The sequence below is a fragment of the Acinetobacter sichuanensis genome (genome assembly GCF_003024515.2).
Taxonomy (GTDB): domain Bacteria; phylum Pseudomonadota; class Gammaproteobacteria; order Pseudomonadales; family Moraxellaceae; genus Acinetobacter; species Acinetobacter sichuanensis.
This window is the reverse complement of sequence record NZ_PYIX02000019.1, coordinates 1-57,671: the sequence shown is the minus strand read 5'-3', so window position 1 is coordinate 57,671 and position 57,671 is coordinate 1. Positions and strand designations below refer to the sequence as shown.

The window sequence follows — 57,671 nt, the reverse complement described above, 5'->3', positions numbered from 1 at the left end:
AAAGCGGATCGTCATTCCATTTGGATCACGACATTGCACAAATGCAGCTGAGCTGTCGAAATCAGGCTCATTGCCCAATTTTTCTGCTAATTTTGTTAAATCCTGTAGGTTTTCAACTCCCCATGTCACTTCACGTAAGGTCGAACCTGCTTCAATGGCTGGTGGTAAACGCGCATCTGTAATATCAAACAAATAAATTTTGCAACCGTTCTGTGTTTGATATAAATCGGTATGTTCAACATCCGTTGCAATAGGTTTTAAACCAAAATCAGCTAGAAATGTCTTTGCCTCTTGGCGGTTTTCAACACCAAATTTAAGGACTTCGATTCCTGTAATCATGTCTTACTCCTTAATTAAAGACGAAACCGCCATTAACCAAAATATTTTGTCCAGTCACAAAAGATGAGAGGTCTGAAAGCAAGTAAATGGCTGTACCATTGATATCCTGTGGCAGTTGCTGTCGCTGTATAGCTCTTCCATTCACATACAAATCATGACGTGACTGTGGAACATATGTTGTCGCCTCAACCAATGTCAGCCCTGGACTGATGGTATTGACACAAATATTGTCTGCCCCCAACTCACTTGCCATAGAACGTGTCATGGAAATGATGGCACCTTTACTTGCTACATAAGCCATCAGATTAGGCGCACCCCATAATGCTGTGTCAGACGCAATATTGATGATTTTTCCCTGTCCTGAAGCTTTTAAATGTGGAACACATGCTTGTGAAACCAACCAAGTGCCTTTGACATTGATGTTCATGACACGATCCCAAAGTGTTTCGTCATAAGCCATCATGTCAACACCACCAACACCCGTTGCTAGCGCTGCACAGTTAATCAACCCATCTAATCCACCTAAAAGCGCAACTGTTTGTTGTACTGCTTGCTGAATAGACTGTTTTTGGCTCAAATCTATCGTGACGGAATAAACGACTAGATTGTTTTCTGCTAACTTTTCAGCTTCTTGTTGCACCAAGTCACTTAAGATATCTGCCATGACCACTGCTGCACCTGCTTCAGCTACAGCTTGGGCGAAATCTCGTCCCAAACCTCGCGCCGCACCTGTAACAAGAATGCGCTTTCCCTCTAAAAGTGATTGCTTAGCCATTGGCAACTTCCTGAATAGCAATTCGCTGATCTGACACATTGCGCAAAGACATGATTTTTTTAATTTGTTTCTCAGCTTCTTTTTTCATTAAACGGCGTAAGCGAGATAAACCTACGTCATGCTGATACAAAAACTCATGTTGACGGGCATTCGGTGCCATATTTTCCAAAATAATTCGATCTTGTTCCAATACATCCCAATGTAATTGTTCTAAATGGTTTCGATATAAGAAACGCCATACATTGCGCTGCCATCCCTCGACTTTGCGGCAACGCCAGAAGAAGACGCGAGTATTTTTTGCATCAATTGGCGTTGCAAAACCTACAATCCAAAACTCACCACCTGGTCCAAATGACTTACGGTATGGAATTGATAAACGTAACCATGCTGCACCCGTTTGACCATATTCCACCCAGTCAAAGTTCACACCAGTTTGCCCTTCTTTTTCAAAAATAAAACCATCTTTGGTTGGGCGATGCTTCATCTCAGCAGTACGTTCACCGTCTGCCATTGAGTGTGAAGTGCAATGCAAATAGGTTCCATGCATTGGATCCATGACATTATCAATGGCATATTGGTGATTGACTTTCCAATCCGCTATACACAGAAAAGAACTCCATTCCTCACTAGACAACTGATCAGGCAATGCTAACTCAGCAGCTTGTTCAGCATCATCCAAGCCAAACCAAATAAAAATGGCATCGTTCATTTCTTTGACTTGGTACGATTTAACGCAATCTGAACCTTTCAATGGACAGTCATGAACAGCAGGGACATCCTCAACAACACCGTCATGTCGAACTTCTACACCGTGATACCAACACGCAACCCGATTGCCAAGATTCCAACCCAGTGATAATCGTGCCCCACGATGCGGACAACGATCTTCAAGTGCATGAACCATGCCTTGGTCATCACGCCATACCACAATATTTTCACCTAAACGGGTAATACCAACAGGATTTGAAGCCACTTCCCAACTTGCCAATACGGGATACCATTGATCACGTAAACCTAAATCCAAATATTGTTCTAAATTAATTTCTGTTGTCATGAGAAAATCCTTTTCTTAATAGCCCAAACGCTGCATTTCTGCTGAGAAACTTTCAGCTGTCCATAAATCCCCTGCTATCGTTCTAAAACCTTGCAGGTTTAAAGCATCCGTTAAAGCATCCAGTTCAGTCACATCCTGATTAAAGGCTTGCATTAAATGCTGTACAAAATCCAGTTCATATTGACTTGGTGCACGACTACGGTTTTGCCAAACCAGATGTTCAACTTGTCCCGGAATCTGAATATTGTTAATTCCTGCTTCTGTTGAAGGCAGTGCATGGTTCCATTTCGCAAGTTTTTCATTAAAGTTTTTCATGTGAATATTTCCTTTTCTTCATGATCAATTAACGTTTAAAGCTGAACTTGGACTTCGCCATTTTCAACTCTGACGAGATACGTACTTAAATTTCTGCATCCCGGACCACTTTCTAACGCACCCGTTTCTAAATTAAAAATTGCTTCGTGCAATGGGCATTCAACGGTAAACCCTTCGATAAAGCCTTCGGTTAATAAAGCAAAAGCATGTGGGCAGACATTTTCAACAGCAAAGAAACGCTCTTCGATCATAAAAACGCCGATTTTTTTATCTTCAAATTCCATTGCTTTCGGCTCTTCTTCAGCAATTTCATTGGTTTTACAAACAGTGATCCAATTCATCTTGTTATCTTCCATGTTTTATATGCAAAACATAATTTAATATTTAAAACATTAAGCATAGGATAATATCTGAGCGATTTATTTGTCAATTTTTATAATTCATTTAAAATCAATATATTGATTATTTTTTACATTTTGCAATGTTTTATTTATAAATAAATGTTTTATATATAAACATTGTTGTCTTAAAAAAAGGACGTTAGAATAGTGATTTAATTTTGTCATCCAACAATGATAAAGGTGAGCATGACAATGGATTTAATAAACAAAGACACAACTGTGGTGCAAGAAAGTGAAAGTAATAATGATGAACGCTATCTTGTTCCTGGCTTAATTCGTGGCTTAGCCATCTTAAAATTATTTGATCAACATCAGCAGGAAATGACGATTTCTGAAATTGCAGAAAAAATTGATGTCAATCGCTCCAGTGCTTTTCGTTTGATTCACACTTTGGAACATTGTGGCTATCTAAGAAAAATGTCACAAAAGACCTATGCTTTGGACAGCAATGTCATGGCACTGGGTTTTAATAGTTTATCTAAATCATCATTGATTGATTTGGCGATGCCTCTTATGCGTGAACTTAGAGATAAAATTAAAATTGCGGTACATCTCTCTGTTTTAGAAGGCACAGATATTGTTTTTATTAGTAATGTACAATCAAATGGTGCATTTACCAGTAATGTACATATTGGTACGCGTTGGCCTGCACATGCTACCGTCATTGGACAATTAATTTTGTCACAGCTTACAAATGCTGAAATCAAAAAACGTTATGAAGGCATGACGGACTGGAAAGTTTATTCTGAACGTACCCCGCATGATATAGATTCACTCCTACTTCGATTACAAGAAGTGCGTGAACAGCGTTTTATGGTGAGTTGGGGGCATTTTAATACGGATATGGCAGCCTGTGCAGCACCAATCTATAATCAAATCAATAAAGAGGTCAATGCAGTTCTATCTGTTAGTTGTCCAATTAGCACTTATACCGAAGAACAATTTAGACATGAAATTGCGAATGATGTTGTCGAGTATGCCCATAAAATATCCCAATTTATTTATGTTTAATTTATTTATCTGATGTTACGCATTGGATTTAAATTAAATAGCTGAAAAAAGCAAAAGCTAAATTTACACGACGGGATCTTACATCTAAAGTTGAAATTTGGGATTAGCCTTCAGCTCAACCTACTTTTGTTTCGGCAAAAGTAGGCAAAACCATCTTGCGGACTCAAAATATATTTTGAGGATCCTCACCGCAAAACTCGTCGACCACCGCAAATTGATAAATACATCGCAGAAACATTTCTCCCCAAAGTAGTCCTGCCTCAAACACGTTGCGGATGACGTTTTCGCGTATCCACATTTTTCTAGCTCAAAAGTTTAATTTTAGAGTTACTGCGTAACATCAGTTATTTATGTTGAATTGTTTCTTTGCTCTATTGCAAAAATAAAACGCTGTATTAAATGCGATTGTTGCGGTTTATTTTGGATTACAGCAAGTTTTTAAGCTTGCTGTAATCTTGGTATTGATCACGTAGGAAAAATCAAATCGAGATCTATTTAGCTTGATTGTTCTCTTCAATGATTCTATTAAAACTGATAAGCATAAGTGGTAAACACTCGATTTTCAGTATAATCACCACCAAAATTATTTTTATAATTGATATTAAACCACTGTAAACCAAAACCTTTAAACAAACCTTGTTTGACTTTATAACTCAAAATCACATCCAATTGTTGTTCTTTGGCATGACTTCGCTCAGCAACTTGAAAACCATCGCCACGAATATATTTCAGATCTAAAACTAAATTCGGAATGACCGAGTCGAATTGGTATTGATAATTGACATGTAGTGACTTTTCCTTAGCACGACTAAACATTGCTTGCGTCCAATTGATATAGCCCAATACTGGCACTGTATCAATCATTGGAAAGGCATCATTTCCAGCGATTTTTTGATATCCCAAGCCCACTGTATGATTTTTCCACGAGACATTTTGCAATATCCCATAGTATTGACTGTCTATATCGCCTAGTTTTTCCTGACCAGTTTCTTGATTATCATAAAATCTTATTTTACTGTGCAACTTAAGTTGTCGATATGGTTGTTTGATATCTACACCAAGATGAATTTGTTGATATAAATCTTCTAAATTTCCATAATATGCGTTTAGAAAATATTGATCCGCAAATTTATATTTATAGTTCACATAATTTAAAGCATCTGATTCAATCCCTTTCACACTGAGTTTACGAAAGTCCTCTTCATTTCGTGGTGAAAACCGATTGATTTGTCCTATTTCTAAGTTTTGATTTAAGCCTTCTATTTGATAAGTAATGCCTTTATATAAAGTGACCAATTGACGTGCATAATCTGTCGTTGCCAAAGGCGTATCGATCCATAATTCACCCCAATGAATTTTCTGATTTTCATATTTTAGTGCTACAGAACCTGCAACTTTCTTATAATGCTCAGCTTGCTCGCCTGTAGTCCGATCAAAAGGCAAAATAACATCATTAATATGTTGGTCTTCACTTAATCGTTGCGCATATTGCAAAGAACCTGTGACCTGTAATGCTACTTTATCAGTGAGCTCATACTGTCCTTGCGTTCGCGCAATCATCCCTTGACTCCAACTTCCTACGTCTGCTTGCTGGGCATCATATTTCCGATCTGCATATAAATTTTTCAATAAAATATCTGTAGTTAAGCTTTCTGCAGACACAAATGTGCTATATCCCCCAAATCCGACTAGGATTGGAAGCCCATATTTTTTTAACATCTATTTATTCCTTTAATATATTTTTGTTTTAACCACGCTAAAGTCAGCATGATGTATGCTCATTGCACGATTCCATGGTGCATGAGCTTGTAAATAATCATGTAGATCTACGATGTGGCTTATCAAAACCACATCGTATTCAAAGGATTAATCGGTCTGATTTTTTAAAAATTCGGGCTGAACACAGGTGTCATAAAAACAATTCATTTGACCATATTTATAGCGCACAGGTGCATACACCACACCAACATGTTTGGCATATTGATCCCATGCTTTCGCCATTTTCTCGGTTTGTTTTGTATTGCTTAATGCCAAGTTATGTAGAAAACTTGGATCATTTTTTCGGTTATAGAGTTCCCATTGCCCTGTACCATACGGTGGTGCTTGCATTTGAACAGCCCAATCCCCTTGATAATAAGCACGGCGAGTATTGAACTCCCAACCGATTCCACGTTCAGGCTGCTTTTTACCTTGCAAAGTTGGTAAAATTGAACGACCTTCCATTGCTAATAATGTTTCACCTTGATTGGTTTTAGGACGTTGAATATTTGCCAGATCTAACATCGTCGGTACAAAATCAATCACATGTGCTAAATCATGATTAAGGTTGGCTTTTTTCTTTTGGTTTGGATATTGAATAATCGCAGGAACACGAATCCCTCCATTTGCTAAATAACTCTTAAAATAAGGATAAGGTGTAGAAGAAACTTGCGCCCACTGTGGTCCAAGCGCTACATACGAATTATCTTTCCCCATATTTTCAAGACTATTATCAAATGTCTCATCTACCCATTTACGGATACCATTTTTGTGTGCTGTCGTACCTAAGGATTCTGGTGTTGAAGACTCTGCACCATTGTCTGAAATAAACAATACAATGGTATTGTCTAGCTCACCATTTTCTTCTAAATGCTTAAAAATTCGACCAATATTATGATCTAGATTATCAATCATCGCGGCATAAACTTGCATGGTTTTGGCTTGGTCTGCTTTTTGCCAAGGGGTGAGTTTATCCCATGCTGGGAATTTATCTTTAAAAGGATTATTAATTTTCGTGTTAGCAGGAACAATGCCCAATTCAATTTGTTTCTTTAAGCGTTGTTGACGTACCACATCATAGCCATCTTCATATTTTCCTTGATATTTTTTTAAATATGCATCAGGTGCTTGGAGTGGCCAATGCGGACTGGTATATGCCACATAAGCAAAAAATGGCTCACCTTTTTTACGGTCATCTTTTAGATAACTCAATAATTTATCGGTATAAAAATCGGTTGAATAGAAGTTATCAGGTAATGACGCATCTTTGCCATCCTCTTTATATTTAGCAGGATAATTTGGAAATAATGCGATTTGTTTAAAATGGTCTGCACCGCCTGGCACCAAGATAAATGATTTATCAAAACCGCGTGCATTAGGCAGACTATCCTCACCCCCACCTAAATGCCATTTACCTGTCATATAGGTTTTATAACCATTATTTTTTAATACTTCTGGCAAAGTCATGACACGGCGATTTAATTTTCCTTCATAACCTGCTTTACCAATTTGCTCTGGCTGTAAATACTCTGCCATCGTCCCCAAACCAGCTTGGTGATGATCATTGCCCGTTAATAACATCGAACGTGTGACTGAGCAAGTTGGACCTGCATGAAAATCGGTGAGTGTGGTTCCATTTTGTGCCAATTTTTTTAAGTTAGGTGTTGGGATTTCCCCACCAAAAGGTTCAATGTCTGAGTAACCTAGATCATCCGCAACGATCAATAAAATATTGGGTTGTTTCTGAGTCTGAGGTGCGGCAGATGTTATGTTTGCGAGTGCTAAGGGAATCATAGCCCACATGAATCTATTCATCATAAAATATTCCTTTTTTACGATCATTGTTGTTTTGCGATTTAAATCATGCTGTGCAGCATTGATACAATTGAATGGCTCAACTTCAACCTCATCCAAAACAAATCAAAGTTGAGCCGAAAAACATGCTTGTACAAAAATAAAGTACAAAGCTCACCCTTCACTCAATCAGAAGTGAATTAAATGAAGTGGGTTTTAAATTAAATGGATAATATATTTTTTAAAGCTGTTTTAAGTTCAGCAACTGGTGCTTGTGGTAAGGTTTGCATACGCCAAGCAATGTGATGGTCTGGACGTACCAAGACACAACCTTGCTCTTCAATATCTCGAAGTGCTTCCCAATCACCAAAAGTGTCGAAATAATCCATTCCTAAACCAATTTTCACTACTTTGATCGGGCATGATATTTCTTTTGAGATCTCTGCAACTGCGGCTTTCCAAGCATCACCACCATGCCCTGTAAGCAGGGTAAATTGCCCTTTACCACACAAATCGAGCGTTGAAAATTGTCTGCCTCGACGATCATGTAACCAAGCATGTGGTAAACGTGCACCCGCCCAAGTCGTTGCTTGATAATACAATTCAGCATCTTGAAGGTATTTCGGTTCAGGGCGTTGATCCGCAATCACAGCACAACTTTGATAACGCTGTCCGATTTGAACACCATTACAATTAAATTGGTAATTTTGCAATTGAATCGCTTGATGCAATTCAGCACGTTTTTGTTGACTATTTCCCGCTTCACCAAAGATTAAATCTAAAGCTGCCTGACCATCTTCTAAGCTTTGTCCAGGTTTGAACCCTAATGCGTTGGCAATCGGTAGCATATTTTCCACACTACGCATGGCACGGTCTACAATCTGCTGTCCTACAGGTTGACGTTCTTGAGTATAGCTTTCTAAAAGTCCTGTACCTGCATGTCCTTTTAATACCAAAGCAAGTTTCCATGCCAAGTTAAAGGCATCCTGAATAGATGTATTGGTACCTAGACCATTGGCTGGTGGATGGCGATGTACCGCATCTCCCATACAGAACACACGTTTATGCCCATATTTTTCAGCCACAATATGATTGATCTGCCATTTACTGGTCGATAAAATTTCAATTGGTACACTGTCATCCCCAATTACTTGATGCGCACGCTTGATCACTGCTTCTTCGCTTAAATCAGGCTCACCTTGTGCAGGATCATACATATACAACATGACCCACTCATCCCATGGTTTCACACAAATAAATGTACCACTTCCCACCCAATAATCACTGCCAGGTTGCACAATCCAATACAGCACACCAGGACGATGTTCACAGTATTTACGAAGATCAGCTTTAAGCCAAACATTAACCGCACAGCCTAAACCATGTTGACCTTTTAAAGGTAACTGAAGCTGCTCAACCACTTTACTACGTGCGCCATCCGCACCAATCATATACTGTGCTCGAACTAAATAGATTTCGTTCGTAATACGATCCTGAATACGTGCAGTTACACCCTCATCATCTTGGGTAAAATCTAAAAACTCATGATTAAAACGCATATCAGAGCCTGCACGTAAAGCTTCATTAGCAATGATTGGCTCCATCACATGTTGTGCAATATTACACATAGAGGATGGACTCGATTGCTCATATTCAGATTTACGATCAACTGCTGTTCCCCAAGCTTGTAGACGTGCAATTTCATCGCCTGCAAAACTGGTTGCCCAAACGTTATTTTCCATAAAAGCTTGCGGCACTGCGAGTTTTTCTACTTCTTCCTCGATTTGTGCATCACGGAAGACTTCCATGGTTCGTTGGTTGGTAATATGTGCACGTGGGCTATTTGCTGTCCAACGATATTTGTTGATCAATAAATTTCGAATACCATACTTAGACAAGAGTAGTGAAGTGGCTAAACCTGCTGGACCACCACCAACAATCAATACAGGGACTTCAATCGTTTTTGTATTTTGCATCGTAAATTTCCATTTTCACTTATTTTTAACTGATGTCTGATTCAGTTAAGCTTCAAAATTTGTCACAAACTCATCTGGAACTTCGGGTCCCCATAAGTACAGTGAGTCTTCGGCAGGATGAACTTCAGCTTGCCAATTTAAATCTGCAGGAATAAAGTCAATATCATAGGAATATTCGCTATAACTTCCCCAAGGGTCACGCACATAGTAAAAATAATTTGAACCTAAAACGTGTCGACCTAGTCCCCAGCCTTGCGTCCAACCTTGATCCGTCATCTGTTTAGCGCCAAGACCGACCTCTTCAACCGATACAACATCCCAACTACAGTGATGAAAGCCTTTCGCAGAAGATTGTGCGAATGCAATCGTATGATGATCTGCCCCATGTACTGCATGTAAAAATGCAACCGCATCTTTTGAATAATCAGAAAGTTTTAAACCTAGCGCTGTTTCATAAAACTGAATTGAACGCTCAATATCCGAAGTAAAAAGCAAAATATGTGACAAGCGTGTAGGCTGAACTTTGGCAGCATTGCGACGAAAAGCTGCACCCCGTTGACCAGATACTTGCGTTTGTTTTGCATCTATATCCTTTTCATTAGGTGTAACTTTTTGACTCACAATGACTTCAACATTGACACCATCTGGATCGATAAATTTAAAGCCATCCTTCCCGAAGGCATTCTGAAACAAAGTCGTCATCTGTCCGCTTTGTTCAACACGCGCATTGAGTGCTTGTAAATCTTCGGCATAAGCACCAAAAACAATTTTGCGCAGTCGCTTTTTATCTGAGGGATATAAATATGACCATACATGCTGAGAACTAAAAGTTCTTAATGCAAGATACTCATGCGCTTCCTCAACATCCAAACCAAAATCTGTGTAGAATTTTTTCGCTGTCTTTAAACAAGGGACATCCAATTCATAATGATCTATTGAATGTACACCGAGCTTTCGTCCTGAAAGCATTTGTCCTAAAGCCATGTTTACATCTCCATTTATTAAACATGTTTAAGTCTTAATTCAAATAATTTGCCGTATCGTCCTTGATGCTTATTCCTTTTAACGATCAGGTTTATTCATTCACGATCGGATTTGACAACAAACCGACTTTTTCAATTTCTACTTCGCACACATCACCATGTTTCATAAATAACTGCGGTTTACGTGCAAAACCAATGCCTGCTGGTGTTCCTGTAACGATCACATCACCCGCTTCTAGAGTAATCGCTTCTGAAATTGTGCTGATTAAAGTTTCAATATCAAAAATCATATCGTCTGTATTGGCTTGTTGAACGACTTCGCCATTTAAACGTGTGGTGAGTAATAGACCTTTTGCACCTGCTGGAATTTCATCAGCAGTCACAAGATCTGGACCAAATGCACCTGTGGCATCAAAGTTTTTACCTACGGTCCATTGCGGCGATTTGAATTGATAATCACGAATCGAACCGTCATTGAACACTGAATAGCCCATGACATAATCCAGCGCTTGATCCTTCTGAATATGTTTGCCTGTTTTACCAATAATAACCGCTAACTCACCTTCAAAATCCAATTGATCAGAACATTGAGGCTTTAATATATTCTGTTGATGACCAATTAAACTCGATGCAAAACGTGGGAAAAGCGTTGGATAATCAGGCTGTTCATACGGCGACTCACTGGTATGGTCTGCATAATTTAAACCGACACAGATGATTTTGGGTGGCTGTGCAATCGGTGATAAAATTTCTAATTCACTTTCTATCAAATAATCAGCAGCGTTTAATACTTGAAACGCTTGCTCTAATGCCTCTGCACCTTTTTGAATTAGGGTTAATAAATCACCTGGGTAATTTGCTGCATTTTCTAATAATCCCTTAATCCCCTTTTCATCACGCACTGCGATACCGTGAATTCCATTTTTTGAAAAGCTTAAAAAGCGCATTTTAAAATCCATTATGTGTTGTGTGTAATATATATATAAACTTAAAAAATATATTGTCAATAAAAAAATATATTTTTATTTTTAAAAAATATTTGTTATAGTGATTTCTAAGTTTTAAAAATTTTGCAAAATGTATGACCTCTGAAAAAAATCTTAGTCAAACTGAAAATGTTTATCTCAGTATTCGTGAAGAAATTATTTCAGGCATGCTTGCACCTGGAATTAAAATAAAAATTAATGACCTATGTAAAAAACATGAAGTCAGTTTAGGTGCAGTTCGTGAGGCATTATCACGCCTGACTGCTGAAGGGTTAGTACAGTCTGAAGCACAAAAAGGGTTTAAAGTCACACCTATTTCGATTGAAGATTTGGAACATTTAGCGATTGCTCGAATTGAAATTGAATCAATTTGTTTAGAATATTCCATTCAACATGGAGACTTAGATTGGGAATCAAATATTTTAGCCACTTTTCATAAACTGAAAAGAACACCTGAACGTATGACAGAAAATAATAAAATCACAAGCCCTGACTGGGAACACATTCATCATCAATTTCATTTATTGCTTGTTTCAGCCTGCCCCAATACATGGTTACTCAAAGTACGTGAATTTCTCTATGCACAAAGTGAACGCTACAGACGTTTATCAACACATTATGATGATAAAAGCAGAAACTTAGCAGAAGAACATGAACAGTTAATGAATGCTGTGATTCATAAAGACACTGCATTAGCAAAATCAATTATTAAAAATCATATTTTGCTTACAACAGAAATTATCCTCAATGCGATGAAAAATTAGTACAAATTATTCATATATTTTTATGCTTTAAAATTGAATTTAAATTAAAAAATTGAGTTGAAACCATGTAAAAGCCTCAATATTTGAATCAAGGCTTTTTAATGATCAACTAAAATATATAAATTTTATCAACTAAACCGTTCTACCGCCATCGACTGGAAATTCCACCCCTGTAATAAATGACGCCTGCTCAGAACATAAATACAGTGCGGCATTGGCAACATCTTCAGTTTCCACAAAACGTCCCATGGGGATGGTGGCAATAAATTTGACTCGATTTTCAGGGGTGTCAGGTACGCCCATTGCAGATTCCAAAATACCCGTCGCACCCAAAGTTGGGCAAATGGCATTGACCCGAATATTCCACGGTGCAAGTTCAACCGCCATCGACTTAGACAACATATTGACTGCGCCTTTAGAGCCGTTGTACCACATCAGTCCAGGACGTGGGCGAATACCTGCCACTGAACCAATATTTAAAATCACGCCACTTTTCTGTGCCTGCATCAAGGGAATAACGGCATGGGAAAAGTTAAAAATCGACTTTACATTGACCCGAAACACTTGATCAAAAGAGGCTTCATCGACATCAAGCATTGGCATATTTTTATGGGTCACCCCTGCATTATTAACCAAAATATCAACTGTCCCGAATTGTTCACGAACCTGTGCAACCGCCTGCTGTACAGCTTCAAAATCACCGACATCAACCTGAACGGCGATTGCCTGTTGACCAATTTCTGTCGCTACTCGCTGTGCTGCCTGCACATTCAAATCCAATATTGCCACCTGCGCCCCTTCCAAGGCAAAACGCTTGGCAATGGCTTCTCCAAAACCTGAACCTGCACCAGTAATAACAGCAACGCTATCCTTAAGACTTAACATACTTCTTCCTTACGATTAAAACTTAAATATTCAACCTCTTGCAGAAATTAATTTATGATCAATAAGCAATTCACAAAGATAGTTCCCTCTCCTTTTTAAAGGGATGAGCGTAGTTACGCGCAAGAGGGAGAGGATTTATATGAAAATTCTATCTCCCAAACCTTCTCACCGAGCTATATAGGGTACGAAGGTACTTTCAATCTGAATTTTCCGATCAACTCATGATCATTTCCTGAGTTTAACAAGAGATCCTTTTCATTGTTCAATTCAAATACTTTTACTGACCAAGGCATCACCACCACGACACTTGATTTAATGTACAGGTGCTTTTTCCAAATCTGCCTGTTTTGCACCCAATTCAGAACGCACCACTTGTTGCTCAAAACCTGCTCGATCCAATGCAGCACGTTCACTGTGATCCATTAAAGAAACCGCACAACTGACAATAAAAGCCAAAGGCATAGAAAACAGTGCGGGATTGTCATAAGGGAAAATCGCCTGTGCATAACCCATGACACCGACCCAAACGGTTGGTGACAAGATCACCAAAACAATGGCTGAAATAATGCCCGTGAAACCGCCCCATAACGCACCTTTAGTGGTGAGATCTTTCCAGTACATGGCTAAAAACAGCACAGGGAAATTTGCCGATGCTGCGATGCCAAAAGTCAGCCCCATCAGGAATGTAATATTCATTTTTTCAAATAAAATTCCGCAAGCAATCGCAATAATTCCGAGTGCAACCACCGCTATTCTTGAAATATTCATTTCCTGTTTTTCTGTGGCTTTGCCTTTTTTGATGACTTTTTGGAACAGATCATGTGAAATCGCAGATGCTCCTGCCAGTGTCAGTCCTGCGACCACGGCAAGAATCGTGGCAAATGCGACTGCTGAAAGAAAGCCCAATAATAAGTTACCACCCAATGCACCTGCCAAATGAATCGCAACCATATTGGAGCCACCAATTAACTCGCCACCAAGTTTGCCATCGACATAAAAACTCGGATTGGTACCGATAATCGAGATTGCGGCATACCCTAATAAACAAACTAAAATAAAGAAATAACCGATATAACCTGAGGCATAAAACACCGATTTACGTGCATCTTGTGCATTGGATACGGTAAAGAAGCGCATTAAAATATGTGGTAAACCTGCCAAACCAAAAATTAAGCCTAATGATGTGGATAATGCATTGATTGGATTGGACAACATTGAACCGGGTTCAAATACTTTTTGTCCCAATTGGTGATTTTGAACCGCGGCAGCAGCTAAATTGTCGAGGCTAAAACCAAAATATTTAAGACATAAAAATGCCAGTACTGTGCCACCGAATAATAATAAAATCGCTTTGACAATCTGAATCCATGTCGTTGCCAACATGCCACCAAACATGACATAAACCAACATCAGACAACCGACCAAAACCACAGCAACGGTATAATCTATGCCAAATAGCAGTTTAATCAGCTGTCCTGCACCTACCATTTGCAGCAGCAAATAACAACACACAACGATCAATGAACCACAGGTGGCTAAAATTCGGGTTTTATCCGGATCCAAGCGATAAGACACGATATCTGCAAAGGTGTATTTACCCAAGTTGCGTAAGCGTTCCGCCATTAGAAAGGTTAAAATCGGCCAACAGACAAAAAAACCAGTGACATAAATAAAGCCATCATAGCCTTTAAAAAACACCATGCTTGATGCACCCAATAAAGTGGATGCAGACATATAGTCACCCGCAATTGCCAAACCATTTTGTCGGGCTGAAATTGAACCACCCGCGGTGTAAAAATCTTCTTTGGAATGGGTTTTTCGCGCTGCCCGCCAAGTGATGATCAAGGTCATCAAAACCACGGTGGCAAACATACCAATCGCTGTCCAGTTCAAACTTTGGGCAGTGGCTGCTTGTGCATGTCCACTAGAGGCAATCAACACTGTCAGCAAGAGTAATTTATTCATACTGATACTCCCGCTTGAGTTGTGCTTTTATACGATCAAAGTGTTGATTGGTAATGTAAATATAAATTCCTGTAATCAACCAGCTTAGAATAATCACCAATGCAGCAATCGGCATACCAATGGTAATGACACGATCACCCAATGTTTGTGCCAAAATTTGTGGTGAAAAACTCGCTACCCCAATAAAAACAAAATAAATCAATAGCACACTGAAACTCAGATATAGGGCAAAGCGATTACGGGCTTTAACCATCTGTTTAAATTGGCTGTTTTGTATAATTGCGGCTTCTATATTTTCATTGTTTTGCATATCAAAAATCCTTTTTTTGATGATCTTCTTTAATGACCGTGTTAATGGTCTTGTTTACTGACTTTTTATCGTCCTAAACCACACTGAGTTGCTGAAAATAGTGTTGATATTGTTCCCTGAGTTGTTTTTTGCTGATTTTTCCTGTTGGGGTATGTGGGATTTCTTTGACGAGAACTGTGGCTGAAGGCAGTGCCCATTTATGTAACTGTTTGGAAAGATACAATTGCATCTCTTCATGACTAATATTTTGATGATCTTTCGCCACCAGCACCAATAAAGGTCGCTCGCCCCATTTGGCATGTTCAACAGCAATCACTGCGGCTTCATGCACTTTGTGATAACCCATTGCTGCATTTTCCACTTCAACGCTACTGATCCATTCTCCACCTGACTTAATCATATCTTTGGCGCGGTCGGTGATGTGCATATAGCCTTGTGCATCAATGGTTGCGATATCGCCTGTATCAAACCATGTAGAATTTTGCTGTGGATGGTGTTGCTCCACTGAAGCATTGATGTAGTGTTGCACCACCGTATGCCCACGTATTTCCAAGACACCTTCTTGCGTACCATCAAATGGTAGTTCTGTCCCATCCAAGTGCTTCAAACGCATTTGCATACCAAAAATCGGACGCCCACATTTCACCACTTGCTGATCAAAATTTTCAGAAATCAATGCCGTACGATTAATAGCACCAAGTGAACTTGTTTCGGTCATGCCCCAACCATTTTCCAGTTGGATGCCCAAGTCCTGCATGCTTTGAATTAAGGCAAGTGGCGCAGCTGAACCCCCTGAAATTGCTCTTTTTAAATTCAGCTGAAGCTGTGGATGTTGTAGCAGATGATTTTTTATTGACGTCCATACGGTCGGCACAGCCATAGAAATGTCGACTTGTTCTTGCTGCATGAGTTGCACCATCTTGTCGGCTTGCCCTGCAAATTGGTTAGACCACACCAACTTCGCGCCACATAAAACCGCATTAAATGGCATATCCCACGCACTGATATGGTAAAGCGGTACCATCGGCATCATCACACTTTTTGAATGCAAACCCACAACTTCCACCATACTCATGCTCATCGCATGCAGAACCGTACTGCGATGCGAATACAACACACCTTTGGGTTGTCCTGTAGTGCCTGAGGTATAACACAGACCACTCGCCTGCGTTTCCTCAATGTCTTGCCATGCATAGCTTTCAGGTTGGTTCTGAATCAGCGCTTCATAAAACTGAAAAGGAAAACTTGCCGTTAAACTTGGATTGATATCGCCAAGGACAATCACATGCTTTAAGAATGCTGAAAAATATGGATAGAGTTGTTCTAAAATCGGCAGGTTTTCAGGTTCAACCAAGAGCACTTCATTTTGTGCATCACAAATAATTTGCTGAATTTGTGCAATTAACAGCTTGGGATTAATGGTGTGATAAATACGCCCTGAACACGGAATCGCATAATGCAGTTCCATATGTTGATGCGTATTCCACGCTAAAGTCCCTATTTTGGCATATTGCGATATTTTTAATTGATCCAGAACGTGAGCAAACTGTGCCACACGTTTAAATGCATCTTTATAACGATAACGATGCACTGTTATGCCATCCGACTTTAAAGACACAATTTCTTGTTCTGCATGTACCATCATTGCATGGCGCATGATTGAGGTGATATTCAAATTGCAATGCATCATCAGTCCATTCATGATTTTGGTATCCTTACACAATTTCCCAATTGAGTTCAGACAGACTATTGCAATGATGATGCCAACTTTTTAATTATTATTTTTCAATAACTTACATTTTATCAACATTTCAAAACTGAAACCTTTTTCAATTCTGAAATTGCAAAATTATTAATTTTTCAATAACTTCATTTTGCGCCACAACGTGGTACGACTGATATTCAAATTTTGCGCCACAATATCCAGATTGCCATCGGCAGCATCAATCGCCTGTTCGATCAATTGTAACTCCTGATTGATCTTCACGGCTTTTAAAGGACTCTGTTCCTGTTGATCTGCTTTTTGAAAAATTTCAGGAATATGTCGCTCAATAGAATGCTGTGACAACAGGCTTTGATCCAAACGACTCATGACTGCCAAACGTTCAATAATATTTTCCAACTCACGAACATTGCCCAACCAATGATATTTTTGTAGTGCTTTCAGCACATGCTCAGGCAACTGCTCACGGCTTAAATCATGCTTGCTTAAAAAATGCGATACCAATTCCAGAATATCGACACGGCGCTGTCTCAGCGCAGGTACAAAAACCCGTAAAATATTCAGGCGATAATACAAGTCAGCGCGAAACTCGCCTTTTTTCACCTGTTCTTCAAGATCACAATGCGTGGCTGCCAAAACCCGAATATTGACATGATGACTGACAATCGAACCCAATCGGTTGATTTGACGTTCTTGTAATACCCGTAAAAATCGAGTTTGTAAATGCAAAGGCATATCACCAATTTCATCTAAAAATAGCGTGCCATTATGCGCCGCCTCAATCAGTCCGACTTTGCCATTTTTCTTTGCACCTGTGAACGCCCCTTCCTCATAACCAAACAGTTCACTCTCCAAAATACTTTCAGGAAAGGATGCACAGTTAATCGCAACAAAAGGTGCTTTTGCCCTTGCACTGTATTGATGAATACTTTGTGCCAATAACTCCTTGCCTGTACCGCTTTCACCTGTAATTAAAATTGTAGCTTCAGTTTGAGCATATTGTTTTGCCAATTCAATGCTTTGTAAAAATTGTGGATCTTTACTAATCAGATCTGAAAAGCGATAACGGGTATTGAATTTTCGGCTTGAAACCTTACGAAACTCACTGCTCGATTTTTCAAAACTTTCCAAATCCTGAGCACTGAGAATAAAACCATCAATATGTTCATTTTTTAATACAGATAAATGTACCGCCAGTTTTTTCGCACCCACCGTCAAAATCTGATGGCTATTGTCCAAATTCAGATCCAAATGCTGAAAAATATGATGTACCGATTGATTTAAAACGGCTGTGGCATGGATCCCCAACAATTCAGTCATGGATTGATTGATAAAACGGATATTGCCCGTATTGGAAATAAAACAAATCCCATCGGTCAAATGATTGAAAATTTCAGTCAGACGTTGAGTATGTTGTTTTTCTTCACGAATTTTATCCAGTCGCTGCAAGGCACTCTCAAGATGATCGTGTAAGGCATTACTGCTGATTGCAAGTTGTGCTGCCATATTGAGACTGAGTGCCATTTCTACAGCTACAGGCGAACCAATCACCGCATCAAACTCTTGCTGTTGCGCAAGCTCCACCGCTTTTTTGGCAGCCAGATATGAATCATAGCTAAATTGCTGAATTTTTAGGGCAAAGACATCGGCATATTGGGTCAGATTGACACTTGAAGTACTGCCCAGAAGTGCGATTTTTTGATACTGCTTTAAGTTAGAAATGGCTTGGATGACATCAAAAGCCCCTGTGCGAATCGGGTGAATTTCAATGGGCAATTTTTTCTGTAAATAATGTGCTGTCGCTCCAGTACAGAGTAAAATTTCACTGCCATTTTCAACCAATTGTTGAGCAACATCCAACACATCGGAAATATGACATTCGACAAAACCAATTTGATCCGTATGGATTTTGGCAATGGTTTGCTCTGCCAATGCCCGAAAGCCATTAATAGATGGCGTTTTAATATAACTCACCAAAATATTAATCGGCTTTTGATTCAGCATGTTACGATCTTCCTATGATATTTCTCTGTTGTTCAGCAAACCGCTATGCAATGGCTGAACAACTATGTCCACAATCTACTTTTATTTCTACGCCAGTCATTCCTCGACCTGCTTCCGATGCTAACAGTAATAGTGCGCCATTTAAATCGGAAAATTCAACAAATCTACGCATTGGAATACGTTTTAAAATGGCTTGTCCTGCTTCGCTCGTTAAATAATCCTCATTAATTTCAGTGACCATATAACCCGGTGCAATCGCATTGACCCGAATATTAAAACGTGCCAATTCAACCGCCATCGCTTCGGTTAAATGTTTGAGTCCTGCTTTGGATGCACAATACGGTGCAACCCCCAAATTAATGCTTTCAGATAAAATCGAGGTAATATTAATAACGGAACCCGCTACTTTTTGTTTGACCATATGCGACACCACTTCCTGCGCGCACATCCACGGTGCTTTTAGATTGGTCCCTACAATCGCATCCCAGTCCGCATCGCTATAGTCTAAAAAGCGTTTGGAATCGCCCACACCTGCATTGTTGATTAATACATTTACATGTACTTGTTTTTGCTCCAAATCCTGTAACATCGCCTGAACCGCAGTACGGTCATTGACATCAAATGTATAGCGATGCACTTGAATGCCGTAGTCTTGTTCCAACTGCGTTTGCAACTGTTTTAAACGTTCCTCACGGCGGGCGCAAATAATGATATTGGCTCCCTGCACTGCATAAAATGCTGCAATGTGCTGCCCCAAGCCACTTGAAGCACCCGTCACCAAAATATTTTTTCCTTTTAAATCAAACATGCTTTTTCTTCCTTGAAATTAATCTTAAATTTTCCCATTTAATAATTTTTTTGAAATACTCATACGATGTACTTCATTGGCACCATCATAAATACGGAAGCCACGTGCATCTTTAAAAATTTTGCAGACCAAGTTTTCATCGGTAATCGCCTGTCCACCCAAAATTTGCAAACTGCGATCAATAATTTTCCAGATATTTTCTGAACTGATCACTTTGACCAGACTAGATTCGTAATTGCCTTTGTCATTCATGTCCAACACTTGCGCACAATAATGCACCGCCAGACGAGTACTCAGCAGATCCATTTCATTGTCCGCCAGCATAAAACCCACGCCTTGATGATCACCCAAACGCTGACCAAAAGACTGACGCTCACATGCATATTGGGTGGCAATATCATGCGCACGACGGGCTTGCCCCAACCAGCGCATGCAATGGGTCAAACGTGCAGGGGCTAAACGTACCTGTGCATACTTAAAGCCTTTGCCAATTTCACCCAACACATTTTCTTTGGGAATACGCAAATTCTCAAAACGTAAAATGCCATGACCACCTGCAAAACAGGAATCCATCGCATTCATATTTTTTTCCAGAATAAAGCCTTTTGCATCGGTATCGGTCAAAAACATCGAAGCAGAACCATCTTCCATTTTCGCCATGATAATTGCCACAGAAGCACCATCCGCACCTGTAATCAACCATTTACGTCCATTAATCACATAATCATCACCATCCAATGTTGCTGTAGTGAGTAACATGGAAGGGTCAGAGCCTGCGCCGGGTGCAGGTTCAGTCATGGCAAAACATGAACGAATTTTGCCTTCGACCATTGGCTTGAGCCAGCGTTGTTTCTGTGCATCACTCGCGACTATATCCAGCAAATGAATATTGCCTTCATCGGGTGCATGAATGTTCATCGCGATTGGACCCAAAGGAGAATATCCCGCTTCTTCAAAGGCAACGGCTTTTTGTACATGTGTCCACGCTTGTCCGCCCATCTCCACACTTGCATGCGGGGTCAGCAAACCATGTTCACGTGCTTTTTCAATCAATTCAGCACGTAACTCAGTACTTGGTCCATGACTGTCCTGACGTGGGTCTTGCTCATAAGGAATCACCACCTGTTGAATAAAATTGCGAACTTTTTGTTGTAATTCAATCAAATCCTGACTCAGCGTCTTCATACCGTTTCCCCTTTAAATCCATTGGTACGCATATAAATGTTGTAAACATGATCCAAAGCATTTTCAGATTCATTTATTTTTAAAATGTTATGTGCCGTAAAGTTTTGCAATAAAATCCGACTTTCCACGATTTGCTGATCTTGCAGATAAAAATCAATGATATTCAGACAGGCATAATTTTGTTCCTGTACCTGAACATCATGCTGCTGCAAACCTTGCACCCAATTCAGTACGATTCGATTCACCGCATCATGTGCAGAAACCAAGATATGCTGTGTAGTCTGCTGTGGTTTGGATTGACTTTGCTGTCGCAACATCTGCTGAAACCATGTGATCACCCGTGTTTCAAAATCAGTCCATGACTCGCCTTGTAAAAATCCATTCAAAGCAAATTTTTTCGGGTAATAAGCTTTTTTAATCAACACTTCTGCTTGATCTACAGGAATATCTTTAAGCCGACCTGATTTAATTTCACGAATCTCATCATAAGAATCTATGTCTTTTCGAGCTTGTTGCCTTGCCAAAATTTCGGCGGTCTGTATTGAACGGGGCATGGTTGAAGAAAAAATCTGATCCATCTGAATGGCTTGTAAATGCGCTGCAAGCAACTGAATTTGTTGTTCACCTTGCGCAGATAAAGGTGCATATTTCGGATTGATCGGCTGTTGTGCGGCATCGAAATAATCAACATGACCATGTCGAACCAGATAAAGACGTATCATCGACATGTTTAACCTGCCTTGGTCATATTCAAATCAAGCTGATTTAATTGCTGTAAAAGTTGCAACGCCTGTAAGTCAGATTGCTTCGCCATTTCAGCACATAACTGCTCTGTACTTTGCTCCAGATCCTGCACAGGAAATTGGAAATAATCCTGTAAAATTTTCAACTGCTGTTGTTCATTTTGTGCCGCACTTTCAATATAATTTTTGACCAGTTGAAAACTGCGTTGTAGCATCAAAATATGATATTTCGACTCGGGATGCTTGGCTTGCAACTCATGTTTTAAGGTGGCTTGGCTCGCCTCAATCAGTTGTAAAATCTGAGTTTGATTCATTCTTTATCTCCCAGAATATCGAGAATATTTTTTTCCAGTTGTGGTACTAAAAATGCTGTTAATGCCAGTTCTAAAGATGGCTCAGTATTATCCAGATTACGATTGGCTTGTTGCAGTGCGATAATCGCCCAACGTACATGCGCCAAAATATGCCAAAACTTCAATTCAAATTCAGGAATAAAGACATCTGCATGTTCTGCATAGGCTTGAATAAAATCCTTATATGCACCAATGCCACCTGCAACTTGCGCATTTTGACCAAAGCGCCAGCATTTTGCGGTGAACCAACCGATATCTTCCCGGCGATCGCCCCAATGGGCAAACTCCCAATCCAGAATGCCCGACACATGATCATGGTCTATCATGATATTGCCTGTACGATAATCACCATGTACCAGTACCAGATCATCAATCACAGGTTGATGTTGCTGCATCCAACTCAGCGCAAATTCCAGAATTGGACGATGCTGATTTAGTTTGTGCAAGTGTGATTGCAACAGTTCAATTGACTGATTTAAATAATCGGCTTTGATCGGTTTTGGAATAATTTTTTCTATTTCAGCGTCCGCAGAAATGGCATGCAAATCTGCAAGTCGCTGTCCAATGTCCTGTAAAATTGCCACTTGAAGCTCAGGCTGATTCAGGCGTACCAATTTATGTCCTTCTGCCATACCTGATATTTTCTGCATCACAAAAAAATCACTGTTTAAGGTATCACCTTTGCTTTGAAACAATAAGGGCTCAGGTACACGAACATTCAGTTCATATAAACGCTGTAATAAGTCATATTCCTGTTTACGGTCGGAACTGGCTTCGACGCTGGTTTCGGCATTTTTGCGAAGGACAATTTCATAATCAGCATGTTCACGCTGTCCCTGAATCGCCCAGTTTTCCTGAATCGCACCGCCACTGAGTTTTTTAATTGGCATGGGTGAGGCGGTGTGAATATCCAATTTGTTCAATAACAGCGTTTGCAATGCCTGCAACTGAATGTCATCCATAACATATTTCCTTTTTGTGTTGCATTTTCCACAGGGTATGATTCCCATATTTCATTTTGTAATTGCAAAGAGCGTGCCATATAAAATTTATTTTATTTTTCAATTATTTATACTTTTACAATGTTTTCACATTTGCAAAATCGTTTCAAATTTGAAAAATATGATTTCAATTATAATCATTAAGTCTAAAATTTGAACTCAGCTATTTATTGTTTCATGCATTTATTAATTTAATAATCTATCAACTTTTTAAATAGTTTATTCAAAAAAATATAAATTGGATTTATCAAAAAAAATCATTAATGATAGATTTCATAGTTATTCACTCGGAATTAAATCATGGATCGAAAAATCAAAATTGCTATTATTGGTGGAGGCATCGCAGGCTTAGCACTTGTAACAAATTTAGTTAAAAACAAAAATTTAGATGTATATTTGTTTGAGTCTGCACCACAATTCTCAGAAATTGGTGCAGGTATTTCATTTGGAGCAAATGCCGTTAAAGCGATTCATTTACTTGGCTTAGGTCAAGAATATGAAAGTATCGCAGATCAAGTCAAAGCACCTTATCAAGATATTTGGTTTCAATGGCGTAATGGCTATACAGATGAATATCTTTCTGCCTCACTAGCACCAGAGATCGGACAGTCTTCTGTACATCGTGCTGATTTTTTAGATGCACTCATTCCTTTAGTTGATCAAAAACATGTACATTTTAATAAACGTGTAAAACAGGTTGTAGCAACTGAAGAAAGTGCAAAAATCTTTTTTGAAGAGGGTGACATATTTGAATGTGACTATGTTATTGGTAGTGATGGTATTCATTCTGTAGTACGCCAACATGTACTTGAGTCACAGGGTTTAGAACAAGTTAAACCTAGATTTTCAGGAACGTGGGCATATCGTGGTATTGTTAAATATGCTGACTATAAACAGGAAATTTCTCGTTTAGGTCATGATCCAGAATTAGCTGATGTACCACAAATGCTATTAGGTCATGATAAACACATTTTGACTTTCCCGATTCGTCAAGGCGAAGAAATTAATATTGTAGCCTTTAAGTCCGACCGCAATCAGACTACACTCCCTGATCATACGCCATGGACTATGCCAACAGATCAGTCAAGCATGCTCAAAGATTTTCATGATTGGGGGCAAGGAACCCAAGCATTACTCAATTTAATTGATCATCCAACGATTTGGGCATTACATGAAATAGAGCCTTTAGAAACTTATCAAAATATTTATAAAAATGTCATTTTGATTGGTGATGCTGCCCATGCCATGCTTCCTCATCAAGGCGCAGGTGCAGGACAAGGTTTAGAGGATGCTTTGATTTTAGCGCAATTATTTAGTGTATCAGGAGTCAGTATTGAACATCTTTCTGACATTTCTAGCATTTATGAAGAAATAAGAAAGGAAAGAGCAATAAAAACTCAAAATACTTCTCGTGAATCTGGAGAAATTTATGAATTATATGCACCACAATTTGCTAATTTTACCGCAGTAGGTGAACACTTAATACATCGCTTTGATTGGTTATGGCAACATGATTTAGAACAGGATGTTTTAAATGCTAAAACACAATTAAATGCTGTCCTTAAAACTGAACTGGAAAGCTGCTGAGATTAATCTTTCAGCTTTTTTATTTTTAATTTTATGTTTCATCGACTAGGGATGTCTTTATGAATACATTAAATGCAAACGAAATTATTGATCATGCTAAACTTAAAGGTATTCATTGGCGTGTAATTTTACTCAGCGCGCTTATTATTATCTTTGATGGTTATGACTTGGTCATTTATGGTGTTGCTCTACCTAAGCTTATGCACGAGTGGCAAATTGACCCCATGACTGCTGGATTTTTAGGAAGTTTAGCACTTTTTGGCATGATGTTTGGTGCCATTATTTTTGGAAGTTTAAGCGATAAATTAGAGAAGTATGGCTTCAGTCGTAAAAAATTAATTGCAGTATGTATTATTATTTTTAGTGGTTGTACGGTGTTATGTGGCTTTTCTTCATCACCAAATGAATTTGGATTTTATCGTTTTCTCGCAGGATTAGGTTTAGGTGGTGTTATGCCAAACGTAATTACGCTGATGACTGAATATGCGCCAAAAAGACTCAGATCTACACTAGTTTCACTTATGTTCAGTGGTTATGCAGTAGGAGGAATGTGCTCTGCTTTATTAGGAATGTGGCTTGTTCCTGTCTATGGTTGGAAAATCATGTTCCTTTTAGGTGGATTACCTTTGATTCTTTTGCCTATCATTTGGAAACTTCTACCTGAGTCAATTGACTATTTAGTACGTCAACAAAAAAATGAGCAAGCATTAAAAATTTTAAAGCAAATTGATCCTAATATTCAAACTAATCTTGATACAAGAGTACATTTACATCAAGAAAATCAACAATCATCACAGTCACCATTAAAAGACCTGTTTTCTGAAAGTCGAGGAATCACAACACTATTGTTTTGGGCAAGTGTGTTTATGGCTCTTGTTTTAGTTTACGCTTTAGGAAATTGGTTGCCTAAATTAATGATTGAAGCTGGCTATGATTTATCAACAAGTCTCGTCTTTTTATTTGCACTCAATATTGGTGGTATGTTAGGTGCTATCTTTGGTGGTTTTTTTGCTGATAAATTCAGTCTACCCAAAGTATTGCTGATCTTATTTGTAAGTGGAGCCATTTCTTTATTTTTATTAAGTTATAGTTTGCCTACAATGCTTTTATATCTCTGTGTTGCCATTGCAGGAGCAGCATCGATTGGCGGACAAATTTTATTACTTGCTTATATGTCGCAATATTATGCTCCTAATATTCGTGCTACTGGTTTAGGAATGGCATTAGGCGTAGGACGTTTAGGCGCGATTTTAGGTCCAATTTTATGTGGTTGGCTACTGAGTCTAAACCTTCCCGTACAATATAATTTTATTGCTTTGGCAATCCCATGTATGATTGCGGTATTTAGTGTTACTGCAATTTATCTGCGTAATAAACGAATTGCAAAGGAAACATGCATTGATAGTAAAATTGCTTATTGACAGTATGTGACAAGAGGGCAATAGCCCTCTTTTTTAATGTCAAAGTTTATAGGGATACAAAATTGATTGATCTGAGTTTAATTAAAGTCTTTATCATTATTTATCAAACTAAAAATATTAGCCATGCAGCCGAACGTTTAAACCTCAGCCAACCTTCTGTGACCTATAATTTAAATCGTTTACGTAAAACTTTAAATGATCCTCTTTTTATACGTGATAAATTTGGTGTTAAACCCACGAAGCTGGCTGAAAATCTTTATCCTACTTTTTATGAGTCAATTGTCAAAATCGATCTTGCAATTGATTCAGCAAAAAACTTTGACCCATTCACATCAAATAAAACTTTCCGTTTAGGTGTTTCTGATCTAGGTGAAATCTGTTTATTACCATCTTTAATGCAATATCTTGTTCAACATGCACCAAACATAAAATTAGAAATTGAAGAAATCCATTCAGATAAAGTCGAAGAATGGCTAATAGAAGGTTTTATAGATGTTGCTGTATTTAATAGCAGCTACACCATTATGCCGCAAATTGAGTCTCGTAATTTATTTGAAGAGCATTATGTTTGTATTGCCAATAAAAACCATCCTCGTATTCAAACAGCGCTTAACTTAACCCAATACCTTTATGAAAGGCATATTTCAATTAAATCATCTACGGGTCATATTGAAATTGATCAAAGAATTAAAGAGCTAGGTTATAGTAGAAAAATTATGTTAGAAGTTCCACATTTTAGTGTATTAGAAAATATTGTTAAGAACTCTGATCTTTTAGTTACCTTACCTTCACGCGCTGCTGCCGTATATCAAAGCAATACTGATGTAAATATTTTTCAGCTTCCTTTTGAAGTTCGACCTTTTAATGTCAGTGTAAACTGGTATAACCATAGAGATGATGTAGAAGCTCGTAAATGGTTTTGTTCAATTTTAAAAAATATTTTTAGTACTTTATAAATAACACTACGCTTACATTTAATTTTTTGTTTGTTCATTTTAAAAAGTGTAGCAAATTGCTACACTGATTTTTTATTCTTTATCAGCAAGTTTTTTAAAAATTGCTCTAAATCTGACAAACTTTTTTCATCAAGCTCATTCATTTTTAGAGATACTTTTAAAGTACTGTGATCAAATTTAATATTACCTGCAACTTTTCCATCATATTCAATTTTATGTACAATCGAGGTTTTTATGGGTTGCTTGGTCTGCTTTGACTTTAAAATTTTCTCTGCAAATAACGCAAGTTTCGTTTGTTCAACTTCTTTATTCAGTAGTTTTTGCCATGCTTCCAATAAAGCAGCCTTAGCAAAATCATGCTCTACATAATCTGATAAAAACTTTTTGACTGCTGTTGCAGCAGTTCGCGCAAGTAATGCTGGCTGTTGTTCTAAATCATCAATAAGTTCTTTAGGTAATTTTTCAAACGAAAGATATTTATACATATCTTCACGATTCATACCTAAAGATTTAGCTAACTTTTGCTTATTCTTTTTTAACTTTTCATCTAAACCATTTAGTCCAACATAAATTTCATAATCTGTTAGATCTTCACGTTTTAAATTTTCAGCTAATGTTAATAAGGCAACATCTTCATCTGAAGCATCAATCACAATAACTTCAATGATATTTTTATTTAAAAATTGATGTGCTCTTAATCTACGCTCACCCGCAATCAGCTCATATTTATCGTGTAGTCTGCGCACTGCTATAGGCTGTAATAAACCGATCTCTTCAATTGATGCAGCTAATTCTTCAATATCATTCTGATTAAAGACTTTACGGGGTTGATTTGGGCTGGGTTGTATATCATTAATTTGAACATTGCGACGTAACTCTTTGACATCATTAACATGTTCTTTTTGTGCAAGTTGATGCTTTTGTGTATTTTGTTGCAAACGTTGCGCTAAAAGTTCTTTAGTACTGACCATAATATCCTCAAAAGTCTTATTTCACACGACTTACAATTTCTTTAGCAAGTTGCTGAAAAGATTTTCTAACTTTAGTATTTTTATCCAAGACAAGAAGTGATTGCTGCAAAATAGCTGCTTGATTCACTTTAGTACTCATTGGAATAGTGGTATTGAGCAATTCACCCACTTGAGTAGAAGCTTCATCTCGAATCAATTTACAGACGTTCTGGCGTTCATCATGTTTAATGAGTAATGCACCTAACAACTTTAACTCAGGATTTATTCTGCGAATTTTACTTAAATGATTAATTAGGTCAGTAACACCATATAAACCATATTGAGATCCTGATTCAATTGGTATAATGACATGTGTAGATGCAGCTAAAGCATTACTCGTTAATAATTTTAAACTTGGTGGGCAATCTATCAAAATATAGTCATATAAACCTTTAAGTAGTTCTAACTTACTAGAAAGTTCCTCTGATGGTCTTGCAGCATCATCTTTGAGTTGATCTTCTGTTTTACCTAAGTTAAGTGAACCATAAATAAGTGAAACATTTTTAAAGTTTGTTTCTTCTTCTAAAGCATCTGATAGTAAGCTTAAGTCTCCAACCAAAAGTTCAGCAGACGTTGTTTCTACTTCACTAGGATGACGTAATCCTATGTGTAAACTCGCATTGGCTTGCGGGTCTAAGTCAATCACTAATACCTTATTTCCTAAATCTGCTAATTCGGCTGCAAGATGAACTACTGTTGTAGTTTTTCCACAACCGCCTTTATGGTTTGCCACAGCAATGACTTTAGTTGATATACCAATCATAATAAACCTCATTTGAGTTATTGTAATATAGTCAAGTTTGTAGCAACTTGCTACACTTAATTCATATTAAAGTCGTGCCATGCTGTAAAATGGCTATACATTTAAATGATAAAATCTCGGTATGAAGCATAAAATTGATTAAATATTTTTAAGCTGAATTTTACGCTCATCAATCATAATACACTTGTAGCAACTTGCTACAGCTTTTATTATCATAAATTTTCTGAATTTCAATTTGCTATTTAACAGAGTTTATTTCTTACTCTAAAAAAGAAATAAACCATTCTGCCAATTAAATTCACTAATAAATGAAATCTCCTTCGCGATAAATTGTATGAAAGATTTTTTCATGAATATAAAATGATTCAATAGCTAACTAAGTATCAAGTTTATTCAAACCGAACTTTTCAATAACAATAAAATGTTAGCTTTTTAAATTTATTGAAAAACGCTTTCTAAGCTAACGATTTACTTTCTTATTTAATTTTAGTCACAATTAAGCCATTCACACCTTTAACTTTGGTTGGTTTTAAATCATACCAATCAAATAAATCTTTTGCTTTTGCTGCTTTATTAATTTCCAAGGCTTCATAAATCGTTCTGAGCTTTTCTTTAGCATCTACATTTGAAATAAACTCACCATTTCTTAGTGCTAACCTTGCCTGAATCGTACGTTTATTATCAGAAGTTGCAAATTCAGCTTCATAAAGCTCAGAAATATCTTTACTTCTAAAGCGTAAGGCTTTTATTTTTTCTGCACCCAAAGAAATATAGTATTTATTAAAAATCATATTTCTTGCATCTATTAATGTATAAATTTGCTCATCTGGTTTTTCTCTAGCTTCTACATATTCTTGCATAGTTTCACTAAAGCTTTGATAGCCACTGAGTAATTTAGACATTCCTGAAATCGGGCTAGTAAATTGAACTTGCTTTGACTCATCATTTAATAATTCACGAAATGATGCTGAATATCCTGAAACATTATGATCGACACCTTCAACATCACGTACAACATAGGTTGCTTCCATGGCTTCATAAGATTGTAGCTCTGACTTTAATGCAACATCTGATACATAAAATTGTTTAGTATCATCATTTAAAAATATGTATGGATCTTTACCAATACTATCTAATAAAGCTTTTACTACAGCAGGTTTATCTTTATTTACTGGGCTGTTCAATGCTTCTAATAAATCATTTGAGCCTTTAATTTTAGTTAATACTGTCGATTGCCATTCATCTTTTGTACAGCTTGCAACTTCAGGTACATTACTGAGTAAAATATTTACATATTCACTATATTGTGTATCACGGATACGCCCACAAATTTGAGGAATTAAAACGTGAAAATCAACTTTTGTATAATCTCGTAAACCATTAATAATAATATATGTTTTACCTTTGCTATCAAAAATGTCAGATCCTTCAAACATTGTACTTGTATAAAAATTCAACTTTCCTACAGGCTTTTCTACAACATCATCAACTAAGCCCCATGCACCTAATTTTGTGTCTAATTTACTTTCATTTTTAGCAGATTTAGAGCAAATTAGACGAATATCATCACGATTAAAGACAGCTTTTCCATCTGTACCCACTATTTTACTTAACCACTCCATAACTTTTGTGATTTCATTTACGGAGTTATAAAATATATGTGCATTACCTTCTTCACGACCCAATAAATAACTTAAACATAAGTTAAAGAGGGCATTGTTAATACTTATTCCTTTTTCTAATCTTTGTAAATTAAATTTTACAACTCTAACGTTTTCCCATTCAATCGTACACAAAGGTAAGTGACTAATCATGTCAGGAAAATATTCTCTTTTTGTTGGCGTCGCGGTTAAAAATACAAAAGCTTGAAATTTAGAGTAATTTTGTAAAATATATTCGCATTTTGGAGCTTTAAATGAACCTAAATTGACTAATGTATGTGATTCATCAACCAATAACTTAAATTCTTTTGGAATAAATCCTTTAATTTTCATTAATGCAGGTAGTGAATCAAAAGTACATATTATTTTTCTTGGTTTTGAGCGATCAGTTAATTGAGCAGTAATTTCATCATCATTATCAACCCATTTCCCACCACGTTTAATTAAATTTATTGTATTAATATGTTCATTATCAGCAACTTTAGATTTTAATAAATTTACATAAGGTACTAAAACAACATAATCTACATTATTTCTCAATACTAAAGTTGTACCACCACATCCTGTTATTTGTTTATTGATATAACAATTATCAGGAAAGTCATGGATTAAATCTGATAAACGCTTAGATGAATCACCAGCATGTATTGTTATTGTATTTTCTGAAATACATTCCTGAATACTTACTGTATTGTCAATAATTAAACTTTGGTAATCCATTTATCCATATACCTAACTAGGTCTTCTATTTTCATCTAAAGCAATATCATTACGCTTTTTCATATGATAAAGAACTCTACTAAATGAATAGATTAATGTCAAACTATTTTTTTTGACATTTAAAGCATATTTTTTAAACTAACTAATTGATATATAATTATTTTTATAATTTTATGTGTCTAATAAATTTAGCATTTCATTACGAAAAATAGCAGTTTTTTAGAAAAAATTAGACAAAAAAATTTCCTGATCTAACATTTGATATTTAAAAATGATTCATAAATATACATGTTAATATTTATTAATGTTATAAGTAGCACTTTGAATCTGTCGTTGCTCTGTCTTTATGGGAAACAAAAATAATGTGGATAAGTCGCAACAACACTTCAAAGTTTAAATTTAAAAATCAAATAAAATAACTAAAACTCTCTAAAAAAATTAGACAAATTTTAGAATGCTAATAAATGAATTAAACCATTGTTTTTATTAAATAATTAAAAAAATATTGTCTAATTTTTTTGACATTTCCTTATTACTATTATTAATTTAGAAAAATAAAATAAAAGTTATCAACAACTTTAAATTTAAAAATATTTAGATTGTTAAAAAAAACTTATTGATTTAAGATAACTGGGCTATTCTAACTTACTTCAATTTATGTTTTAAAAAAATTATTGAAATTTATAATGTTTTAGAGAAATAATAATTTCTTTATGGAAATAGGTTAAATAAAATATGAAAGTTGAAGATGTAACGTTTTTTCTTAAACAAGCAATTGAGTTAGCTTATGAAAATGCTCAAAAAGGAGGAAGACCTTTTGGTGCTGTGTTAGTAAATAATAATAAAATTATTGCTACTGGTGTAAATCAAATTCTGATTACAAATGATCCAACAGCACATGCTGAATTATTAGCAATTCGCGCTGCAAGTCAAAATTTGAATACAGCTAATCTTAATGGCTGTTCAGTTTTTGCTAGCGGACAACCATGTCCAATGTGTATGGCAGCAATGCGTATGGCTGGTATTGAATCAGTATATTATGCACACTCAAATGCAGATGCAGAACAGTATGGTTTATCAACTCAAGTAATTTATGAAGATCTAGCAAAACCTTTTGAAGAACAATCAATGAATATTGAATATGTACCTGTACGTTTTGAAGATAAACCACATTTATATGCGTATTGGAAATCTTGATTTCAATATATTTTTAAATTTAATTATATAAAAAATATAAAACTTTCTATTAAACAAGACTGTTGGTTTAATGAATAGGCTTGTTTATTTTAATAAATTTGATCTAAAAGTTAATTTTTATTTGTCAATTAATTTACTTTTATTAAGAATAATATTACTGATTTCTCAAATGATAAAACTTAATTTAAAAATATTTAATAAACTTTCAAGCCAATGATTTTAATAACATTTATTTACAATGGTCTTTATAGTTTACTATCGCTTTAACATGATAAATCACGCATAGTCTATTTTTTTAAATATTAGGTCATATTATGGACGGTATTAAAATTGCTGCTGTGGGTACTTATCATCCAATTACATCAAGAGACAACAGTTATTATTTTAATAAATTTGAAAATAAAAAAATGTTGAGTGAAATTTTTGAAAAAGTAGGAAGGGAGAAAAGATTTGTCATTAATGATGAAAATGAAAACTCATTAACAATGGCGATTACAGCTTCAAAAAGAGCATTAGAAAACCATAATATAACAGGGAATGATATTGATATTATTATCTTTTCCTCTACAACATTAGAGTTTTTATCTCCAACCAATGCATTAATTTTACATGCTCAATTAGGTGTGAAGAAGGAGTGTATTTGTTTCGATATTAATGCAAATTGTTTAGGAATGTTTGTAGCTTTAGAACAAGCCTCCATTTTATTAGGTTCTAAGGAGAGTTATCAACGGGCTTTAGTGATAGGTTCTGATTATCTGAGTAAAATTGGAGATGAAAAAACGCCTATTCCATCTACAATTGTTGGTGATGCAGCAGCAGCAATCATTTTAGAGAAAACGCCTGAAAAGTCAGGGATGATTGATAGATTATATCAAACAGATAGTAGCTTTAAGGATACTATTGTTTATCCACCTCAAGGTTTATCTCAAAGTCATAAAGATGACAAAATTCATTGGTCACCATTTTCTGGAGTAGAAAGTGTTGAGTTTGCAGCAGAAGCTTTACAGCAATTATTAAAAAATAATAATTTAAAAATAGATGATATTTCATGTTTTTTATTATCACAATTTACTAAATCAAATATTGATATTCTTCAGGAAAAGTTGAAATTACCAACTGAAAAAATTGAGTACATTGGAGATCAATATGGTTATACAGGAGTGAGTAGTTTTTTTCTTGCTTATAAAAGTAGATTAGAAAAGGGATTGTTAAAAAAGGACGATATCATCGTTTTTTGGACACTTGGAGCAGGATATCAAGCTGGTGTGATGTTATGGAAGCTTTAAAATTAATTTAAGTAAAAATAAATGACATAACACATTTGAATTTTCATGACTATGAAAAGGAATCTCAAAATGAATTTTGATGCTGAGCTTATTGCACCAAGACGTAATCAGATGATTAATGCTGGACTTTGGTTAGACAAAACAATAATTGATTCTTTACAAAGGGCATATGAACAATGTCCAAATAAAACTGCTTTAGTCAGTTTTAAATTTGAAAAAAATATTGAAAAACAATTTACTTATCAAGAATTGTGGGACTTAAGCCATAAAGTTGCTTTAGGTTTACAATCTTTAGGAATTGGTAAAGATGATGTTATTTCATGTCAATTGCCAAATTGGTGGGAATTCACCATTTTATATTTAGCATGCTGTCGAATTGGTGCGGTCATTAATCCATTAATGCCAATTTTCAGGGAAAACGAATTAACATTTATGTTGAAGCATTCAGAAGCAAAAATGTTGATTGTACCTAAAGTTTTTAGAAAATTTAACCATGAACAATTAGCTTATAAATTAAAATCTGAGATTGAGACCTTAGAACATATTATTGTTGTTGACGGGGATGATGAAAATAGTTTTGATCAGAAATTGATTAAACATGGTTTAGAAAAAAAATTTAATCGTATTGAGAAAATTGAAAGCAGTGCAGATGATATCACGCAATTAATTTTTACTTCGGGCACAACAGGTGAGCCTAAGGGAGTGATGCACTCTTCAAATACTTTATATTCTAATATTATTCCTTATGCTGAACGTATGGAATTAATGGAAGATGATGTTATTTTAATGCCTTCACCGATGGCGCATCAAACAGGTTTTATGTATGGCTTGATTATGCCTATAGAACTCAAAGCTAAAGTTGTTTTACAAGATATTTGGGATACAGCTAAAGCAGTTGAATTGATTGAAGCCCAACAAGTCAGTTTCACTATGGCATCAACTCCATTTTTAAATGACTTGTCCTGTTATATTATTGAAAGTCAAAAAAAGAATTCTATTGATACATTAAAGACCTTTTTATGTGCTGGTGCGCCTATTCCTCAGTCTTTGGTGCAAAAAGCATATGAAGCATTACAAGTGAAAATTATCTCAGCTTGGGGAATGACAGAGTGCGGTGCTGTTACGACAACAATGCTGAGTGATCATGAGGAGCGTGCATATAATACAGATGGTATTGCTTTAAAAGGCATGGAGGTAAAGATAGTAGATGAACAAGGGCAGAGGGTCACAGCAAATATATCAGGGAATTTGATGGTTCGTGCTTGCTCAAATTTTGGTGGATATTTAAAACGTCCTCATTTAAATAGTACTGATTTAGATGGATGGCTTGATACTGGAGACATTGCGGTTCAAGATGATCAGGGCTATATACGCATTTGTGGGCGTAAGAAAGATTTAATTATTCGTGGCGGAGAAAATATTCCTGTTGCTGAAATAGAATCTCTTTTATATCAACATCCTAATATTTCTATTGTTGCTTTAGTCCCATATCCTGATGCTAGATTGGGAGAACGTGCTTGTGCGGTAATTAAATTAAATAATATAAATGAACAGTTAACTGTACAAGATATTGTTAAATTTTTACAAGATCGAAAGGTCGCACTGCAATATATTCCTGAGTTTTTAGAAATTGTTGATGAAATGCCAATGACACCATCAGGAAAAATTCAAAAGTTTAAATTAAAGAAAATGCTTGAAAAACAACATTTAGAAAAAATCTGAATTTATGTTTAAAGTATTTTCTATATAAAATATTGATAAAGTTGGAAGAATATTGTGAATTATCATATTTATTTTAAGCATTGATTATGATCAATATTTTTCCAATTTTTTCATATAGAATATTATTTTTCTAAAAAATCAATTTCAAAGTGACATGTAAAATTATTTTAATTTTTGAAAAAAAATGTTGTATTGATTAAAAATTGATTAATTTTTATTAAAAAAATCATATACTCATATGAGTTTCCATTGGAAGTTTGAAATGAAAAACTCCTTTAAATTATTGATACCTTGTATGGCATTTGTAGGTTGTACGGTGTCTAGTTTTACTTTTTTAAATACGCAAGTCTATGCAGCAGATTTGGTTGGGGACTATAAACCAGGTAATCCTATTTATGATCGTTGGGATCATTTTTATAAGATAGAACAAACAGATTCTAAGCAAGCTGAAGAAATTCTCAATGAGCTGAGCCAATTAACACCACAAGATATTAAAGTCTGGAAAAGTTTAACTTATTTACAAATTAGAGAGCAAAAGCCTGAGCAAGCTTTGTTCAGTGTGACACGTGCAACACAGTTAGCGCCTGAAGATGAACAGTTGCAGTTACAACAAGCTTATTTATTAAATCAATTACAACGTAATGATGAAGCATTACCTATATTTAAAAAGCTAACCCATTCAAAGCAAACGGATATTGCTGAAAAGGCAAATCAGGCGGTAAATAATTTAAGTGGTGGAACTGCAGTAAAATCAACATTTAAAGATATTTATTTTGCCCCTTCTTATGAATCACGCTTCGATGATGGGATTTTTCCTTTAAAAATACGGTATGGTAAAAATTATAATCAAGGGCGCGCGCAGCTTTATGGTTTTTTAAGTTTTAATCGAGATACACAATCTACAGGTTTGAATAACAGCAATAGTGCCGAAACTAAAATTTTTGATGAAAATGCCGTCGTTGCGGGATTCGGTGTAAATTATCAGCCTTGGCAAACTGTTCCTATGCGCTTTTATGCAGAAGTGGGTGGAAGTTATGATTTGATTGATCGACCTGAGAATAACAATCCCCAAAAAACACGTTCAAAATTTAGAGAAAGTATTACTGCTGGCGCAGCAGCGTATCAAGAGTGGTATGCCAATCCTAATATTGAACAACGACATATTTTCAATGATTATTTTACAGATTTTTATGGCAATGTCGCGACCTATTCTAGAGAAGACTATAACGTCATCGCTGACTTAAGATTACGTTCAGGTTTTAATTTGTATCGTGGAGAGGTGGGCACAGTACAAGCCTATGCCAAATTACATACATTAGCCGATAGTGAAGGTGAAAGTTATAACAACCTGTTTGAAGTTGGTCCAGGAATAGCTTGGCAACCTTTTAATTATCTTCCTGTGAAATTACGTTTAGAACGTCTATATGGATATTATCTAAAAGATGATAACAATGGACAAGATCACTACAACAATACACGTGTGGAAATGGTGCTTTATAAGGATTTTTAAACATGTCAAAAAAATTGATTTCGATTGTCTTTGGTACACGTCCTGAACTGATCAAACTTGCACCAGTGATTTTATTGGCTCAGCGTGATCCCTGTTTTGAGGTTGAGGTGATCTTTACAGGACAACATGATGAATTGATTCGAGATGCAATCACGTTTTTTCAGATTAAAATTGATCAACGTTTACACATGATGCATGCAGGTCAGACTTTAAATCAATTGTTGGGGCATGGTTTAACTCAACTTGAAGATGTTTTTAATGATGGAAAAAAACGAGATGCAGTGATCATACAAGGGGATACCACCACTGTACTTGCTGCGGGTTTAGTGGCTTTTGCCATGAAAATTCCAGTTGCACATGTAGAGGCAGGGCTGCGCTCTTATGATTTGGATCATCCATTTCCAGAAGAGGGCAATCGCCAAATCGTTTCAAGAATAACCACATGGCACTTTGCCCCGACTGAACTTTCTAAAAATAACCTTTTAAATGAAAATATTGCTACTGAAAAAATTACGGTAACTGGAAATACAGTAGTTGATGCCGTTCACCTTGGAAGAAAGCTGATACAACAAGATCTGAGTCATCAGGATTTACTTAAACAACAAAACATTATTCTTGATGAACAAGATCAGGTGGTTTTAATTACAGCACATCGTCGGGAAAACTTTGGTGAAGGTATTCAACATATTTGTGATGCGGTTGAAAAACTCATTACACAGCATCCATTTTTACATTTTGTATGGCCAGTTCATCTGAATCCAGCAGTGCATGATGTGGTACAGCAACGTTTTGCAGAACATCGACAAGTCCACTTGGTTAAACCATTAGATTATCCTAGTTTATTGGCAGTGATTGAGCGTTCAATATTTATTATGACGGATTCAGGTGGATTACAAGAAGAAAGCCCGTCTTTTCATAAGCCTGTACTCATTTTACGTGATACGACTGAACGACCTGAAGTTCTGCATGTTGGAGCAGGGGTATTGGTTGGAACCAATACAGCACTGATTATAGAACACGCTGAAAAACTACTGACAGATCCAAATTATTATAATGCGATGGCGCAGGCTAAAAATCCTTTTGGGGATGGGCAAGCTGCGCAAAGAATTTTAGATAAAATTGCAGAAGAATAATATTATGCATAATGCAGCTTGTACCAAAGCTGTACGGTATAAACTGTCCAACGATTTAAATAATGTGGACCATCAAATAGGTAGACCGTTTTGCCTTCATAAGCTTTGAGTTGTTGAATAATTTCCCAAGGATATGCCGCTCTAAATCCACCTTGTGCTTTAGGGCGAAAAGCCTCTAATACAATTGCTGTTCGTGATGATCCTAAATTTTTTTCAAGGTTTTCATAGACTTTTAAAGCTTGTGTCGGTGATCGAGTACCTACCCCCACACCATCTTGAAAAAACACTTTATCTTTTTCAGGTAACCAACTTTTGACCCAGTGATCATAACGCACAGGTTCGACCTCGGCACTATAAATACTGACCCAAACTGAACGAGGTAATTGTTTTAAGGCTTCACCAAGTTTATAAACATCTGACCAACTCGGATCGGCTTCAATAGGAAAATAATAATCATCAACAGGTAAATTTTTCTGCATAATGATTTGTGCTTGTTGATAATGCAAAGCGATATTTTTACGGGCTTCGGTTTCGTTATATTCACCAGATAAACCTAAAATAATATGCTTTGCCCAAGCTTGTTTCTTTAAACTTGCTAATGTTGTAGTTTTCTCCCATTGAGGAGTATCAAGTTCTTGCATCCATGTTTGAGCATCGACAATCGACCATTGCGGTATAAATGTAGTTGCACCTAAACGTTGCCAACTTCCTTGAGGTGGTGTGGTTTTTAAGTCAGGTTGCCAAAATACACCTACAATATGTGCAGGTGTATGATTTGGTTGTTGAAACATAACGCAACCCGTAAGCATTAAAAATAATGTCAAAAAAGATAAGTAATATATCTTAATTGTTTTTCGTTTTTGCATTTTTTCTCTGCTTAAACCACCAAACTATCATGACTATGATCATGAGAGAAATAATGCCAACAATCAATATAAATAAGGAGGATTGCTGTACTAAAGGTGCTTTTGGTGTTCCAATAATCAATTTTTCTAATACATAGAAGTTGCCATTTTCAGCAACAAATAAAGATGTAATATTATTAGGAATACTCGGCTGTAATTTAGACCATGTGCGCATAAACGTTTGTGCACCTTCGGTCGAGTCTGCAATCACTTCATATTGATCATTATGATAATTGACAATATAGCCACGACTCGAAGTTGGCTGATAAATCAAGTCTGGATGCATGGCAAGAATTTGATCATATTTTTTCTTGTTCACTAAAATATTTACTGCACGTTTTTCAGTAGCTTCTAGATCTACAATTTTTAAAGGAATTGGACCTGCGCCTAGGAGCATTTTCTTTGCAGTCTGCATGGAAATAATCGCCATACCAAGACTACCATCATGATGATCAATCGCAATACTTGGATGGGTTGCCAGTGCCATAGACAGTGCAGCTACACCATTCTTTAAACGATGAGGCAGTGTCAAAGTTGATTTTTTGGTGTCAATCCAAATAGAGCCATTTGCCGATGGAAGACATTGGTTATTGGTGATAATTGAACTTTCTATTCTAAAGTCATAATTTGTTAAATTTGAAACGTTTTTAGCAAAAAAGTTAAATTGGTGATCAACAGGGTCTGAACCCAGCTCTGCTAATTTCATACTTCCTGCTAAGCCTTCATCAATCCATGTGGTGATATTTGAACCAGGCAATAAGCCACTTTGTATTCTGAGCGCAAGTTGTCCTTGTAAAATGTCTGTTGGATCCCACACAGCAGGAAAATTTAAAAATAGCGACTTATTGGCTTGCCCTAAACGGAAGTCTGCAATACCGAGATCTGCTAAGTTGTTGAACTGTCGAAACTCTGCCCATTTTGGAGAAGCTAACGATAAAGGCAGTGATGCATCTGCTGTGTCGATCTGGCGAATATAATCAGGGTTTGTCAAACCATTAATTGCTGCTTCTAATTCTTTCGCTTCATGATAACGAATGGTTAAAGTAGGAATTTTTTGTTCATTATCATCACCAATATGTGCTTGTGCACCACCAATGAGCGGTGTATCTACAGGCTCAATTTTGAGGGCAAAACTTGGGGCTTCTGTGACACCTAAAGGAAGTTTTCGCTCATACCATTCTACAGGGGTAACTGAATTCACTGTTGTTGCTAGACGCGCCAACATGGCTGCTTCAAGTGGATTATTGGAATTGTATTGCAATAAACCAATAAAAGGAGTGGGGCGTACCAATTGAGGGTTGGCTAAAGCATCAGGTAAATCCTTGATTTTATAAATAGGGCGATAACGATCATAATCAAGTTTTGAATTGGTTAAATAAGTTACTCGATCAACATCTTCCTGACAAAAATTTGTTCGATTGGAGTCCTGTTTAATAGCTGGTGCGTATTGCTGTAAGATAAAATCTAAACGATGAAAGCCTGTATTACTGTCTGGAATTGGAAATGAAACTTGTCCTTTACCATTCAGCGTGGTGTTATAGATCAGCTTGTCATCATATTTAATGACCAATGTTGTGTAGTATTCGGCTGAATAATCTCCAGAAAATTTGACATTTTGCCATTGCGAACCTTTACCTACATAAAAATAATGTGATTCAACTGTATATTTGGTTGAGGTATTAATATCATCCAGTTGCCATGTAATGGCAAAACTTGTTGGTGCGATCAATACACTAGCGCAAGTCAATGCAGTGAGTAATGAGTGTTTTAAGGTATTGAATGTAATATTCATTTTTTCTTCTCCTGACTGCGTTCTGTTTTGTACCATTGTAAAGAATTACCCTGAATTTTATTTTTCAGCATCTCGTAAGCCGCTTTGGCAACGATAAAAAGAAAAATTTGCGAATAGCTAATATAAGAAAGAACGGAATAACCATATAATTTTGTAGGTGCTTTTTCCAAAGAAAGGGTAAACCACATTTGTGCGACATAAAGCAGAAAAGAGAGTGCCCATAAAAAGGTGAATGGACCTGGAACACTGACACCAGCAATACCTAATAACCCTATAATGAGCGTGATATGACTCCAGATTAATGCAGGCACAAACATGATATAGCACATGATATTGTTAAAAATTTCGATACCAATTGGAAAAGGAGTCCGAATTGCAACAGGTAAATACTTCTGAGTGACGTAAAAGTTACCTTGTGTCCAGCGTGAACGTTGCTTAATAAAAACACTCAGTGAAGGTGGGTCTTGTTGCCAACCGATTGCATAAGGTACCCATTTAATTCTTTTTTTTCCGAGAAAAATTCGGAAACTCATTTCTGTATCATCGACGAGAGATTTTTCATCAAAGCCCCCAAGTGTTTCGAGTACATCACGCCAAATCACATAGTTGGTTCCCATTAAGGTAGAAAGTTCAAAACTTTGCCAGCGTCCACCTTGGAAAATCCATTGGAAAAAAATAAATTCGATCGCAATAAAACGTGTCAAAGGGCTATCATCCCAATTTCGCGTTCTCACTTTACCATTGACTGCGACCAATTTTTTGTCTGCAAGTAAAGTCTGAGCTAAAAGTCTGACACAGTTAGGCTCAGGTGTACTATCGGCATCATAAACCACGATTAATTCACCTTTTGCATGAGGTAAACCATTGTTTAATGTACGTGATTTCCCTTTACCACCCATGCCTTTAGGAACATTCACGATTTTAATGCAAGGATATTGTTGAGCCAAGCGCTCAGCGATTTCTAGAGTATTGTCTTTAGAACCATCATTAATGAGTAAAACCTCATAAGCATGAGCAGGATAGTCTTGCTTCGCAATAGCATGTAAAGTTTCTTCAATGACCACAGCTTCGTTATACGCCGGAATGAGCACACTTAAAAATGGCCATTCTTCAGGAACAGGAAGATGATTTAATTCCTGTTCTGCTGTTTTGGAATATTTCCAAGCTTGATAACTCAACCATGCCCAAAAGGTTTGTGGTATCCATATCCCGAGAAATCCAAATAGAAATAAAATATCAATCGGCGCCATGAGATCTCACTTTTCTAAAAATTGAAACAATGAAAATGAGCAGTAAAATGCCACCTAAAAGTAAGGAAATCCAAGATATCGAACTGCCAAAAAACCGCAGTACATCGGGATAAGTACGTGGCAAAATAAAATCGAGAGGGATCACAACAGTACTTAAAATAATAAATAAATAACCAAAAGCATTGGTTTGAATTTGCTCAGGTGTACTGAGGTAATCAATGTCATTAAAAGTCCATGCAATTCCAAGTTTTGGATAACGAATATTATCTAAGCTGATCGAGGTTGAAGGGTTAACAATTACTTGATAGCCATTGCCTTGTTCTGTGTTCTGTTGAGCATGATAAAAATAATGTGATCTATCTAGAATTTCACGTGTGGGTAAGGGTAAGGTATTGTTATTTTGATTTTGAACAATATAAGTACCTGCAGGTTGCAGATTTAAATTATTGTCCCAACCTGTGGTGGTAAAAGCACCTAAAGGGCGTAAGCCAATCGCAGTAGAAAACGTTGCTTTAGAAGCAAAATAATGCGGCTGTCTTGATTCATAAAGTGCAAGAGGAATAGCACCTTCGCTCACTGCTTTTTTAGCTTTGTAATAATTACGGATGTTAAAATATTCATTGGGCAAAATTAGCCCAGGTTTAATGCCATGCTGAATGATGCGTTTATAACTGGCACTGCCAACTTGATCAATGGTAAAGACAGGCCACCATTGTCGAATATTTGGAAAATAGGCTGAAATAGGATATTGAGGAGCAAGAGGCGGTGTATCTTCTTGATCTAATACTTGAATATCACAATAGTAGTATTGTTGATAAAACTGTATAAGTGTTATATCAGGTATCGTTTGAGTAGAAAGAATCAGACCACATACATTGAGTAGGACAGACATTTAGCGCTCTCCTGATATCATTTGATTGACTGAGGAGCTGTGAATAATCTCTTGTTTGATGTTGAGACGAAGTGTTGCGATATCTTTTAAATTTTGAATAAAACTTGGATATTCCTGTTGTTTGGAATCGCGGATTACTATGCTATAAATTTCACTTAATTCTTGATTGATAAAATGAAAAGAAATTTCATTAGAAGGACAATTTAACTTTTCAATAATTTGATTTTGTGTGTTTTTCCAGACATCAGCACCAAGCATATCTTCAATAAGACTGTGATTGGTAATGAGGATTTGAAAGATTTCATATTGTGGAATCAATGCTTTTTCGAGCATTTTATTCAGTTCAGTTTTGACATTGTCTAGGGCTGACAAAGGTAAAACATCGTATTGAATTTTTTGTTGATAAACTTCAACTGACTGGAAATTATCTAAACTGCTTTGTAAATTATGACGGATCGCACTCAGTAAGACAGGTGTAATCGGAATAATAAACAGTAATAATAATTGGCGTTCAATATAGGTTTGGTTTGCTAAGTCTAAAAGAAAGTATACAGCCACAGCAACAAAAGTGACCAAACCGAGAATGAGTGCCCATCCTACAGTTAAGAAACTCCCTGCAATTAATAGCAAGAAAATAAAGATCCAACTGCCTCGAAAAGATGCAGGTAACCATTCATAAGCAATAATTGCTATGAAAATATGTGCCGTGAGAATCCACGACATGGTGGTTTGCACTGTACGTATTTTCATTACGATTAATATCAATGCTCAAATATTCGTTATTGGTTATTTTTTAACGTAAAATAGAAGAAATAACCACCGAAAATTTGTTGAAATTTCATAATTTATAGCAACAATTTTTTATAACTTTATGATTTATGAATGCAGATGATCAATATACTTTTATTTTAGATATTTGAAGTTTGAAAAATTGTTAGGATAATTTTATACATTTTTGTACAAATTTTTGATTAAAAGAAAAATTGAATTCCAAAGCGGTCGGTTTTTTCTACTAAGATTAAAAATTAGTCTATAAATAATATAAATTAATGCATGTGTTGTGTCACTGAATTGTTATTATGTTTAAAATAAAGATAGAAAAATCAAATTTTTATAAATAATAATGGTTGATCTGGATTTTTAAAAAAATGAGATAAATAATTTAAAAAAATATCGTTAAACTGAAAAAATGTGTTTAGATTAAGGGCTTTATTTTTGAATACATATTTGTTCAAGCAATAAAGCGATTAAATGATTGATATGAACGGAAAAGAGATCAAGGACGATGAATTTTTTTAAATACCTAACATTACCTGTAGTATTTTTACTAATAACAGCTTGTAGTGAAAAAACGACTTCAATCTCTAAAGAAGTTAAGTTAGGTGGAAAAACCCAATGCCAACAGTATTCTGGATTGCCTCAAAACTGGATGAAAAAACCTGAAGCAGGTATGGTAAAAATTACAGGGGGTACTTTCCAAATTGGAAATAATGAAAGTTATCCTGAAGAACGCGCATTGTACCAAAGTGAGCGGACTGTTACAGATTTCTGGATGGATGAAACCGAAGTCACCAACGCGCAGTTTGAAAGCTTTGTTAAAGCAACAGGCTATATCACTGAAGCTGAAAAACAAGGTGAAGCTGCTGTATTTATACCACCACAAGGACAAGTCAAAGAGTTAGCTTGGTGGTCTTTGGTTAAAGGTGCATCTTGGAAAAAGCCTTGGGGAGAAAATGCAAGTCGTCAAATTTTACCCAATGAACCTGTTCGAATGATTACGCTGAAAGATGCGATTGCTTATGCAGATTGGTTGGGACATGAACTTCCTACAGAAGAACAGTGGGAATATGCAGCCAAAGGTTTTACGAAAGCGCGAGATGTGAGTGCAGATCTGGAACATATCAATGCCAATGTATGGCAAGGCGAGTTTCCTTATCAAAATGACAGTAAAGATGGTTTTACGGATGTTGCACCAGTGGGTTGCTTTGCTGCCAATGGTTTTGGCTTATATGACATGATTGGAAATGTTTGGGAATATACCAATAGTCCGTTTTCAGGCACACATGATGATCATATGGGAGTACAACAGTTAAAGTCACATCAAGCTTCAACATTTAATCAATATACAATTAAAGGAGGATCATTTTTATGTGCATCCAATTATTGTATGCGTTATCGTGCTTCTGCACGACATTCACAAGAAGCTGACTTAGGGATTAGTCATGTTGGTTTTAGAACAGTGAAAAAAATTAAATAGTTAAAACAATTTATTGTATAAATTGTATGAATGAGATAATAAATTAAATGATATGTATTCATGGAATTATTATTTCATTCGGTCAACTCCTCATTGAGTCAATGGCTCCACGTGAAACAAGAAGAGGGCTTTTACTTTACTGTATGATGCTTTGCATTATCGTTTCAGCTCAATATAGATGTAACAAAAAAGCGTGATTAAAAAACTCAGTCTAAACTGTGGAAATATCGATTTTTACTATAGTTCGACAGATTAGACTGAGTTGTTTTTAAATCATAAGATGACCAAATTATTTAGCAGGTTGTCCCCATTTATTCGTTTCAGGTGATGTATTACTCGCAAGCCAATAGAGCACAATAAGCCCAATCAAAGGAATACAACTCAGTAATAATAACCATCCTGTACGTCCAATATCATGCATACGTCGTACCCCTACTGCAACAGCAGGAATAAATAAACCAAGTGCAGTAATGGTATAAAAGATAAAAGGTTTTTTGAAAATTACAGAATCTAAAATACCTGCAATAATCAAGAGAATGAATTGTATAAGAACAAAGAACCAATATTCTTTACGACGTGCGCGACCTGAAAAATTGGCATAATTTTTTAGACATTTAATAAACCAATCTAAAGGATTATATTGACTTTCGGGTTTGTTCAAATTTGACATTATTTTTCTCACTTTTTTCATATGATTTTTTAAATATATTAATTTTTATATATTGCAAAAAAGCAAAATATAAGGCTCTCTATTGTAATAAAATTTTTATTCATTTTTTAAGATTGATTTAATAATAATTATTGTGTTTATGTAATCGTAGATTCAATATATCAGGATCATCATCGTAAAAAAGTGAAGTGATCAAAATTTTTAATCAAAGTTAAAGTAAGAGCTTGTCTTACTTTAACTAGGTTTTGGTATTTTATTTTTCAGTTCATCATGAGTTTAAGCATCAGTTTTTTGCGCTAACTCATCGGCATGTAAAAAATGAGTATGATGAGGCGCACGTTTGGTTTTTGACCACTGCTCTAGCATTTCATGCTTCATTTCTTCTGTAATCATGGCAATTTTAGCAGGTGCTTTTTCATCATCATAAGCGAGTTCTAAACGATGCCCATTAGGATCAAAAAAGTAAATAGAATGAAAAATACCATGATTAGTGATACCCAATACATCTATACCATTATTTTCTAAATGTGCTTTGGCTTCAATTAATGCTGCACGGTCTTTCACTTTGAGCGCAATATGTTGAACCCATTTAGGCGTATTTTCATCACGTCCCATTTCAGGTTGTGTAGGTAATTCAAAAAATGCCAAGACATTGCCATGACCTGCATCTAAAAAAAGATGCATATATGGATCAAAAGCTTTTGTTGACGGTACATAATCTTCAGCAAATGCCAAAATAAAGTCCATATTTAGATTTTTTTTGTACCATTCTACGGTTTCTTTGGCATCTTTACAGCGATAAGCAACATGATGAATCTTTTCGACTTGAATGGTCATAAATGAATATCCTTATAAAATTATACTGCATCAGCCTGTTGTTCAGGTGCAGCATTTTGAAATGCAATAAGTGTGTTGCAATGTTGATAAATCGATTGAATTTTTGGATAAGCTGATAAATCAATATTGAAACGTAATGCGTTATATACTTGTGGAATGAGGCAACAATCGGCAAAAGTTGGCAATTCACCAAAACAAAATTGTCCATTTGAGTGTTGTAATTGCTTTTCTAAGCTCGAAAAACCAATATCCACCCAATGTCTATACCACTGCATTTTTTGCTCATCTGAAATTTCATATTGATGTTTTAAAAATTGCAAGACGCGTAAGTTATTCAGTGGATGAATATCACAAGCAATACTTTGACTAAAAGCACGAATCAAAGCACGTTGTTGTAAATCTAGGGGAAGTAATGGAATATCTGTAAACTTTTCTTCTAAATACTCCAAAATACTGAGCGATTGGGTCAAGATGAAACTGCATTCATTTTCATCTTCAACCCAAGTCGGAACCAATTGACTTGAGTTAAGTTGACGATACGCTGCACTGTGTTGTTCTCCTCCATTTTTAACTAAATGGATTGAAAGTAAGTCTGCATTTAAACCTTTTAAATTTAAAGCAATACGTACACGATAAGCTGCTGAACTTCGAAAATATCCATACAGTTTCATATTGATATTCTCTTATGATGCAAAGTTAAAGCTAAGCGCAGGTAATACTTTTCCTGATACTTCCCCAAAACCAATACGTAAATTTTCTTTTTGACAATATCCTTTCATGATCAATGTATCGCCATCTTGTAGAAAACTGCGCTGTTCGCCATTAGACAAAGTCAGAGGTTGAGTTGCATTCCAAGTGATTTCTAATAATGAACCATAGGAGTGAGGTGTTGGACCAGAAATAGTGCCTGAACCCATCAAGTCTCCTACTTGGACATTACAACCAGCGATCGTGTGATGGGTCAATTGCTGTGCCATAGACCAATACATATATTTAAAATTGGTTTGGCTAATGACATCTGCAACTTCAGCATGTTGAGCTTTTAACTCAACAGATAAATGAATATCGTAACTGTTGCTACTATGATCTTCGCGTAAATAGTTCAACGGTTGTGGTTCTTGTTTTGGCGAATGCGTTTTAAAGGGTTCAAGCGCTTCTAAAGTCACAATCCAAGGTGAAATAGATGAAGCAAAAGTTTTGGCATTAAATGGACCTAAAGGCACATATTCCCATTGTTGTAAGTCACGTGCAGACCAATCATTAAATAGAACCATACCGAAAATATGATCCCATGCATTTTCAATTGAAATAGGTATGCCTAATGGGTTGGATTGACCAATAATAAAGCCTGTTTCAAGTTCAAAATCAAGCTTACGACAAGCAGAGAATATTGGACGTTCTTCTGTAGGGAGTTTAATTTGACCTGAAGGACGAACAATATCAGTTCCACTAACAACAACCGAACTGGCACGACCATTATAGCCCACAGGTAGTTCTGACCAATTTGCCAATAAGGCATTTTTAGGATCACGGAACATACAGCCTACATTGGTGGCATGTTCTTTAGAGGAATAAAAATCGGTATAACCTGTCACTTGAACAGGTAAGTGCATATAGACATCGGTTTGTTTAAAAAATACTTGATCACGTAATGTCTGATGATCACGTAGCGTTGCATGGTCAGCAGACAATAAAGTTTGTAATTCAGCACGAATATTAGACCAATGCGATTTACCTGTAGCAATAAATTTATTCAGTGTAGGCTGATTAAAAAATTGTTCACCCGCTTGAATTTTTAAAAAACCATGAGCTTCTAATACTGATAAATCAACGACCCATTCACCTAATGCGACGCCTACACGGCGTTCACCATCCTGCGTTTGGCTGAATATGCCATAAGGCAAATTTTGAATGGGAAAATCTGAGTCCTTTGCGACGTCAATAAATGATTTTAATTGCTTAGTCATTTGCATGTCCTTGTCTAAAAATGAAGTAATCCACTTGATGTACGCTTACTTTTGAGTATTAAAAACGCATTTATTTATCAAGCTACTGAGTGAGATTGTATGGTTAAAAAAATAAAAATCTTTTAAATCATGGTTTTAAATTCGATTCGTATTTTTTTGATCAAATGCTTCAGGAGTCTTGATTTTTGCGATTAATCCTATCATACTCATTTTCACAAATTACGCAATACACAATTTAATTACGTTATTCGTAATTTTTAATATTGAGATGCTGAAAATAGGAGTTGCTTTAACGTTAATCATGATAATTTCTTGTGTTTTATCACTTTGAAATCAGCAGGCTTCGAGTAGAATGCTGGTCATTAAAGTGGGAGTAAAAGACAAATGTCTGAAGAAAAAGCACAAGGTGGCGTGCAATCCTTAGAAGTTGGGTTGGTGGTACTTGATGCATTAATTGCACAGCGTATGCCTATGATGCTCAAAGAGCTTGCGGAAACATTATCAATGCATCCTGCAAAAGTTCATCGCTATGTTGTGAGTTTGGTTCGTATGGGCTATGCCAAACAACTAGATAACGGACGATATGCACTTGGCGATCAAGCTTGGCATTTGGGACTGAGTTGTATTCAGAGAACAGACATTATTCAGGCTGCCCAACCGATGATTTATGAGCTACATCGTAAAATTGAGTGTGGTTTGCAGATTAGTAAATGGACACCGCAAGGACCATTGATTGTGCAATGGATTGAGCCAAATCAGCCCGTTTCTGTCATTACACGAGTTGGTTCAATGATGCCATTATTAAATTCTGCAACTGGTCGTACCTATGCTGCATTTATGGCGGAGGGCATTGTTAAACCATTGCTAGAAAAAGAATGGCAAGAAAAACAGTCACAGAAACAGGAAGTTTATCCTCGTAATTGGATTGAGTTTCAAAAAATGAAACAGAACATTATCAGTTTAGGTGCTGCGACTGTTTCGGGCGATATGTTGGTAGGTATAAATGCGATTTGTGTCCCAATTTTTAATATTCACAATGAAATTGAATTTTGTATCGCGGCTTTAGGTAGTGAAGCACAATTACCTATCGATTTTGAACATGAAAAAATTAAGGCTTTAAAAGGAACAGCAGAAGCTTTAACAAAATATATTACTCAAGGATAAAGGAGCGAGATGTGCTTTCTCCTTGAGTTTAAAGTTTAGAAACTAGGGAAAGCACAATGAAGGAATCGACAAAAATTTTTTATGGCTGGTGGATTGTAATTGCTTTAATGGCAGTTTCTGGTTCAGCATTAGCATTGACGATTACAACATTTAATATTTATTTAAATGCTTTCACCAAAGAAGTGGGTTTGAGTGCAACACAATTTGCTTTGTGTTCAACCATTATTAATATCACTGTGATGTTATTTTCACCAAAAGTTGGAAAAATTTTACAGCAACATACAAAAAAAGCTTTATTGATTTTTTTAACAGGATTTTGTCTCAGTTATGCGGCATTTTCCATGGTTACACATGTGGTTGCTTTATATGTTGTAGCAGCTTTATTTGGCTTTTTTTCTACAGGTTTAACTTTTATTCCACCGAATATTCTTGTAAATCGTTGGTTTATTGAGAAAAAAGGTCTAGCAATGAGTATTGCACTTTCTGGAAGTGCATTCTTTGGGATGTTGTTAAGTAAATATATTACTTATTGTATTCAGTATTTTGGTTTTACTTTTGCTTATCAAACTGTCGCTGCCATGATGTTTGTAGGTGGTGTCTTACTGATTAGTATATTGATTAAAGACTCTCCAGAAAGCATGGGCTTAAAGGCATTAGGTGCTGATTTGACTCATTCAAAGCTTGAAGTCTCATCTAAGTCAAAACTAACTTTGGTTGATATAGACCCTAAGATATTGAAGAAAAAGCCTTTCTTCTGGTCTATGTTGGCTGCACAATTTTTAGTGGGTTTTGTTGGTGGTGGAATCGTACTTCAACTTCCTGTGTATTTACAAAATACTTTTGGTATGCAACAAGCTGCCAGTTTTTTGGTGATTAGTTTAGGCATTATGATTTTTGCCAAAATTATTTTAGGTTGGTTATATGACAAATTTGGTTGTTTAGTCACGACGAGTGCTGTTGCCGTATCTGTACTTTTAACCTGTATCCCTTTCATGTTCACGACTTCATCTCAAATGTGGGGACTTGGTTTAATGGGGGTAATGTTTTGGGGAATCGGTAATTGTATTGGTACCGTTACTCCTGCTGTGATTGCCTCTAAAACCTATGGACCCAATCATTATGGGGAAGTTTATGGGATTTGTTTACGCTTTCAAACTTTAGGTATAGCCCTTGGAGTTCCTGCTATTTCCATGATTGCAACAGCAACACATTCATTTACTTTCGTTTGGATCATTTGTTCGATATTTACTGTGCTTTTATTGGGTTTATATGCTTATGGTCTGCATGGTAGTCAAAAGTATCGTACACCAATTCATAAAACATCTTATTTATCTATGACAGGTAATGCGAACACAATCGCAATAGCATCAGAAGCAAAATCTTAATTTATTATTTATATGACAAGGAGTCTAATATGCATTTTCCAACGACTACACCAAGACAGTCTCTTTATTATGATTATCAAGTTTATCCACACTTTCATTCTACTCAAGATATTGTAACAGAAGAAAAAACGGTTACTGTGGTAGGTGCTGGACCGATTGGTATGACAACAGCATTACTACTTGCAAAGCAAGGAATCAAGGTAATATTGCTGTCTTCCGAATTACAATTATCAGAAGGTAGTCGAGCACTTGTTTATACCAAACGCTCAATGGAAATTTTACAAAATGCTGGGGCAGCAAAGCGTATTATGAGTCGTGCTTTGCCGTGGACACATGGTAATTCGATCTATAAGGGTCAAGTTGCATTCCGTATGGAATCGCCTGTTAGTGAGCACGATCAATTTGCGCCACTCAATAATTTACAGCAGAATTGGTTGGAAAATTACTTATTAGAAACCATCCAAGAACAACCCAACATTGAACTACGTTGGGGGAATAAAGTCGTTGATCATCAACAAGATGAAAATATAGTAACGCTGACTATCCATACACCAGAAGGTGAATATCAACATAGCACCCAATGGCTTATTGCTGCAGATGGAGGACGTTCACCGATTCGGGAGCGTATGAAATTACGAATGCAAGGTGCGAGTTATGAAGGGCGTTTTGTCATTGCAGATATTCGTATCCATTTGGATTATCCAACAGAACGCTTAGCCTTTTTCTCTCCAGATTGGAATCCAGGAAATACTATTCTTATGCATCGTGAGCCAGATCATATTTGGCGTTTCGATTATCAGTTAGATCCAATGATTACACCAGAAGAAGCTTTGAAAGCAGAAAATTTACATAAAGCGGTCAATGACCAGTTAAAAATGATTGGAATGGATCATTTAGAATGGGAAATGGACTGGAGTACAGTATATTCTGCACGTGCTTTAACCCTAGACCATTATGTTCATAATCGTATTATGTTTGTTGGAGATGCCGCACATTTATTACCGATTTTTGGTGTACGTGGAGCCAATACAGGCTTTCAAGATGCTCAAGATTTATCGTGGAAATTAGCAGCAGTTGTTCAAGGCTGGGCACCAGAAAAACTACTAGAAAGCTATTCTTTTGATCGTATCAGTGCTGTACGTGAAATTATTGCTGAGGCAGGAAAGTCAACTCGTTTCATGGCACCACCGACAGAGGGCTTCCGCTTACTTCGTAATGCAGTTTTATCGTTATCACTTGAACATGAATTTGTACGTCCTTTATATCATTGGCGTACTTCTCGTCCACATGCATATAGTCATTCGCTATTGAATAGCCAATTTGATGATAATACAAAAATGAATGAATTGATGGAAAATGGTGCATTGATTCCAAATATAAAATTTGATGATGGTTCATTCTTATATGATCATTTGTCTGCACGGTTTTCTGTTGTAACTTTCACACAAAATGGACAACTAAACGTAGATTTAGTCAATGAGGTAAATCGCTTAAAAGAACACGGTATTCCAATACAAATCATTGCTTTAATGTTGGATGATGTCTATGTAAAAGGTGTAGATCATTGTCTGAGTATTACAGCAGATGTTTTAACTGAACGATTATTTTCTGATATTAATACGATTTATTTGGTTCGCCCTGATCATCATATTAATGGTCGTTGGTTAGAGTATCGTAAACAGGCAATCACTGAAACATTTAATCAATATACTTTATTTACACAAGGAGCGGTGGCATGAGTACAATTTCAATTCAGGATTTAGAAAAAGTATATGATTATTTAGCTGAAAGTATTGATGCAATTCCAGCGGAGAAGAGAGAGCTATTTTTAGTTAAATTGGCTTTATTAAGTGCGAATCAAATTCAAGATGGAGCAACTTTTTTACAGTTAATTAATCAAGCTAAAATTTTTGAAAATTAACTGAATATTTCTACCTTTATATGATGTTAAAAAAATAGATTTTTAATATTAAGTAGAATGACCCCCTGTGTTTTTAGGGGTTCTTATTTTTACGATGAATGACAGAAAAATAAATACAATTGAGTTGATCTGAAGGATTTTTGCTGTTTATTTTTAAACTTTGATAGAAGAAACACTATATTGATTCATCATTTGAATACTAGCCGTATTTAAACCTCTCACTGTGATAGATTTTCCATTTTTCTGGAATTTATTGATGACTGAATCTAACATAGCAACAGAGCTCACATCCCAAATATGTGCATGAGTCAAATCAATAATAATATTTTGGCTATGATCTTTAAAATCAAAAGCGTGTAAAAAGCTTTCAGTAGAACCAAAAAATATTTGACCATGTAGGGTATAAAGTCGGTTGTTGCCTTCCAAAGTTGATTCAATGCGAACTTGATTTTTTAATTTATTTACAAAAAACAAAGCGGATAAAAGCACACCTGTGAATACACCCAATGCTAGATTATGAGTTAGCACGACCATCATGACAGTTGTAATCATCACGATATTACTACTCATTGGATTGGTTCTAAATGTTTTAATCGAGTTCCAGTCAAATGTGCTGATTGAGACCATAATCATCACAGCCACTAATGCTGCCATAGGAATAACTTTCAGCCAATCACTGATAAAAACAACTAAAATTAAAAGAAATATACCTGCTGAGAAGGTTGATAAACGTGTGAGTCCACCTGATTTTACATTAATCATAGATTGACCGATCATTGCACAACCTGCCATTCCACCCATAAAGCCAGAGGCAATATTGGCAATACCTTGTCCTTTACACTCTTGAAATTTATTACTAGAAGTATCCGTCATTTCATCCACAATTGTTGCTGTCATCATAGACTCAAGTAAACCCACAGCAGCCAGTGCCACTGAGTAGGGTAAGATAATCATCAGTGTTTCAAAATTAAATGGAATATTCGGGACTAAAAATATAGGTAATGTATCGGGTAGTGCCCCCATATCTCCGACAGTACGAACATCAATTCCAAACATCAGCGCAATAGCAGTGACCACAAGAATACAGATAAGCGGAGAAGGAAATAATTTTCCAATCTTGGGAATATATGGAAATAAGTAAATAATCACTAAACCCAGTGCAAGCAAAGCATAAACATGCCAATGTACATGAATAAGTTCAGGCATTTGTGCCATAAAAATTAAAATTGCTAAGGCATTCACAAAGCCAATGACTACAGATTTAGAAACAAAGCGCATGACTTTAGCCAGTTTTAAATAACCAGCTAAAATTTGAATCATGCCTGTTAAAATTGTTGCAGCAAATAAATAGTCTAAACCATGTTCTTTAACTAAAGTGATCATGAGTAATGCCATCGCCCCTGTTGCAGCCGAAATCATGGCAGGGCGACCACCTACAAATGAAATAACAACAGCGATACAGAAAGAAGCATATAAACCAATTTTAGGGTCTACACCTGCAATAATTGAAAATGCGATTGCTTCAGGAATAAGGGCAAGCCCAACAACAAGACCTGCAAGCAAGTCTGCACGGATGTTAGAGAACCATTGTTCTCGGACATTAGAAAACATAAGACAGCCTAATTTTGGGAATTTTAATAGACTAGTGATGTGATATAAAAAGACGAGTGTATACACCACATCACTAGATTGTGATGAGTTCTTTACGATTTAAAAGTAAAAAAACTTAAGGTGGCGTAATCGTCATAAAAGAAATGAATTGAATGAAATTTCATGCATAAGAATAACATTGAATCATGATGTGATCTATGTAAAAAATGAGATAAAAAATTCAAAATACCATCAATCTATGTGTATATCAGGGTGTGGTAATAAAAAGTAATGGGGAGTCATTTGTGTTACAAGATGATGATTAATTTATATTTAATCTGTAATTATCTTTAGATATATACATGAACATTACATCAACAATGTTAAGGATAAAATTACTGTAAACATTACTATTAAAGCCTTATTAATTTATTATAACTAATATAATCAATAGTTTATGTTAGTAACTAATTTTTCAGAACAAGTTTTTTGTCATTTATGTTGCACTAAAAGATGAGTATTTTACCTATTTTTACTATAAAATAAGAATAACTGTAAGTTTATTACGCCAAAATTACGCCAGAAATGAAAATTCCAAAACCCCGTAAAAGAGGTAATTCTTTTCGTATTGAATTAATGTTTAATGGAAAGAGAATTAGCGCTACAAGAGATACTGAAAAAGAATGTGAACAATGGGCTGCTTTAAAATTATTAGAGTTAAAAACTGGTAAAGTTCAAGAAGAGCGAGGAATAAAACCTATATACCCTTTCAAACAACTTTGTGAAAAATATTATCTAGAGAAAGGCTGTAAATTAAAGTCTGCATATGTGATTAGAAATAAATTAGATAATATCGATAAAATTCTTGGCAACCTTGCAACAAAGTCAATTTATGACATCAAGCCAAATGACATTGTTAATTGGCGAAATAAACGTATTCAAGAAATTAAAAGCAGTACGGCATTGCGAGAATTTGCGATGTTTTCCTCTATCTTTACATACGCTCAAAAAGAATTGTTTTTAATTGAGAATAATGTTTGGCAAACCGTTGTAAAGCCAGACAAAGGAAAAGGGCGTAGTCAGAGAATAAATATTGAAGACCAAGAAAGATTAATTAAGTTTTTTAAGTGGGATACCACCACAAAACCAACTAGGGTAATGCACTATACATGTTGGGCTATGTTATTTGCACTTGAAACTGCAATGAGGCGAGGTGAAATACTAGCAATGAAGCGTGAGCACATAAAGAATGGCTTTATATTTCTACCAATGACTAAAAATGGCGAATCCCGAAATGTACCACTGTCTAAAGAGGCTAAAAGGCTTTTAGATCTTATACCGCCAGATCAAGATAGTATTGTTCCTGTAAAGCAAGATTCTTTAAGTGGAACATGGATTAGAGTAAGAAACGAGGCGGGTTTAAATAATATTAATTTTCATGACACACGACATGAAGCAATTACAAGAATGGTTAAGGTAAGAAAATTACCCGTGGAGGTATTAGCGAAAATAACGGGTCATAAAACAATCAATATACTAATTAATACTTATTACAACCCAGATGCTCAAGATTTAGTAGAAATGTTTAATGAAACCGAGAGCTAATTAGCTCTCGGTCTACCTCTTCTGATTTTTTGTGTTAATAGGGTATGTGCATGGTTTGGATTGTAAAGGAATTTACCTTTGGTGCCTTGATTAATGTTCGCTAATTTATCTCGAACTGTATTAACACTTAGATTGTAAGCTTTAGCAAGTTGAGCTGCTGTAACTAGTTCGACATCAATCTCTTTCAACTCTTTAACAATACCACCACCAATGTTTTGTCCAAGCACAACTTGCGGAGGTGTGTCACACTCGAGAGTGATAACGTATTTGGGTAATCTCATCAACCTTGCTCCTGCAATTCCTCAACAATTTTATGAATTTCAGAAAAACTTATATATTTATCACCAAGTGCTTTTACACCCAAGAAATCTATAGTTCTCATTAATCTAGTCACATCTTCATAACTCAATAAAACAAAACCTTCAGGTACGCTCTGATTTTCATTCAAAAACAAAGACATAATTTCAGTGCCTACATCATAAGAGTAAGTGCCGTTATCTACATCTTCCTGTGTAACAACATGATCAACTGAATAACCAGATTCAGTTAAAACAACGCCATAACTAACACGCTGAAAATTCCCATCGGATTCTGGATCTAATTGTTGATCAGCAAGGCAATCTCTAAAATATTCAATAGCATGCTCAGCTTCATGTTTTGCTTCAGCTAGAGTGTTGTGAAATTCATAATTGTTACCATCGTAACTGAAGCACTTATTAAGTTTAGGTATTGCTTGGGCTTTGGCAGCTTGCCATGCATACTTTTTAAATTCTTCTTCACCTTCAAACGGTAAATTATTTTCATGCCAATATTCATTAAAAAGCTTTTTTTCTTTTTGGATTGTAGATTTTTGACCAAAAACACTACGAGCTTGTGCCAAAACCTCATTTTCAATCGCTTGAGCAAATTCATACACATAAGAGTGTAGATCCATGTTGCCACTAGCTTGCTCTTTTAATGAGAAACCATTTGCTAGAGCCAATTCTTTAATTTTTTGAATATCCATATCACACCACCTCATCTAAAAAAGTAGTTTCAATCCACCATTCTTTATTTTCTTGAAGATACTTTTTATGATCTTCTTGAGTACCATTCCAATTTTCCAAAGTAATAGCATCAGCAATACATTGACCAACTTTTGGAAATCGCTTTGCAGCTTCTTTCTTCAATCTTTCAACAAGTTGATTGCCGATTTCTTGCGAAGGCACTGGGTGTAAGAGTATTGAATCAGGTTCTTCAGGAATATTTACAGACCATAGTTTTTCACGTGCAAAAACTGCCACTGCATCATCTTCTGTGAAATGAATATCCATCAAGAAAAATCCATCTGGAGCAAC

51 protein-coding genes and 1 pseudogene (1 of these 52 running past the window's edge) are annotated in these 57,671 nt (G+C 36.0%); 16 read left to right on the top strand and 36 right to left on the bottom strand.

Annotation, left to right across the window (positions count from 1 at the left end; translation table 11 throughout):
- The 5 genes in view from C9E89_RS12175 to C9E89_RS12155 are tightly spaced (at most 35 nt apart) and all read right to left on the bottom strand, a layout consistent with a single transcriptional unit that may run on beyond the window.
- Positions 1-339 carry the 5' portion of a VOC family protein gene (locus C9E89_RS12175; protein WP_107008607.1) on the bottom strand. Its footprint begins 591 nt before the window's first position, so the window shows 339 of its 930 coding nt (coding positions 1-339); the start codon lies at positions 337-339; the stop codon falls past the left edge of the window.
- 10 nt (positions 340-349) lie between these two features.
- Positions 350-1,114, bottom strand: a complete 765-nt coding sequence (locus C9E89_RS12170; RefSeq protein WP_107008606.1) for an SDR family oxidoreductase — start codon at positions 1,112-1,114, stop codon at positions 350-352.
- Entirely contained in the window at positions 1,107-2,168 is a 1,062-nt protein-coding gene (locus C9E89_RS12165) for an aromatic ring-hydroxylating oxygenase subunit alpha (protein ID WP_107008605.1), read from the bottom strand. The genes C9E89_RS12170 and C9E89_RS12165 overlap by 8 nt, the downstream gene beginning before the upstream one ends.
- A gap of 15 nt (positions 2,169-2,183) precedes the next feature.
- On the bottom strand, positions 2,184-2,483 hold the full coding sequence (locus C9E89_RS12160; RefSeq protein WP_107008604.1) for a recombinase-like helix-turn-helix domain-containing protein: 300 nt from the start codon (positions 2,481-2,483) through the stop codon (positions 2,184-2,186).
- Positions 2,484-2,518: 35 nt separating this feature from the next.
- Complete coding sequence (locus C9E89_RS12155) at positions 2,519-2,824, bottom strand: non-heme iron oxygenase ferredoxin subunit (RefSeq protein ID WP_107008603.1); 306 nt, start codon at positions 2,822-2,824, stop codon at positions 2,519-2,521.
- 252 nt (positions 2,825-3,076) lie between these two features.
- On the opposite strand from C9E89_RS12155, the gene C9E89_RS12150 reads away from it, so the two are divergent.
- Entirely contained in the window at positions 3,077-3,895 is an 819-nt protein-coding gene (locus C9E89_RS12150; RefSeq protein ID WP_107008602.1) for an IclR family transcriptional regulator, read from the top strand.
- Positions 3,896-4,420: 525 nt separating this feature from the next.
- Here C9E89_RS12150 and C9E89_RS12145 read toward each other — a convergent pair.
- From C9E89_RS12145 to C9E89_RS12125, 5 genes are all read right to left on the bottom strand, one after another.
- Positions 4,421-5,614, bottom strand: coding sequence for an OprD family outer membrane porin (locus C9E89_RS12145; protein ID WP_107008601.1), 1,194 nt, complete (start codon positions 5,612-5,614; stop codon positions 4,421-4,423).
- A 147-nt stretch (positions 5,615-5,761) separates the two neighbouring features.
- Complete coding sequence (locus C9E89_RS12140; RefSeq protein WP_322887902.1) at positions 5,762-7,471, bottom strand: arylsulfatase; 1,710 nt, start codon at positions 7,469-7,471, stop codon at positions 5,762-5,764.
- Positions 7,472-7,668: 197 nt separating this feature from the next.
- Positions 7,669-9,423 carry an FAD-dependent monooxygenase gene (locus C9E89_RS12135; RefSeq protein ID WP_107008600.1) on the bottom strand — a complete coding sequence of 585 codons (1,755 nt, stop codon included), beginning with the start codon at positions 9,421-9,423 and terminating at the stop codon, positions 7,669-7,671.
- A gap of 45 nt (positions 9,424-9,468) precedes the next feature.
- Positions 9,469-10,407 carry a VOC family protein gene (locus tag C9E89_RS12130; RefSeq protein ID WP_228199032.1) on the bottom strand — a complete coding sequence of 313 codons (939 nt, stop codon included), beginning with the start codon at positions 10,405-10,407 and terminating at the stop codon, positions 9,469-9,471.
- A gap of 91 nt (positions 10,408-10,498) precedes the next feature.
- Complete coding sequence (locus C9E89_RS12125; protein ID WP_107008599.1) at positions 10,499-11,353, bottom strand: fumarylacetoacetate hydrolase family protein; 855 nt, start codon at positions 11,351-11,353, stop codon at positions 10,499-10,501.
- Between the two features lie 134 nt (positions 11,354-11,487).
- Here C9E89_RS12125 and C9E89_RS12120 point away from each other — a divergent pair, with 134 nt between their 5' ends.
- Positions 11,488-12,156 carry a GntR family transcriptional regulator gene (locus C9E89_RS12120; RefSeq protein WP_107008598.1) on the top strand — a complete coding sequence of 223 codons (669 nt, stop codon included), beginning with the start codon at positions 11,488-11,490 and terminating at the stop codon, positions 12,154-12,156.
- A gap of 132 nt (positions 12,157-12,288) precedes the next feature.
- On the opposite strand, the gene C9E89_RS12115 is transcribed toward C9E89_RS12120, so the two are convergent.
- The 10 genes from C9E89_RS12115 to C9E89_RS12070 form a co-directional block, all read right to left on the bottom strand.
- Positions 12,289-13,041 (bottom strand): glucose 1-dehydrogenase, encoded by a 753-nt coding sequence (locus tag C9E89_RS12115; RefSeq protein ID WP_107008597.1) that lies wholly within the window; start codon positions 13,039-13,041, stop codon positions 12,289-12,291.
- Between the two features lie 312 nt (positions 13,042-13,353).
- Positions 13,354-15,006 (bottom strand): cation/acetate symporter ActP, encoded by a 1,653-nt coding sequence (gene actP / locus C9E89_RS12110; RefSeq protein ID WP_107008596.1) that lies wholly within the window; start codon positions 15,004-15,006, stop codon positions 13,354-13,356.
- The gene (locus C9E89_RS12105; RefSeq protein WP_107008595.1) at positions 14,999-15,316 is read right to left on the bottom strand and encodes a DUF485 domain-containing protein; all 318 of its coding nucleotides are present in this window, start codon (positions 15,314-15,316) and stop codon (positions 14,999-15,001) included. The genes actP and C9E89_RS12105 overlap by 8 nt, the downstream gene beginning before the upstream one ends.
- A 73-nt stretch (positions 15,317-15,389) precedes the next feature.
- The gene (locus C9E89_RS12100; RefSeq protein ID WP_107008633.1) at positions 15,390-17,021 is read right to left on the bottom strand and encodes a long-chain-fatty-acid--CoA ligase; all 1,632 of its coding nucleotides are present in this window, start codon (positions 17,019-17,021) and stop codon (positions 15,390-15,392) included.
- Positions 17,022-17,168: 147 nt separating this feature from the next.
- Positions 17,169-19,043 (bottom strand): sigma 54-interacting transcriptional regulator, encoded by a 1,875-nt coding sequence (locus C9E89_RS12095; protein ID WP_107008594.1) that lies wholly within the window; start codon positions 19,041-19,043, stop codon positions 17,169-17,171.
- Positions 19,044-19,086: 43 nt separating this feature from the next.
- Entirely contained in the window at positions 19,087-19,851 is a 765-nt protein-coding gene (locus tag C9E89_RS12090) for an SDR family NAD(P)-dependent oxidoreductase (protein WP_107008593.1), read from the bottom strand.
- 24 nt (positions 19,852-19,875) lie between these two features.
- Positions 19,876-21,036, bottom strand: coding sequence for an acyl-CoA dehydrogenase family protein (locus C9E89_RS12085; protein WP_107008592.1), 1,161 nt, complete (start codon positions 21,034-21,036; stop codon positions 19,876-19,878).
- Complete coding sequence (locus C9E89_RS12080) at positions 21,033-21,764, bottom strand: histidine phosphatase family protein (protein WP_107008591.1); 732 nt, start codon at positions 21,762-21,764, stop codon at positions 21,033-21,035. The genes C9E89_RS12085 and C9E89_RS12080 overlap by 4 nt, the downstream gene beginning before the upstream one ends.
- A gap of 2 nt (positions 21,765-21,766) precedes the next feature.
- Positions 21,767-22,093, bottom strand: a complete 327-nt coding sequence (locus tag C9E89_RS12075) for a hypothetical protein (RefSeq protein WP_107008590.1) — start codon at positions 22,091-22,093, stop codon at positions 21,767-21,769.
- Positions 22,090-23,094, bottom strand: coding sequence for a phosphotransferase family protein (locus C9E89_RS12070; RefSeq protein WP_228199030.1), 1,005 nt, complete (start codon positions 23,092-23,094; stop codon positions 22,090-22,092). The genes C9E89_RS12075 and C9E89_RS12070 overlap by 4 nt, the downstream gene beginning before the upstream one ends.
- 339 nt (positions 23,095-23,433) lie before the next feature.
- Between C9E89_RS12070 and salA the strand changes: the two genes are divergently transcribed.
- The 3 genes from salA (at position 23,434) to C9E89_RS12055 (ending at position 27,097) form a co-directional block, all read left to right on the top strand.
- Positions 23,434-24,720: a salicylate 1-monooxygenase gene (gene salA, locus C9E89_RS12065; RefSeq protein WP_107008589.1), complete on the top strand. Its 1,287-nt coding sequence runs from the start codon at positions 23,434-23,436 to the stop codon at positions 24,718-24,720.
- A gap of 59 nt (positions 24,721-24,779) precedes the next feature.
- The gene (locus tag C9E89_RS12060; RefSeq protein WP_107008588.1) at positions 24,780-26,141 is read left to right on the top strand and encodes an MFS transporter; all 1,362 of its coding nucleotides are present in this window, start codon (positions 24,780-24,782) and stop codon (positions 26,139-26,141) included.
- A 65-nt stretch (positions 26,142-26,206) separates the two neighbouring features.
- Positions 26,207-27,097 (top strand): LysR family transcriptional regulator, encoded by an 891-nt coding sequence (locus C9E89_RS12055; RefSeq protein ID WP_228199034.1) that lies wholly within the window; start codon positions 26,207-26,209, stop codon positions 27,095-27,097.
- A gap of 59 nt (positions 27,098-27,156) precedes the next feature.
- Here C9E89_RS12055 and C9E89_RS12050 read toward each other — a convergent pair whose 3' ends face one another.
- From C9E89_RS12050 to C9E89_RS12040, 3 genes are all read right to left on the bottom strand, one after another.
- Positions 27,157-28,068: a ParB/RepB/Spo0J family partition protein gene (locus tag C9E89_RS12050; RefSeq protein WP_107008586.1), complete on the bottom strand. Its 912-nt coding sequence runs from the start codon at positions 28,066-28,068 to the stop codon at positions 27,157-27,159.
- Between the two features lie 16 nt (positions 28,069-28,084).
- Positions 28,085-28,861, bottom strand: coding sequence for a ParA family protein (locus C9E89_RS12045; protein WP_107008631.1), 777 nt, complete (start codon positions 28,859-28,861; stop codon positions 28,085-28,087).
- 485 nt (positions 28,862-29,346) lie between these two features.
- Positions 29,347-31,251 (bottom strand): DEAD/DEAH box helicase family protein, encoded by a 1,905-nt coding sequence (locus C9E89_RS12040; protein WP_107008585.1) that lies wholly within the window; start codon positions 31,249-31,251, stop codon positions 29,347-29,349.
- Between the two features lie 735 nt (positions 31,252-31,986).
- Here C9E89_RS12040 and C9E89_RS12035 point away from each other — a divergent pair.
- The 5 genes from C9E89_RS12035 to wecB all read left to right on the top strand — a co-directional run bounded on the left by C9E89_RS12035 (position 31,987) and on the right by wecB (position 38,099).
- On the top strand, positions 31,987-32,448 hold the full coding sequence (locus C9E89_RS12035; protein ID WP_107008584.1) for a nucleoside deaminase: 462 nt from the start codon (positions 31,987-31,989) through the stop codon (positions 32,446-32,448).
- A 314-nt stretch (positions 32,449-32,762) separates the two neighbouring features.
- Entirely contained in the window at positions 32,763-33,734 is a 972-nt protein-coding gene (locus tag C9E89_RS12030) for a ketoacyl-ACP synthase III (RefSeq protein ID WP_107008583.1), read from the top strand.
- A 69-nt stretch (positions 33,735-33,803) separates the two neighbouring features.
- Positions 33,804-35,456: an AMP-binding protein gene (locus tag C9E89_RS12025; protein ID WP_107008582.1), complete on the top strand. Its 1,653-nt coding sequence runs from the start codon at positions 33,804-33,806 to the stop codon at positions 35,454-35,456.
- A gap of 262 nt (positions 35,457-35,718) precedes the next feature.
- Positions 35,719-36,966, top strand: a complete 1,248-nt coding sequence (locus tag C9E89_RS12020) for a tetratricopeptide repeat protein (protein ID WP_107008581.1) — start codon at positions 35,719-35,721, stop codon at positions 36,964-36,966.
- A 2-nt stretch (positions 36,967-36,968) separates the two neighbouring features.
- Complete coding sequence (gene wecB / locus C9E89_RS12015) at positions 36,969-38,099, top strand: non-hydrolyzing UDP-N-acetylglucosamine 2-epimerase (RefSeq protein ID WP_107008580.1); 1,131 nt, start codon at positions 36,969-36,971, stop codon at positions 38,097-38,099.
- Between the two features lie 2 nt (positions 38,100-38,101).
- Here the strand turns inward: wecB and C9E89_RS12010 are convergent, their stop codons facing one another.
- Genes C9E89_RS12010 through C9E89_RS11990 form a run of 5 tightly spaced genes read right to left on the bottom strand, consistent with a single transcriptional unit; the run spans position 38,102 to position 43,688 of the window.
- Positions 38,102-38,890, bottom strand: coding sequence for an alpha-amylase family protein (locus tag C9E89_RS12010; protein WP_228199029.1), 789 nt, complete (start codon positions 38,888-38,890; stop codon positions 38,102-38,104).
- Positions 38,891-38,942: 52 nt separating this feature from the next.
- Entirely contained in the window at positions 38,943-40,796 is a 1,854-nt protein-coding gene (locus C9E89_RS12005; protein WP_107008578.1) for a hypothetical protein, read from the bottom strand.
- A complete protein-coding gene (locus tag C9E89_RS12000; RefSeq protein ID WP_107008577.1) occupies positions 40,793-42,046 on the bottom strand; it encodes a glycosyltransferase family 2 protein in 1,254 nt (417 codons plus the stop codon). The genes C9E89_RS12005 and C9E89_RS12000 overlap by 4 nt, the downstream gene beginning before the upstream one ends.
- Positions 42,033-42,938 carry a hypothetical protein gene (locus C9E89_RS11995; protein ID WP_107008576.1) on the bottom strand — a complete coding sequence of 302 codons (906 nt, stop codon included), beginning with the start codon at positions 42,936-42,938 and terminating at the stop codon, positions 42,033-42,035. The genes C9E89_RS12000 and C9E89_RS11995 overlap by 14 nt, the downstream gene beginning before the upstream one ends.
- On the bottom strand, positions 42,939-43,688 hold the full coding sequence (locus C9E89_RS11990; protein WP_107008575.1) for a hypothetical protein: 750 nt from the start codon (positions 43,686-43,688) through the stop codon (positions 42,939-42,941).
- 535 nt (positions 43,689-44,223) lie between these two features.
- Between C9E89_RS11990 and C9E89_RS11985 the strand changes: the two genes are divergently transcribed.
- Positions 44,224-45,195, top strand: a complete 972-nt coding sequence (locus C9E89_RS11985) for a formylglycine-generating enzyme family protein (protein WP_107008574.1) — start codon at positions 44,224-44,226, stop codon at positions 45,193-45,195.
- Positions 45,196-45,484: 289 nt separating this feature from the next.
- Here the strand turns inward: C9E89_RS11985 and C9E89_RS11980 are convergent, their stop codons facing one another.
- The 4 genes from C9E89_RS11980 to fahA all read right to left on the bottom strand — a co-directional run bounded on the left by C9E89_RS11980 (position 45,485) and on the right by fahA (position 48,669).
- Entirely contained in the window at positions 45,485-45,865 is a 381-nt protein-coding gene (locus C9E89_RS11980) for a DUF805 domain-containing protein (protein ID WP_107008573.1), read from the bottom strand.
- A gap of 276 nt (positions 45,866-46,141) precedes the next feature.
- The gene (locus C9E89_RS11975) at positions 46,142-46,702 is read right to left on the bottom strand and encodes a VOC family protein (protein ID WP_107008572.1); all 561 of its coding nucleotides are present in this window, start codon (positions 46,700-46,702) and stop codon (positions 46,142-46,144) included.
- A gap of 20 nt (positions 46,703-46,722) precedes the next feature.
- Positions 46,723-47,373 carry a maleylacetoacetate isomerase gene (gene maiA, locus C9E89_RS11970; protein ID WP_107008571.1) on the bottom strand — a complete coding sequence of 217 codons (651 nt, stop codon included), beginning with the start codon at positions 47,371-47,373 and terminating at the stop codon, positions 46,723-46,725.
- Between the two features lie 12 nt (positions 47,374-47,385).
- A complete protein-coding gene (gene fahA / locus C9E89_RS11965) occupies positions 47,386-48,669 on the bottom strand; it encodes a fumarylacetoacetase (RefSeq protein WP_107008570.1) in 1,284 nt (427 codons plus the stop codon).
- A 384-nt stretch (positions 48,670-49,053) separates the two neighbouring features.
- Here fahA and C9E89_RS11960 point away from each other — a divergent pair, with 384 nt between their 5' ends.
- From C9E89_RS11960 to C9E89_RS11945, 4 genes and pseudogenes are all read left to right on the top strand, one after another.
- Positions 49,054-49,833, top strand: coding sequence for an IclR family transcriptional regulator (locus C9E89_RS11960; RefSeq protein WP_107008569.1), 780 nt, complete (start codon positions 49,054-49,056; stop codon positions 49,831-49,833).
- 56 nt (positions 49,834-49,889) lie between these two features.
- A pseudogene (locus C9E89_RS11955) lies at positions 49,890-50,948 on the top strand (MFS transporter); the annotation flags it as partial.
- A 299-nt stretch (positions 50,949-51,247) separates the two neighbouring features.
- Positions 51,248-52,957 carry an FAD-dependent monooxygenase gene (locus C9E89_RS11950; RefSeq protein WP_107008567.1) on the top strand — a complete coding sequence of 570 codons (1,710 nt, stop codon included), beginning with the start codon at positions 51,248-51,250 and terminating at the stop codon, positions 52,955-52,957.
- Positions 52,954-53,139: a hypothetical protein gene (locus C9E89_RS11945; protein ID WP_107008566.1), complete on the top strand. Its 186-nt coding sequence runs from the start codon at positions 52,954-52,956 to the stop codon at positions 53,137-53,139. The genes C9E89_RS11950 and C9E89_RS11945 overlap by 4 nt, the downstream gene beginning before the upstream one ends.
- A gap of 153 nt (positions 53,140-53,292) precedes the next feature.
- On the opposite strand, the gene C9E89_RS11940 is transcribed toward C9E89_RS11945, so the two are convergent.
- Entirely contained in the window at positions 53,293-54,750 is a 1,458-nt protein-coding gene (locus tag C9E89_RS11940) for a SulP family inorganic anion transporter (protein WP_107008565.1), read from the bottom strand.
- Between the two features lie 564 nt (positions 54,751-55,314).
- Between C9E89_RS11940 and C9E89_RS11935 the strand changes: the two genes are divergently transcribed.
- Positions 55,315-56,334, top strand: a complete 1,020-nt coding sequence (locus C9E89_RS11935) for a tyrosine-type recombinase/integrase (protein WP_107008564.1) — start codon at positions 55,315-55,317, stop codon at positions 56,332-56,334.
- On the opposite strand, the gene C9E89_RS11930 is transcribed toward C9E89_RS11935, so the two are convergent.
- The 3 genes from C9E89_RS11930 to C9E89_RS11920 form a co-directional block, all read right to left on the bottom strand.
- Complete coding sequence (locus C9E89_RS11930; protein WP_107008563.1) at positions 56,331-56,615, bottom strand: DNA-binding protein; 285 nt, start codon at positions 56,613-56,615, stop codon at positions 56,331-56,333. The two genes, C9E89_RS11935 and C9E89_RS11930, sit on opposite strands and share 4 nt — an antisense overlap.
- Positions 56,615-57,340, bottom strand: a complete 726-nt coding sequence (locus C9E89_RS11925) for a hypothetical protein (protein WP_107008562.1) — start codon at positions 57,338-57,340, stop codon at positions 56,615-56,617. Before C9E89_RS11925 ends, C9E89_RS11930 begins: the two co-directional genes overlap by 1 nt.
- A 1-nt stretch (position 57,341) precedes the next feature.
- The coding region (locus C9E89_RS11920) for a hypothetical protein (protein ID WP_228199028.1) at positions 57,342-57,671 on the bottom strand (330 nt) is incomplete at its 5' end.

Coding starts and splice junctions, on each gene's coding strand:
- C9E89_RS12170 (WP_107008606.1), bottom strand. CDS start 1,114: ATGGCTAAGCAATCACTTTTAGAGGGAAAGCGCATTCTTGTTACAGGT.
- C9E89_RS12165 (WP_107008605.1), bottom strand. CDS start 2,168: ATGACAACAGAAATTAATTTAGAACAATATTTGGATTTAGGTTTACGT.
- C9E89_RS12160 (WP_107008604.1), bottom strand. CDS start 2,483: ATGAAAAACTTTAATGAAAAACTTGCGAAATGGAACCATGCACTGCCT.
- C9E89_RS12155 (WP_107008603.1), bottom strand. CDS start 2,824: ATGAATTGGATCACTGTTTGTAAAACCAATGAAATTGCTGAAGAAGAG.
- C9E89_RS12150 (WP_107008602.1), top strand. CDS start 3,077: ATGGATTTAATAAACAAAGACACAACTGTGGTGCAAGAAAGTGAAAGT.
- C9E89_RS12145 (WP_107008601.1), bottom strand. CDS start 5,614: ATGTTAAAAAAATATGGGCTTCCAATCCTAGTCGGATTTGGGGGATAT.
- C9E89_RS12140 (WP_322887902.1), bottom strand. CDS start 7,471: ATGATGAATAGATTCATGTGGGCTATGATTCCCTTAGCACTCGCAAAC.
- C9E89_RS12135 (WP_107008600.1), bottom strand. CDS start 9,423: ATGCAAAATACAAAAACGATTGAAGTCCCTGTATTGATTGTTGGTGGT.
- C9E89_RS12130 (WP_228199032.1), bottom strand. CDS start 10,407: ATGGCTTTAGGACAAATGCTTTCAGGACGAAAGCTCGGTGTACATTCA.
- C9E89_RS12125 (WP_107008599.1), bottom strand. CDS start 11,353: ATGCGCTTTTTAAGCTTTTCAAAAAATGGAATTCACGGTATCGCAGTG.
- C9E89_RS12120 (WP_107008598.1), top strand. CDS start 11,488: ATGACCTCTGAAAAAAATCTTAGTCAAACTGAAAATGTTTATCTCAGT.
- C9E89_RS12115 (WP_107008597.1), bottom strand. CDS start 13,041: ATGTTAAGTCTTAAGGATAGCGTTGCTGTTATTACTGGTGCAGGTTCA.
- actP (WP_107008596.1), bottom strand. CDS start 15,006: ATGAATAAATTACTCTTGCTGACAGTGTTGATTGCCTCTAGTGGACAT.
- C9E89_RS12105 (WP_107008595.1), bottom strand. CDS start 15,316: ATGCAAAACAATGAAAATATAGAAGCCGCAATTATACAAAACAGCCAA.
- C9E89_RS12095 (WP_107008594.1), bottom strand. CDS start 19,043: ATGCTGAATCAAAAGCCGATTAATATTTTGGTGAGTTATATTAAAACG.
- C9E89_RS12090 (WP_107008593.1), bottom strand. CDS start 19,851: ATGTTTGATTTAAAAGGAAAAAATATTTTGGTGACGGGTGCTTCAAGT.
- C9E89_RS12085 (WP_107008592.1), bottom strand. CDS start 21,036: ATGAAGACGCTGAGTCAGGATTTGATTGAATTACAACAAAAAGTTCGC.
- C9E89_RS12080 (WP_107008591.1), bottom strand. CDS start 21,764: ATGTCGATGATACGTCTTTATCTGGTTCGACATGGTCATGTTGATTAT.
- C9E89_RS12075 (WP_107008590.1), bottom strand. CDS start 22,093: ATGAATCAAACTCAGATTTTACAACTGATTGAGGCGAGCCAAGCCACC.
- C9E89_RS12070 (WP_228199030.1), bottom strand. CDS start 23,094: ATGGATGACATTCAGTTGCAGGCATTGCAAACGCTGTTATTGAACAAA.
- salA (WP_107008589.1), top strand. CDS start 23,434: ATGGATCGAAAAATCAAAATTGCTATTATTGGTGGAGGCATCGCAGGC.
- C9E89_RS12060 (WP_107008588.1), top strand. CDS start 24,780: ATGAATACATTAAATGCAAACGAAATTATTGATCATGCTAAACTTAAA.
- C9E89_RS12050 (WP_107008586.1), bottom strand. CDS start 28,068: ATGGTCAGTACTAAAGAACTTTTAGCGCAACGTTTGCAACAAAATACA.
- C9E89_RS12040 (WP_107008585.1), bottom strand. CDS start 31,251: ATGGATTACCAAAGTTTAATTATTGACAATACAGTAAGTATTCAGGAA.
- C9E89_RS12035 (WP_107008584.1), top strand. CDS start 31,987: ATGAAAGTTGAAGATGTAACGTTTTTTCTTAAACAAGCAATTGAGTTA.
- C9E89_RS12030 (WP_107008583.1), top strand. CDS start 32,763: ATGGACGGTATTAAAATTGCTGCTGTGGGTACTTATCATCCAATTACA.
- C9E89_RS12025 (WP_107008582.1), top strand. CDS start 33,804: ATGAATTTTGATGCTGAGCTTATTGCACCAAGACGTAATCAGATGATT.
- C9E89_RS12020 (WP_107008581.1), top strand. CDS start 35,719: ATGAAAAACTCCTTTAAATTATTGATACCTTGTATGGCATTTGTAGGT.
- wecB (WP_107008580.1), top strand. CDS start 36,969: ATGTCAAAAAAATTGATTTCGATTGTCTTTGGTACACGTCCTGAACTG.
- C9E89_RS12010 (WP_228199029.1), bottom strand. CDS start 38,890: ATGTTTCAACAACCAAATCATACACCTGCACATATTGTAGGTGTATTT.
- C9E89_RS12005 (WP_107008578.1), bottom strand. CDS start 40,796: ATGAATATTACATTCAATACCTTAAAACACTCATTACTCACTGCATTG.
- C9E89_RS12000 (WP_107008577.1), bottom strand. CDS start 42,046: ATGGCGCCGATTGATATTTTATTTCTATTTGGATTTCTCGGGATATGG.
- C9E89_RS11995 (WP_107008576.1), bottom strand. CDS start 42,938: ATGTCTGTCCTACTCAATGTATGTGGTCTGATTCTTTCTACTCAAACG.
- C9E89_RS11990 (WP_107008575.1), bottom strand. CDS start 43,688: ATGAAAATACGTACAGTGCAAACCACCATGTCGTGGATTCTCACGGCA.
- C9E89_RS11985 (WP_107008574.1), top strand. CDS start 44,224: ATGAATTTTTTTAAATACCTAACATTACCTGTAGTATTTTTACTAATA.
- C9E89_RS11980 (WP_107008573.1), bottom strand. CDS start 45,865: ATGTCAAATTTGAACAAACCCGAAAGTCAATATAATCCTTTAGATTGG.
- C9E89_RS11975 (WP_107008572.1), bottom strand. CDS start 46,702: ATGACCATTCAAGTCGAAAAGATTCATCATGTTGCTTATCGCTGTAAA.
- maiA (WP_107008571.1), bottom strand. CDS start 47,373: ATGAAACTGTATGGATATTTTCGAAGTTCAGCAGCTTATCGTGTACGT.
- fahA (WP_107008570.1), bottom strand. CDS start 48,669: ATGACTAAGCAATTAAAATCATTTATTGACGTCGCAAAGGACTCAGAT.
- C9E89_RS11960 (WP_107008569.1), top strand. CDS start 49,054: ATGTCTGAAGAAAAAGCACAAGGTGGCGTGCAATCCTTAGAAGTTGGG.
- C9E89_RS11950 (WP_107008567.1), top strand. CDS start 51,248: ATGCATTTTCCAACGACTACACCAAGACAGTCTCTTTATTATGATTAT.
- C9E89_RS11945 (WP_107008566.1), top strand. CDS start 52,954: ATGAGTACAATTTCAATTCAGGATTTAGAAAAAGTATATGATTATTTA.
- C9E89_RS11940 (WP_107008565.1), bottom strand. CDS start 54,750: ATGTTTTCTAATGTCCGAGAACAATGGTTCTCTAACATCCGTGCAGAC.
- C9E89_RS11935 (WP_107008564.1), top strand. CDS start 55,315: ATGAAAATTCCAAAACCCCGTAAAAGAGGTAATTCTTTTCGTATTGAA.
- C9E89_RS11930 (WP_107008563.1), bottom strand. CDS start 56,615: ATGAGATTACCCAAATACGTTATCACTCTCGAGTGTGACACACCTCCG.
- C9E89_RS11925 (WP_107008562.1), bottom strand. CDS start 57,340: ATGGATATTCAAAAAATTAAAGAATTGGCTCTAGCAAATGGTTTCTCA.